The sequence below is a fragment of the Okeania sp. SIO2F5 genome (genome assembly GCF_010692685.1).
Lineage (GTDB): Bacteria > Cyanobacteriota > Cyanobacteriia > Cyanobacteriales > Microcoleaceae > Okeania > Okeania hirsuta.
Genome location: NZ_JAAHGU010000046.1, coordinates 1 through 47,087, shown reverse-complemented (window position 1 = coordinate 47,087; position 47,087 = coordinate 1). Strand labels below are relative to the sequence as shown.

Genomic DNA, 47,087 nt, shown 5'->3' with positions numbered 1-47,087 from the left:
TATGACCATTTTTATTGATATGATCTGATTTACATTCAGGACATTGCATAATTTTTAATTCTAATAAGTGGACTTTTTTGGCGTGCGCTCTTTTCCATAATCATACCCTAATTCAGCAACGCCAAAAATAAAACTATAGATGCCAAAAATCTGCTAGATCACTATAATCAATATGCCCAAGAGTTTGATGAACACGTCAAAAATGAATTGTGCGGCACTGGAGAAAACACTCCTGTTGTAGTGACAGCAAAACTCTTTGCAGAAACTGTTCCTGATCAAGAGTCTATGAAAATATTAGACGTAGGAGCAGGAACAGGAGAGCAGGGAGAACAACTAGCTAAATATAGCTATAAAAATGTAGAATTTACTGCATTCGATCCATCTGAAGGGATGTTAAATGTAGCCAAAAAACGCAATATTTATTCAGATTTTATTCAAGGTTATTTACCAGATTCTGGGATTGTTTCTGATTTTTTTGATGCTATTATTTGTGTCGGGACTTTTATCCCAGGACACGCTCCTGCGGAATCTATCCGTGAGCTTGTAAGGGTTACGAAAAAGGGAGGCTATATTGTTTATAGTGTTCGCAAACACTTTTATGAAGATCAAGAGAGTCACTTTCAAATAGTAGAAGAAGAACTGACAAAAGCTAAACATTGGAGAATGATAGCTAAAATAGAGGACGAATATCTACCTGCTCAAAATATCAAAGGTTATTATTTTAGTTTTCAAGTGTTAAACTAAATCGAATCAGGAGTTTTTAACTGTTGTCTATAATCTGGTATTATCTATAATAATCTCCAATTATCTATTTTATGCTACTTGGATTCACGCGCTGAGTTACGTTCCACAAATCAACAAAAAACCCTACTGGTTAAACACGCGGGTGTAGCGCGTCACACCTATAATTGGGGTTTGTGGTTAACTAAAAAGATCTTGAACTATAACCAACATCATCCAGATAGTAAAATCAAGTTTCCTATTGCTATTGACTTACATAAGCTTTTAGTAGGAATGGTTAAACCTACCCAAACAACTCACAAAATTATAACGATCGCATAGATATGCGGTTCAGCAATCCTGTTTTTTGCCTCAATAGTGGTGGTCATTTGCAGGAAGTTAGGATTAGCAATTTATTTCCCGCTCCCTTACATCATGTCTCTTTAAATAACCCCAATAAAAAATTTAGGGAATAGGGAGTAGGGAGTAGGGAACAAGAGGAAATTTGTTTGCTTCCCATGACAAAGCGGTGCGACCCCGCGACGACGATAGTCGCAAGGGAACGCGCACCAAGAGACGGAAAAAATATTCTCTCTCAAGAGAAGAACTTTTTTACCCTTGGCTAATTTAATGAGACTTGATATTAGACCTACCAGAGGAGGCGATCGATCCATTTTATTTTGCATACAGAAAGCTAATGCAGCTCTATACCGAATTTCTTCAGCTAAGATTATTAATAAAAATTGCTAGATTGCTTTATAGGAAATCTCCAATAAATTTTTTCTGGTCAATTTTATAGAGTCTTAAATTTCCTAATATTATTTTGACTAGGAATTTCGATTATAAATTCAGTTCCTTTTCCTTCCTGGGAATTACAAAATATCCGACCGCCATGTTTATCTACTATAATTTGATAACTAATTGCCAAACCAATACCAGTACCTTTACCAACAGGTTTTGTCGTAAAGAAAGGGTCAAATATTTTGTTAAGCACCCCATCTTTTATACCTATACCATTATCAGAAATAGTAATAGTTATCAGATTTTTACCTACAACTTTTGTTTGAATTTTAATTGTGGGAATTTGTTGTTCATTTGATTCAGAAAATTGGCCTTTTGCTATTGCTTCTTCCAGAGCATCAATTCCATTTACCAAAATATTCATAAATACTTGGTTTAACTGACTCACATAACAATATATTTGAGGTAAATTACCATATTCCTTAATTAAATTAATCTTTTTTCCAACTTTAGGATCGAGTCGATTATTCAATATTAGTAAAGTGCTTTCTATTCCCTCATGAATATTAACTGGCTTCATCTCTGCTTGATCAAGCCGTGAAAAGTTACGCAAAGACTTGACAATTTCATAAATACGTTCTGTCCCTACCTCCATAGATTTTAATAGTTGAGGTAAGTCTTCGAGAATAAATTCTAAATCTATTTTTTCACTTTCTTGTTTAATTTCTGGCGATGGATTGCAATGTTTTTGATAAAGTTTAATCAAATACATTAGTTCATTAGCATAATTATCTGCATATTTTATATTGGCATAAATAAAATTAATCGGGTTATTAATTTCATGGGCAATACCTGCAACTAATTGTCCTAAGCTCGACATTTTTTCACTTTGAATTAATTGCGTTTGAGTCAATTGTAATTTTTTTAAAGTTTGTTTTAATTGAGCAGCTTTTTCTCTTTCTCCTGCTTCTGATTTTTGCAACGCAGAATTTAATTTTGCTAGTTCATCTGCTTGTTTCAGTACAATTTTAATAATCGCATTTCTCAGTTCTAAAGCAACATTAATTTCACATTCTTTCCACGGTCGAGATGTGAGTTTAACTACTCCTTTCCACAACTCAAATGATTTTCTTGGGCAAAATTTAATATTACCATTAGATTCTGCTTCTGTAATAGGTGCAGGATCGCCTGCCCAATTAACTGTTCTAATAACTTCTGGTCGGAACCACAAAATATAAATTCTCTGAGCTGAAGATATTGAGAGTGCCAATAACCCACTAGCTATATCTTTATATTTCTCGAACTCTTGATAAACTTTGGGCAATGAATCTGTATAAAATAGTTCTTGATTGAACTTTTTTTCCAACCAGCTAATTAATTTTTCAACAGTTATTAATGGTGGAGTGTTTCCCACTGACTGTAAATTGTTTCCAGAAACTATGATTGCTCCTTCAGCACTGACTAAATTTAGTAGTTTATTTTGAGATTCAACTAAGGCATCGATAAAATTTTCTGATGTGGAAATCTCTTCAATAATTTGACTCTTGACTGACTTTAACTTTAGTTGATAATCATAATCTTCATGATTTTCTTTATAAGCAAGTTCTAGAGACATTGTTTGCCCTAAAAATTCACACGCTGCCCGTAATTCATAAGGCACATATTTCGGTGAAATATGATGGCAAGCAATTAAACCCCATAACTTTTTGTTTTTCATTAAAGATATACACATTGTAGCAGTAAGACCCATCTTTTTTAGATACTGTCTATGGCAGGAAGAAACACTCCTTAAAACAGATAAAGTTAAATCAATGGGTTGATGAGTAATCTGATTATTTACAGGTATAATTTTTACTGGTTGATAATTAACATCTCTTATTACCCTCAGCCAATTTCTAGTATAAAGTTCTCTAGCTTGGGGTGGAATATCTAAACTTGGGTAATTTAATCCTAAAAGTGGCTCTAAAGTTTCTATTTTATCTTCAGCAATTACAGCTCCATTATATTGAGAATCAAATTTATATACCATTACTCTATCAAAGCTTGTAATTTTTCTAATTTCTTCAACTATTATTTGACATAAATTTTTTAAATCAGAAGCGTCTTGCATTTTTGATGCTGCTTCTCTCACAGAATGATAAAAGTTTAAAAATGAAATACTTTCTTCAGATATAGCTGGCTCTAGCTCCAGGATTAAAAATTTTTCAGAACGATGAATTATACCATCAAAGACTAAAGATTTATCTTTTGTTTTAACTGATAATTTAACAGGGTTGATGGTTTTAAGCTCAGGATGATTTTCTAAAGTTTTTCTGAGGCTATTGATTTGCTTTTTGTCAAGAAAGCAACTCAGATTTTGATTCAGCAATGTTTTCGCTGGTATGTCAAATAATTCAAAAGTATTATTACTTACCTGTAAAATTGTCAATTCCGGTTCTTTTAAGACAAATAATACACCGTGAGGTTGAATGTGACCTGAAAGATGAATTTGTTCTTGATATTTATTGATTAAATCTACTGTTTCGTTTTGAATAACTTGCTTAACGTTCATGTATATAAAATGGTAATTATTGTGATAATACTAATAATAACACCCCTGATATTAAGTATTTTTTTTGCTCATCTAGACTTTGATATTTAATGTTAAATTAAGTACATTTATCCAAACTATTTTTGATAATTGATATACTTTTCTATCATAGCTTTAAACATTAATTAATTTTCTTTGTACTTAAAATTTGTTTACAAAGCTTAATATAACTAGATAAAATCAAATAACATCTTAGGTATAATTACTAAAATTATGTTACTAAATAAACTAGGAGGTACATGGAAACTACTGATTGGCAAACTATAATTCCTACTGGAATAGCAATTACTGTTTTTCTTGGAGCATTTCTAATGATGTTCACTAATTTGTGGACTGATTCAATTAAAAAACAGGAAAAAAGTGATAAATAAACAGTTATTGATTAAACTTTCATCCTAGAAAAGTAAAATTTTGAATAAGGAATTTATCTGGGAAAATTAGGAAAATAAAAGAGAAAAGAAACTACAAAAATGTTAAATCTAGATAGCATAATCGAATTTTCACACATATACTGTGTAGCAATTTGTGGTGTTCTAGTACCCATGAATGTACTAGCAAGTTTACAACCAATAATTTTTACAGCCCTCCGTCGCCCCAAACAGGAAATCAACTTAATAGCATTAGTAGCTAGTTTTTACGCTTTAATGATTATTCTTCATGTTGGAAGCTGGTTTATTGTCGGAGTAGTGAGAATCCAAACATTCATTCTTTTGTGGTTTGCTAGCTGCTGTTTAATTACCAATACTTGGGCAGTTATTCACGGTTCTAGCATGAGAGAATTTATTCAATTTTCACAACAATTCCTAGTTAGACTTACTAAAAGTTTAACACTTCAAAATCAAGAGATTAGTCCTGAAATTAAATAGGATTTTTTGAGGCAGTCAACATTCAACAGTGAAAATGAATGAGGGGGTATTCATCATGGATAGCTAGGGTTAATTTTAGAGAAAAAATATTTTTCCAATAGAGATGATAGCCTCGTATCGGTAGTAATTCAACTAAGTCTAAGTACCCAGGAAAAATTAATTACTTCAGAACTTACCCAGGAACTCTAATTGTAGAGGACATTGCAACACATATTAGACTAAAACTAGAACTTAACAGGGAATTTTGCGTAAATATTGTACCTAATTTATTCCCTGTTTTTTTTGACAACATAGGATTTTTAGCTGTAGAATATGGGTAATTAATTTGGTATCACTACCGATCGGGTGGGGTCTAACAACTGAATTATAATTATTAATTAAACATCACAATCTTGAAAAGAGGTAATCCCTTGGAAAAAACAATAGATAAGTTTTACGCTGATACTTACCATAAATTTTTTTCGCACTTTAAAACTTACGACGAACGATTAATTAGGGTATTGCAATCCCTCATTAATTTTATGCCTCAGTCTATCTTGGATCTAGCTTGTGGTGCAGGATTGTCTACTTTAGCCTTGAAAGCCAACTTTGGCAACTCAGAAATTGTAGGCGTGGATATTGATTCAAATATGATTACCTTGGCCAGAGAAAAAATGCCAAATTCTCAAGTTCAGTTCCATTGTTGTGAGATATCAGATATATTAGCTAGAACCCCTAATGGAACAGTGGATTTGATATTTGTCAAATCAGCCTATCATTACTTTGAACACAAAATTCCGCTTTCGTATTTGCAGCCTTTGCTCAAAAAGAATGGGGTTATTGTAGTTGCCGAGAGAACAGTTCGATCTGCTAGTTCTTACCCATTACCAAAGATCGCATCAAGCTATTGGGCCAGTATTTTTGCGGAGCCTCGCCCCAGTGATCGACTTGACGCGGCAAAATTATTGGGAATGCCTCTTTCAGTGAGTTGTTATGGTGAACAAGTAACTATACCTACCGATATCTATTTTGATGCCGTCAAAAAAAATCAGCTTGTTGGTCTGTGGATGTTGAAACCTGAGACGATCTTTGCGTGGATAGAGAATCGTCTTTCTCAAGAAACTGATGGGTTTCATGTTTTTGAAGAATTCTGGCTTTATGTCTACCATAATATCTGAGAAGTAAAGCCATAAATTAACTATTTTACTGATGAGATCAAAGTGATGAAAGCTCCAAGATTTACTGACCTGATTGGAAATACCCCTTTAATTGATTTGACTAGATTAGTCAGTGAAAACTCAGCAGAACTCTATGCAAAATGCGAGTTTATCAACCCAGGTTTCAGCCTCAAGGATCGAATGGCAAATTATATTCTTGATGTTGCAGAAGCACAAGGTAAATTGAAGCGAGGGGATGTTATTGTCTGCTCTTCTAGTGGTAATACAGGTTGCAGTTTTGCCATGCTAGGTAAGATTAGAGGCTATCATGTTGTTATTGTTACATCAAACAAATGCAGTATAGAAAAACAAAATCATATAAAAGCTCTTAATGCAGATTTGATTATAGTTACTCAAGATACCTATATGAGTTATGGGGAAAACTACGCCAAAGAAAATGGATACTTTGACGTTAATCAATACAACAATATCTATAATCCAGAGGCATATTATCAAACTTTAGGACCAGAAATCTGGAAACAAACAAATGGAGAAATTACTCACTTTGTGATGACTGGTTCTACCTTTGGGTGTATATCAGGTACAGGAAGCTTTCTCAAGGAGTGTAATCCAAAAGTTAAAGTTATATTGGCAGATCCCGTAAACTCAAATATTTATGCCTACTACTATAGCAACTATAGTAATTCCAAAAATGATTTAAGCTTAAATTCAAGTCTTGGTCAATTCTCAATTATTGAGGGAGCGGGAAAATCTGCGCCGACAAAATGCCTGAATTTTTCTGTGATTGATGAAGTTGTGAAGGTTTCAGATGAAGAAGCAATTTCTACTTGTCATCAACTAGCTAAGGATGAGGGTTTACTGGTTGGTGGCAGTAGTGGTCTTAACGTTTTTGCTGCCAAACTTATTGCAAATCGTTTAGATCGAAAACAGGTAGTAGTTACAGTTCTCTGTGATAGTGGAATTAAATACCTATCCAAAATTTACAATCAAGAGTTTCTCAGTAAAAATGGTTTAAAAATTGAAAGTAGTGTTTCAACAATTAATAATTAATAATTAATTATTACCTCTCCTTGAAAGCGGATAGGATTGACGAACAGGAAAAATTTTTCTCTCTTGGTCGATTGAATATGGCGAGGTCTCCTCGCCATCCCTTGACCGCTTGTTTCTCCTTTAAAGCCTCTGCTTTAAACCTTAATTATTCGGTAATTTTTTTTCAGTATTGAGTGTATGGATGAAGTATAATTTAAAATCCTGACATTTTCGGTTTATTTTTGTTTTGAAGTAAGAGCAGCGATCGCCAGTCCAATTAACAATATAATTGCACCAAAAAAAACCATGATAGAAGGCACTTCACCGAACAATAAATAACCTAAAAAACTAGCTCCAACAGGTTCAAATAAAATTGCCAAAGTAACTAAAGTAGGAGACAACCAGCGTACTGCCCACATCAAACTTGTATTCCCTACTAATTGAGGAAATAATGCCATCAATAATAAGTAAAAGTAAACTAAACCAGGATAACCAGAGTAACCAACACCTAAAATTAAGGGAAGAGGCAATAATACAATTCCAGCTACAGAAAAAACTACCACAAGATAGCCACCAACACTAAACCCTTTAGTTTGAGCTTCCCGTCCTAGAAGTATATATAAACTCACTGCCCAAGCTCCCATCATAGCCAAAAAGTTTCCCAGGAGAGGGTTAATACCTGTATACCCCCCACCAATATCTGCTAAACCAATGGTTAACCCTCCAACCATAGCTATTACTATGCCAATAACTGTCTGAGGAGAAAGTCTTTCCTTCAACCACCACCGCGACAACAAAGCTACCCAGATTGGATTAGTATTTACTAGACTGGTAGAGGCAGCGATCGAAGTGTAGGATAAAGAAGTAATCCAAAAAGCAAAATGGACTGCGAGGCAAACTCCTGCTCCTACTGCATAGGGTATTGCTCCCGACTGGAGACTCTGCCACTGAATTTTCGACCATGCGGGTACTAATAATAAAGCAGCGATCGTCACCCGCGAGGCAGCTATTACGAGACTAAACTCTACCCCACTCATGCCAGCAGAGAGACTTGCCAACCTGATTAATATTGCACCTGTAGATATTGCCAAAATACCGATAGCTAAAACTAATATAATTTGCCAGTTAGAAGGTTTCATCAGAAAATTAAAAATGGTATGATTGAGTTTAACCAATTATTAGTTAAGTATGCTAAAGCTAACTATTATAGTTTTAATTATTCTCATAGGTTCTGCTCTTTGCTCTGCTACTGAAACAGCCTTACTTTCAGTTTCTCCCATTAAAGTGCAACAGTTAGCACAGTCTAAAAAACCAGCAGCATTAGCACTGTGGGGAATTAGGAAAAAAATTAATCGCCCAATTGCTACTGTTGTGATTATTAATAACATTTTTAATATAGTTGGTAGTATTTTAATTGGTAATATTGCAGCTTCGGTTTTGGGAAATGCTTGGTTAGGAGTTTTTTCTGCAATATTAACTTTTTTGGTAATAGTTTTTGGGGAAATTATTCCTAAAACTTTAGGTGAACGTTATGCCATGCAATTTGCCTTAACTGTGGCTATACCTGTCCAGGGATTAACTTTTATATTTACTCCTATAGTTTGGTTGATGGAAAAAATTACTTCTCCTTTTACTAAAGGGCAGAAATTACCCACCACTAATGAAGCAGAAATTATGTTTTTGACCAGAGTAGGATATAAGGAAGGAGTTATTGAGGGTGATGAAGCTGAAATGATTAGAAGAGTATTTCGGCTAAATGACAAAAATTCTTTTGATATTATGACACCTCGAATAGCGACGACTTATCTCTACGCAAATGCAACTCTGGCTGAGGTAAAGTCGGATATTATTGCTTCTCAACATAGTCGCATTATTGTAATTGGAGATTCTATAGATGATGTACTTGGTGTAGCATTGAAAAATGAATTACTTAAAGGAATTATAGAAGGTAAAGATAGTAATAAAATTTATGATTTTATGCGAGATGTTAGATTTATTCCCGATACATTGAGAGTCGATTTATTGCTAAAAGAATTTCAGAAAAATCGTCAACATTTGATGGTAGTTTTAGATGAATATGGAGGAATGTCAGGGGTGGTGACTCTGGAGGATGTTTTGGAAGAATTAACTGGTGAAATTGTGGATGAAACCGATCAAAGTGTTGACCTACAAATTTTGGCAAGGATGAGAGGAAAAAGAAAGTTAAAAGATGAGTAGATTTTGAAGAAGGTGGTAGGTGGTAAGTGGTAGGTTTTAGGTGGTAGCTTAATTAAGCGGAAAGAATAGACATATGCAAAAATCGAAAATAAAAGCAATTCTTATCTATAAATTGTCAATTGTTTATTCCTGTTCCCTGCTCCCTCTTTTGGAGGAGATGTCTATTAGACATCTGGTAAAAATCCAAAATAAAATCAATTCTCACACATAAATTATCAATTATTTCCCCTCCCAGGAGGGGTTAGGGGTGGGTTCCCTACTGCCTACAGCAAAGCTGCCTACTGCCTATCAGTGGAGGAGATGTCTATTTCATATTAGGACATCGGGTAATTATGATGATTCATGACGCGAGCAAGATGCTCGCACTAATTGTTAAACACCAACCTTGCGGTTGCTATAATTGCTGTAATACCAATTCATAAGCATTAATGCTGGCGTTGCTGAAGCGCCTGTATAATATTAATCTTTATTACTTAGGAGTCAACCCACCCCTCGCCCCTCCCAGGAGGGGGAGGGGGATATCAGAACTCATGAGGGAAGAAAGAAGAAGAAAGAACAGTAGAAGGAGAAAGTTTTTTGTTTGCTGGGGCACAACGCACGTTAACGCGAAGCGTTGCGTCAGCATCATCGCGTAAGCGGAACGGAGTTCTATAGCGCTCTTATCCGGACATGATATCATACCTCAAATCACCAACCCCGCATTAATGCTATATTTCCTTAAGACTTCAATTATTAAGTAATATCATGTCCGGTAGCATCGGTATTGTAAGCGCGAAGCTAAGGAAGAAGGAAGAGGGAAGAAGGCTATTGATCAAGAAAAAAACCTAAATTTCCTGTAGATATTCACCCTTGGGTTTACACAAACGATACCAACGGACATGATATAATAAGTAAGCTTCAATAATGTTTTTAACAATTCTAGGCACTAAGTGAAGATATATTATTCCTAGAAACCCTAGGACCTACGGAGGTTGCATGTAACCTCCCTACCTACCCTCAATAAGATGTAGCAAGAATGCGCGAGAAATGGTATAAACTCTTTTTTTTAGTAAATTTTCCTTTTTTCTTATAGTTGCGTTACACTATTTTCTATATAGCAGTCGAAGGAAAGGTTAGGACATATCAAAAACTCAAAACTCAGACAATGGAAGTTTTTTCCTTCTTCTTTCTTCCTTCTGCTGTACATATCAAATTTTAATTATTCACAAAAAAAACAATGCTACCAACAGTTTTAATCACTGGTGCTTCTCAAGGTTGTGGCAAAGCAACAGCACTTTTATTTGCTAGAAAAGGATATAATATTGTCTTAGCTGCTAGAACATTAGATAAATTAGTCGAAACAGCTAATGAAGTTAGGGCAAACGGTCGTTCTGCTTTGGCTATTCCTACTGATGTTACTGATGTTAAACAAGTGGAATATTTGGTGCAGAAAGCTATAGATTTTTATGACAAAATCGATATATTAGTTAATAATGCTGGTGTTTGTTTGACTGGTGCAATGGAGCATACAACATTAGAAGATTTTCAACAATTAATGAATGTCAATTTTTTCGGTTATGTGAATACAATAAAAGCTTTATTACCCCATTTTTTGGAAAATCAATCTGGCACAATTGTTAATGTTGGTTCTTTTGGTGGGAAAATGCCTTTGCCAAATATGACTGCCTATTGTGCTAGTAAATATGCAGTTACTGGATTAACTGATACTTTACGTCTGGAATTACAGTCAAAAGGAATTAATGTTAGTTCTGTACAACCAGGGGTTATTAATAGCGATTTTATGGAAAGAGCGCAGTTTCGTGGTGGAGATAATTCTGAAGTAGAAAGTAGTCGTCAACAAATGAACTCTGTTTTAACATCTAATTTTGTTAGTCAGCCAAAAGATATTGCTGAAGCTATCTGGAATGCTGTGAAAAATAAGCAGTCTGAAGTAGTAGTAGGTCCGGCTGTTTTAGCAACAGAAACTTATCGGTTATTCCCTGGTTTAGTTCAGTTTATGATGGGAAAAGTTTAGGGTTATTTATGATGATTTGTTGCGGACGCTGCCATGTAAGGGAAAGAAAACTTACAACAATTGAATCAATTGCGTTGGTCCTATGGGAGTGCCTGCTACCTTAAGTGAAGCCAAGTAATTAATATCACAGCTATCTGATGAAGTTTTCAAAGATGCAGAAATTAAAGGATATCGCCTAGCCAGTAGTTGTAGTCAATATGGTGGTATTAAACAGAGATGGTTAGTGGATGAGCGCGAAAGCAGAAAAAAGGCAGATTTAGAGCAACTAGAGCAAAAAATTACCACTGCTGGTGTGATGGCAAAAAATAAACTGTTATCTCTTTCTCAAGAAAAGTTTGCCTGCGTACCTGATGCAGAGCAAGCAGCCCAAAAATTAGGAAAAGAGCTACGATATCATGCTCTCGAAGACCTTGAGTTCGTCCCACAACCTCGTCATGGAAAACCAGGTAGACCTCGAAAAGGAGTTACTGCAAGCAACTATTACTATCGAATCAAAGGAAATTTAGTTCTCAATTCTGAGCTAGTCAACAAGGAGAAAAACCGTGCGGGAAGATTTATTTTAGCAACTAATGTTCTCGAGCATCAATTCTTGAGTGATGATGAGCTATTACGAGAATATAAAGCTCAACAATCAACAGAGAGAGGGTTTCGTTTTCTCAAAGACCCTATGTTTTTTGCTGATAGCATATTTCTCAAAAATCCAGAAAGAGTAGCAGCACTGGCAATGGTCATGGGGCTGTGTTTATTGGTGTACAGCTTAGGTCAAAGGGCATTAAGGCAAGCATTACAAGCAGCAAAGAAATCGATTCCCAACCAAGTAGGTACACCGACAACAACTCCGATATCAAGAACCAAGCTTGTCGGTTTATTGTAGCAAATGGAAGAGCTACTGTTGCTATTTATAGAGTAACTAAAGGGAATAAAGGCTGTGGTCCAAGAGAGGGTAGGTCTATGACTAAACTGTTGACAAATTCTTATACTGTTAACTGTCGATAGAGCTTTGAATAATTAAGATCAAGCCACTTTAATATAATTTTCGGCGTTGGTAAATCAAGAGATGAAACTTTAAGAGTAATCTGTTTCTGATACCTCTAAATATCTAACCAGAGTAAGTGATGGTATCACCCCTAGTAGAAAATCATCTTACCAATTACCAACGCCTAATTTTCTTTAGCTCAATTATCCTGGGTAAGGCAATTTCCTAGAAACTTATGTAAGTATTATCGAATTGTCTTTACCCATCAATTGGTGCTTTAATCCTTGCCCTATCTGACTTAAAAAATATTCAATTGAGCACCATCAACCTGCGGAATGTAGGGCGGAAATAACTGACCAGTTACAAAATCGCGCGAACAATTACAAATCAAAAATGATTGACTTTTAAATGCATGACTTTTAACTTCCGCGTAGCAGCACTAAAGTAAATTCCTAGATTTGAGCTGCAAATATCTATCTACCAATTCTGTACTAATTTTATTTGCCGGCGCATCTAAAACCAAAACTCCTTTCTGTTTCAACTGAGTAAAAGCAACCTGTCTTTGAGATAATAAATCTATTGCCACAGCACGAGTATAAGCAGCATGACTTTTTTCATGTACCTGCTGATTTTCTCCAGAAACAGTGGGAGTCTGAGCTAATTTCTCCACCAATGGGTCGCACAAAGCTACACAAAACGGTAAATAACGAGGCGTTAACCTTGCCAATGCTGCCAAAAGTTCCGCAGAAGCAGTGGCATCCACAATATCTGTAATTACCACTACCAAAGCACGACGGGTTTGTTGCTTAACTACTCTAGTAACTGCCTCAACATAATCTGGTTCCCGCAAAACTGCTTGAATAGGTGTCAGACTTTCAATTAATTTTGATAATTGATTTTTTCCCCTCTCCGGTGGTATCCAAGTGCTGAGTTGACGCTCAAATACTCCCACTCCCACACGATCGCCCCTACTCAACCCTGCCATTGCCAATGACAAAGTAGCATTCAAACCCCAGTCAAACCGCTTTAAACCCTGCACCTGGGCAGTCATCAACCTCCCCCCATCAAGTAAAATAATCAAAGTTTGCTCCGTTTCTGGTTCCAATACCCGCACTAAGGGGCGACTACGACGAGCAGTAGCTTTCCAGTCAATGAAGCGTATATCATCACCAATACCATATTCCCGGAGTTCGGAAAATTCTGTTCCCATTCCCAGACGTCGCTTTTGACGCATCGTGCCAGTATTTTGTAGAGAGAGACGGATCGAGAGCGATCGTAACCCCAGCAAATCTGGGTAAACTGCCACCTGTTGACTGGCAGGAACTTGCCATTGCTGCCACGCCAAACCCCACTTCCCCAATTGTCGCGCCCGAATATTTCCCCACTGAAACTCACCTCGTTTATCGGGGTTGACATGATAAGTTAATTCTTGACTGCTGTTAGGTTCAACTATTGCTGAGAGAGTAGTAGAGGAAGTTGCAAATTCTGGGGGATAATCATCATGCAAGATAATATTTGCCCTGTGTTTGCCAGACTCAACCGATATAGTAATATGATTATCTCGCCCAATGGAAAGTTTCTGTAAAGGGTAGCGCGCTAGTTTGACTCGATGAGGTTTCACTGTAGCTCCATCCCAAATAGCCAAACTACAGATAATCACATCAAACAGTGCTAGTGCCATCAAACTTATTTGTTGATCGAACAAAATAGCGATGATTGGCGCAACGATCATTCCTAATAATAATAGTAAATATAAACGCTTTGAAGGAATCATTTCGAGTTATACCAAATTCAAAAAATAATCCTAATTTTTAGGATTTGTTAAGTAGATTAATCATATCAAATCTATTCTAATAATGACTGTATAGTAATTGAGTAATTTACTCTTGATTTGTGTAAAATAGGCTTTGATTAAATTCAATTGAAATGGCAAAAGATATCTATCATTGAAGGATGGATGAACAATTACTGACAACCCTTTACGGCTGAAAGTTGGCCGTAGGATTCTTTATCCAGATTTGGGGGCAAAAAAGCTCTTGGCAGCTCAAAAAGAAGGACAGAAAATTGCTGTAGAAATTAAAAGCTTCTTAGGTGTATCCCCTATAAATGATTTAGAACAAGCCTTGGGTCAATACATCATTTATCTTTATCCCTTATGGGTTTAATACCCCACCGTCAGCTGGGGTGCAAATGCGGTTGGTGGGGTGAGAATCCCCATCGACCCCATTCTCCTGACTCTGTCCTTCTGACTCCTGACTCCTTCTTCAAACACAAATTTTGTCTGAGCAACAGCCAGAGCGTCTGTTATATCTGGCTATTTATGAAGGCATATTTTCAGACTTATTTTCAGAATAATTACCACAGTCTGTTGTTAAATTTAACCAGCTTAAGCTATTATTTTTTTCACCAAAAAAAGAGGAAATTGTAGAATAGATAACTTAAATTTATATCGAGATATTATTGAAAAAAATCTCCATAAATACGCCAATATTCCTGATGCTTATGGTGAAATTGAAGAGTACTTAATTATTGATAAGGAACGTAACCATTTCTTACTATTAGATGTTGGTTGGCAACAAAAACGTCGCGTTCATGGTTGCATTACTCATATTCAAATTATTAATGGTAAAATATGGGTTCAACAAGATGGAATGGAAGATGGAATTGCTCCAGAACTTGTTGAGGCAGGAATTCCCAAATCAGATATTGTTTTAGGGTTTCATCCGTCTGATGTACGACACCATACAGGTTACGCGATCGCCTAGTAGTTGAAAGATGGGGAGATGGAACCCACCCCTCGCCCCTCCCCCTCCCAGGAGGGGAATGTGGGGAGATGGGGAGATCAAGAAATATTTGGTAATGGTTGAAGATGGAACATTTTTTTATACAGAATTAAACGGATTTGATATAATATCATGTCCGGATGATTAGTGATAAAAAACCTTATCCCTTTAAACTTTTCTTTCCCTTCTGCCTTCTGCCTTCTGCCTTCTTTAAGACTATTTAAACTTATCTTAAAGTGAAACTGTTAATATACAATCGATCCATTAAACATATATACAACTAGGAAGATTAATGACTGACCCACAACTCAGACCATTAGGTACTTATGAAACAGGCATATTTGATGAGAGTGCTGCCGAAATTCCAGCTTACGACCCCAATACACAAAGAGTGTTTGTTGTCAAGGCAAATGAAGCAGCTATTGATGTACTAGATATTAGCAATCTCACCAACCCCAATTTAATAGATCAAATTGATGTTTCCTCCTTTGGCGCAATTGCCAACAGTGTTGCAGTTAATCAAAATGGCATCGTAGCAGTAGCGATCGAAGCTGATGTCAAACAAGACCCAGGCACCGTTGCCTTCTTCAATGCAGATGGGGAAACTCTCAACCAAGTAACTGTGGGTGCATTACCAGATATGCTCACCTTTACCTCCGATGGCACAAAGGTATTAGTAGCAAATGAAGGAGAACCCAACGACGACTACAGCAACGACCCAGAAGGTTCTGTTAGTATTATCGACATTTCAGGTGGAGTAGAAAATTTAACTCAGGCAGATGTCTCTACCGCTGATTTTTCTGCTTTCATTGGTCGGGAAGAAGAATTGCGTAACAAAGGTGTTCGGATCTACGGTCCTGGGTCAAATGCAGCTCAAGACCTCGAACCAGAATTTATTGCTGTAGATGGTAACGACACCAGAGCATTTGTCACTCTGCAAGAAAATAATGCTGTAGCAGTGGTAGATATTGAAAATGCCAACATTGTAGATGTTCTGCCATTGGGAGCAAAAGACTACAGTCGCGGTCTTCCCTCCCTGACACAATTTGAATTTTCCGACCTGCCAGTTTTAGGTACAACCGAAGGAGGTGATGATATTCTCCTGGGTGGTTTATCTGGACTATGGTATGAAGGTACAGACGATGACGGCAACCTACAATTTGTCACCGTACCCGACCGCGGACCAAATGGCGCACCCACAGACGTAGATAATGACGGCGATAACGAAAGACCATTTGCCCTGCCAGACTATCAAGCTAGAATTGTTCGCTTTACATTAGATGAAGGCAGTGGCGATATTGAAATTACTGAAGAAATTCTCCTAAATAGGCAAGACGGTACAACTCCCATCACAGGTTTACCTAACATTCCTGAAATAGACGAAGAACCAGTAGACCTATTTGGCAACCTTCTAGACTATGACCCCTTTGGTGCAGACCTGGAAGGTATTGTTATTAATGATGATGGTACATACTGGACTGTAGATGAATATCGCCCCGCCATCTATCACTTTGATGTTGATGGGTCACTCATCGACCGCTTTGTACCTGAAGGAACAGCAGCACTAGCAGAAGCAGCAGAGGGCACCTTTGGCACAGAAACCCTACCCGCAGAATATTCTAACCGTCGTCGCAACCGTGGTTTTGAAGCTATTGCGCTGGATACAGATGAAGATATTCTCTACAGCTTTATTCAAACACCTCTAGCAAATCCCAATCGCACTGCATCTGACAACTCCAGTGTTATTCGGATGTTAGGTATCGACCCAGAAACTGGGGAACCTGTAGCAGAATATGTCTACCTCCTAGAAAAACCAACTGTAGACCCAGACAACGGTACACTATTAGTTGATAAAATGGGAGATGCTGTCTATACTGAAGATGGTAAATTCTTAGTTGTAGAAAGAGATTCCTCGGTTACCGCTACAGGCAAAAAGTTTATTTTTGAAATTGACCTCAAAGGTGCAACTAACTTACTTGCTGACGATGCGCCAGAATTACCAGAAGACACAACTCTAGAACAATTAACCGCAGATGACTTAGCAGCATTAGAAATTCAAGCAGTTAATAAAACTAAAGTAACAAACTTACCTTCAATTGGTTATATCGCCGGAGATAAAGTAGAAGGTCTGGCATTATTACCAGAATCAGATGATGGAGAATTCCGATTAGCGGTACTCAACGACAATGACTTTGGTCTCTTAGATGAACAAATTCCTGGTGATGGCACTCTACCCCTTAATTCTGACCCAGTGCCAGTAGTTCTAGGTGTAATTGATTTCTCAGAAAGTAATCAAATTGACCCTAGCGATCTCGATGATGGCATTAATTTAGGTAACTGGCCTGTTTTTGGGTTATTGCAACCAGATAGTATTGCTTCCTTTGTGATAGAAGGTGAGACCTATTATGTCACAGCAGATGAAGGAGATGCCAGGGGTTATGATGCTCTGGATGAAGAAGCACGGGTAGGAGATGATGAATATGTACTCGACCCTGATGTTTTTGATGTTGCTGCACTAGAGGATGATGCTGCTTTAGGTCGTCTAACAGTAACAAATCAAAACGGCGATCTTGATGGTGATGGGGACTTCGACAAAATTTTCACCTCTGGCGGTCGGTCTTTCAGCATTTGGGATGCTGCGGGCAACCAAATATTCAACAGTGGGGATAGTCTTGAACAAATAACTGCAGCACAGTTCCCAGAGAACTTCAACTCAAACCGAGATGAAAATACTTTTGACGATCGTAGCGACAATAGTGGTCCTGAACCCGAAGCTATAACTACAGGAGTTTTAGGCGATAAAACCTATACTTTTGTTGGTCTGGAACGTACAGGGGGCATTATGGTTTATGATGTCAGCAACCCCACCAGTCCTGATTTTGTGCAATACATTCCTAACCGCGACTTCTCTGTTGAGTTCGAAACTGATGCTGATGGAGACCCAGACCCTACCCCAGAGCAATTATCAGCAGCAGGGGACTTAGGACCAGAAGGATTTAAGTTTATTTCCCCAGAAGATAGTCCGAATAGGGAGGCGTTATTAGTAGTTGCTAATGAAATTAGTGGTACTACTACTGTTTATGAGTTTAGCCCAAACCAGGATATTCAGGGAACTCCAGGTGATGATAACCTCGAAGGTGGTACGGGTGACGACAACATTAATGGTCTCGCTGGTAATGATACTCTCAGTGGCCTGGGTGGCAGCGATACTATTAGTGGTTCTGCTGGCAACGATGATATTAATGGCAACCGTGGTGATGACCGCGTTAGTGGTGGTGATGGTGATGACCGCGTTAATGGTGGTTTAGAAAACGATACCATCTTTGGCGGTAATGGAGATGATAACTTAATCGGTCGTCTTGGTAATGACCGGATGTTAGGAGGTAGTGGAGAAGATACTCTCAGTGGTGGTCAAGGTCGCGATCATCTCAATGGTGGTGAAGGTAATGATATTCTCACTGGTGGTGCAAGTATCGACCGCTTTATTTTTGCTGCCAATGATGAGTTTAGTCAGGTGAGTTTAGGGGTGGATGAAATTACAGACTTTAACCCAGACTTAGATTTAATTCTGCTTGACCTAACTACTTTCACAGAAATTACTACTACTTCGGGTGAAGATATTGGGGATGAGTTTGCCACGGTAGAAAGCAATGGTGATGCTGCTAGTAGTGAAGCTATTATCGTCTACAATTCTAGTAATGGTGCTTTATTCTATAATGCTAATGGCAGCGATAGTGGTTTTGGAGATGGCAGTCAGTTTGCAACTTTGACTGGTACTCCAAATGTATCAGCAGAGAATTTCGTAATTAGATAATATTTCTATTTAGTTAGTCTTTGTAGGTTGGGTTAAGCGATGGTCCAATCCAAAAATAACTGATGATACTATTATCTAATTATTTGTTTGGGATATATCTGGATGTTGGGTTGATCCTACGGATAAGCTAGTGCTAAAGTTCCTCAACCCAACCTACTCTACTTTTAATTGTTATCTGTTTCGATTTAGTTTTTGTAGATTGGGTTAAGCGATCGCGGAGCGGAACGGATGTTCTATCGCGCAACCCAACAATAACTGATGATATTATGGTCTAATTATTGTTTGCTGATTAAATCTCAAAGCATTTACATCTAAAGACTTTACTCTTTTTTTTCTTTCAAAAAAAGTGCCTGGTTTTCAGCTCTTGATGCTCAAAAAGGAGCGTATTTTAGGCGCATAGTTGGGCAAAAAAATCATTCTGACAATTGTTACTCCTACATCCTCGCTCATTCCTATTTCTCCTGTCTTCCCCTCCTGGGAGAGGTTAGGGGTGGGTTGTCTCTTACCCCTACTAAAAGACTTTTGAGCGCAAACCCTAATTATTGTTTGCGATATATCAGGACTGACGCACATATTCTACATATAGCGAGAAATAATACCATTCACCCCTACAGATGGTGGGTTAAAAGTCAATTTGCGTAAGTCCTGATATCTTGATGTTGGGTTGATCCTACGGATAAGCTGGCGCTAACGTTCCTCAACCAAACCTACTCTACTTTTAATTGTTATCTATTTCGATAATGAGAAATAGGAATTATGCTAATTTTCCCGAAATGAATCATCTTTAATTAATTCCTCAAACTCTGCAACTGAATTAACACTAATTGTTTCTACAAGTAACCGTTTTAGCAAAGCTAAGTCATTAATTTCATTAATAGCTTTTATCAGAGTTTCTGGCAAACTATTAAAGCGTTTTTCCAGTAAGTCGAGAATATTTTCTCGGTAAGTTTGTTTTGCTCCTATCTCTTGACCTATTTGCTGACCTCTTTCTATAGCTAATTCTTCCATAGTGCTTAAAAATTCCATTCTTTGTTCCTCCTCATATTGATTAATTTGGCTTTGAAAGTTTGATTCTAATTCTGGGGGTAATATCATCATTTTATCAATGAATTTAAACAAATTGATAATATCGAACTTGGTTAAACCCTTTTCGTATAAACTTCTAACTAATTCCCATTTCCATTGCTCTCTTTCTGTGAGGTTGCTTGTGGTACTTTTAGTTTTCAAATGTGCCATTACTATCATAGCAAATTGGTTATTATTCGATTCTAATTCCTCCCATTGATAATCTAATAGTTTGACTATGGCAAAATCCAATCTCATTTGACTATTTCCTAAACCATATTCATAGAAATTTGGTCGCCAAGATGGGTTTTCATCTCCCAGTATAGCTAAACTAATTACTGGTTTATTGTAAAGGTCAAAAGCTCGATAATTATAGATAAACATTCGCTGGCTAAATTCTCGGTCATACTGACTTTGCACTTCAATATGAATCAAAATCCAGATTTCTTGATCGTCCAATAACCAAGCTTGAAATAATTTATCGGCATAACGCTTTTCTGTTGTTGCCGAGGCTGTAATCTGTTCTAATTCTTTATCTAGAGAAAGCTGAGGAAAGATTCAAAATATTCAGAAATTGCTGCTTTCCAAGATTCATCATAATTAGCTGTTATTTCTGTCATTTTATTGTGAATTTTAGAGATGAATCTTTGTAGGTTGGGTTAAGCGATCGCGCAACCCAACAATAACTTATATTTTTCCACAACAGTGTCATTGCATTAGCAAGGGGGCTTGACAAAACAGTTAATTCCTCATTTTTCTCTCTCACCCCCCGAAGTAATCTCATCAATAATTTAGAGCTATAAAAGATTGCTTCGGGGTATTAATTTGTTGTGAGTTATATTAATTGTCAACCCTCACCTTGCTAACGCAAAACTACCGCTTTATATGTCGCGGTTCGAAACGCAATGATAAATAGGAATTATGCTAATTTTCCCGAAATGAGTCATCTTTAATTAATTCCTCAAACTCGGCAACTGAACTAACAGTAATTGTTTCTACAAGTAACCGTTTTAGCAAAGCTAAGTCATTAATTTCATTAATAGCTTTTATCAGAGTTTATGGCAAACTATTAAAGCGTTTTTCCAGTAAATCAAGAATATTTTCTCGGTAAGTTTCTTTTGCTCCTTTTTTTATAGCTAATTCTTCCATAGTGCTTAAAAATTCCATTCTTTGTTCCTCCTCATATTGATTAATTTTGGTTTGAAAGTTTGATTCTAATTCTGGGGGTTAGGAATTATGCTAATTTTCCCGAAATGAGTCATCTGTAATTAATTCCTCAAACTCTGCAACTGAACTAACAGTAATTGTTTCTACAAGTAACCGTTTTAGTAAAGCTAAGTCATTAATTTCATTAATAGCTTTTATCAGAGTTTCTGGCAAACTATTAAAGCGTTTTTCCAGCAAATCAAGAATATTTTGTCTGCAAGTTGCTTTTGCTCCTATTTCCTGACCTATTTTCTGACCTATTTGCTGACCTATTTTTTGACCTCTTTCGATAGCTAATTCTTCCATAGTGCTTAAAAATTCCATTCTCTGTTCCTCCTCATATTGATTAATTTTGCTTTGAAAGTTGGATGCTAATTCTGGGGGTAATGCCATTTCAGTTATCAGTTATCAGTTATCAGTTATCAGTATTTCTGTTAGAAATAGTTTTCATTATTCATTACTCATTATTCATTATTCATTATTAAGGTGGTACTCTTAGTTTTAAAATGTGCCATTACTATCATAGCAAATGGATTATTATTTGATTCTAATTCCTCCCATTGATAATCTAAAAGTTTGACTATGGAAAAATCCAATCTCATTTGACTGTTTCCTAAATCATATTCATAGAAATTTGGTCGCCAAGATGGGTTTTCATCTCCCAGTATAGCTAAACTAATTACTGGTTTATTGTAAAGGTCAAAAGCTCGATAGTTATAGAGAAACATTCGCTGGCTAAATTCTCGGTCATACTGACTTTGCACTTCAATATGAATCAAAATCCAGATTTCTTGATCGTCCAATAACCAAGCTTGAAATAATTTATCGGCATAACGTTTTTCTGTTGTTGCCGAGGCCGTAATTTGTTCTAATTCTTTATCTAGAGAAACCGGTTTTTTTTGCCAGTTAATAGAAACATGAATTTCTGGATAAAAGAAGCTAAGGAAAGATTCAAAATATTCAGAAATTGCTGCTTTCCAGGGTTCATCATAATTAGCGGTTATTTCTGTCATTTTATTGTGAATTTTAGAGATGAATCTTTGTAGGTTTGGTTAAGCTATATCGCAACCCAACAATAACTTATTATATTACTTTCTAATTATTTGTTTGCTATATATTTTAATGTTGGGTTTTAGTCCCTCAACCCAACCGATTCTAATGCAATACTTGTCATGGTTTAATTCTTGAGATTCTCCCGACGGTGTGCTATTTTAGAAAAAGTTATTGAAAGTAGGTAAACAAACATGGTAAACACAAATTCTGATAGATTTGTTGAGAAAACTTATAAATATTGGCTTTCTGATGAGTCAGAAGCTATTATTGATTTTGATGAATCATAAGCTATTATTGGTTTTGAGGCATCAGGAGCTATTATTGATTTTGATGAATATCAGGGAGAACTTCTTCCTCCTGGCTCTCCGCTTAAATTTGAGTTGCACCAGAAATCTGAAGAAAATAAAGATTCAGGAAAACATTTAGACCTTATCAAAAATGTATCTAAATATATTGATTATTTTGACAAAAAAGTTAACCTGAGTAGTTTCAAACAAATAGTTCTTGTAGTGGGAAATTCAAGAGTTGGCAAAAGTACGTTAATAAGTTTTCTAGCTGGTGATGATTTAGTTGTAAAATTTGTTGATGATGAATTAGTAATTGATAAAAAAGATGATAGCAAAGCAGGAATAGGGCACGGTTCAAAATCAAAAACATTTTACCCAGAACCATTGATAACTTCTGAAGCAGTATATTTCGATCTGCCTGGTTTTTCTGACAATAGAGGAATAGAAAAAGAAATAGCAACAGCTATTTTTTTTAAAAAAGTAGGAGACTATGCTTCTGAAGTAAAATTTTTGGTAACTATATGGTGGTAATGGTAAGAATGGTAAGGATGGTGAGGATGCTTTGCATCCTAATGAAGTTTTAGATCGCAATAACAAAAATTGGGAAAAGATTTATATTGAGAAAGAAGTGATTGAATCAAAAGAAAATAACATACTTGGTAGGAATTCTTTCTCTAGAACAAAGTATACTACTAAAGGTATAGATGGGGAAAAAGGTGGTAACGGTGGTCAAGGTGGTTGTGCAGGTAATGGTGGAAAAGTTGGAACTATTGAATTAATTAATGCTAATGAAGTAACTGAAAAACACACAGGTATTCAAGTAAGCAATCATACAAGTCAAAAAGGAGAACCGGGAGAATCAGGAACACCTGGAAAAGGTGGAAAAGGTGGAAAAGATAAAACAGCTATCTACCAGAAATCATATAAAAGGAGAACAGGTACTATAGGTAGATGGAAAGATGAAAAAACTTATGATAGAAAAAACGGTAGTGATGGAAAGAAAGAGGAATTGCACAATAGTAAAGGTATAGCCGAGCCAGAAAATGTAGAAATGATTTGGTATAAACCCTTTGTTGAATACAAGAAATTTATGTTGAAGAATTTGGACAATAAATTCCTCAAGCATAATACTGAAGAATTTTTCCAACAATTACATAAAATCCAGGGTGATTACAGTAATTAATCATAAATTACTTCATCCTAACAATGTGCAGCAGTTTATCAATAGATGACCCACAAAATTCACTGTTTGAGACTGCACTTAACCATCCTGTAAACAGGTGTATCACCAAAGTGATGTGTAATCACTTAATTATTAATTGTCAAATTTATCAATTTTGGAGATTTAAAAATGTCAAATTCAACAGCTTCTCTGGTGTCAGATAAAAACAATGTAACCATAGTTTTTATTGATGAATTAAAGGTTTTAGAAGAACATTATAATGGAAAAAACCAAGGAAAATTAGGCATCAAAAAACTGAGTGACTCTTTCATAAATCAATATGATGAACTGCTCAAGAGAGTCAAAAAATATGCGAAACACAGTAACAAGGAAAATGTTCAAAAGGAAGCCGTAATTTTAAACTATATAAGTTCGTCTATTATCAGCAGGATGAACGTATTAAGTTCTAGGGATTCAGGTGAGTTGGTGATAGATATATTGGGATTTTTGAATATCATTAAAAATGATATCGAAAATTTAAATCAAGAAAAATAAATAGGGAAGATTAACTTTTATAAAAAACAATTTAATTCAGAAATTGAGGAAAAAATTACAAATGGTAACCAATTTATTGAGAAATTAAATGAAGCCATCGAAGACAATAATAAAAAATTAGATACAGAGATTGAAAACTTCAAAACAGAAATTAAGAATTTTATCGACCAAGCTGATAAAGATAAGAAAGCCCTTGATGAAAATAAAAATAAATTCAAAGATTTTATGCTCAAGAAGGGGTTACTTTCTATCACAAAAACATTACTTACTACTGTCACTCTTCCCTTGGGTCCAGGAGCTATTCTAGGTTCAAGTTTAGTTAATGCAGGGATAGATATTGGCGAAGGATTTCTTCAACCAGAATATTCAGGAGGAAAATTCATTGTTAACGGGATTCCAGATGATGTGAAAGAATTCATTAAGTATGAAGTTGAAGATGATTCAAGCAAGGAAGATGCTGGGAAAAAAACGCGAAATGTAAAAAATTTACAAAACGTAGAAACGGTTACTAATGGGGTTAAGAATGTAGGAGAAGCGTTTCAAAATTTTATAAATGAACAGAAAAAAAAGACAGAAAAGTCCAGAGATGAATTGAAAGAAAAGATAAAGGGTTGTCGTGATATAAAAGATGAAATAGTTGAACCTTCAAAAAAGATGGAAGATAAGAATAGTAAAGATATAGTAAAAATAGGAGAAAGATACAGCAAAAAATTGGATATAACAGACAAAAAATTGGATATAACAGACAAAAAATCTAAATTGAATAAATTTAAATTTAATGAGGAATACTATGAGGCAGTTGAACAAGAACGCATAGAGAAAGAAGAAGAGAATATAAAATATGAAGTAAATAATATAGATTTCTATATACTATCCGAGAGAGAAGACATAGAAGAAGAAATTGAGAAAAAAACAAATTAATTTATAGGATAAATAAATGAATTTATAGGATAAATAGAGGAAAAACAAAAACCATTAGATGAAAAAAACAAAGATGAAAAAAACGAAGATGAAAAAAACAAAGATGATAATCAACTTAAAGATAAAGAAAAACATATCAAAAACATAAAAAAGTGGACAACAGCATTAAAAATGGCAACTATTGTTTCAGGTGGATTGTCAGAAGTTCTAGATATAGCTATTCAGAGTGAAAATATGTTAAATCAGATGGACAAAGCTATTCAAGAAAATAAAGAGATTACAGATAAACTGAATAAGTTTGAAACTCAAGTAAAAAAATATCAAAAACAGCAGATAAAGAATTTAAAGAATGAAACAAAGAACTTTTTTTCTCGCCTTGAGAATAAGCCGTCTATAGAACAATCTTTTAACAAGTGGGAGATGCAAACAAATCTGAAAGACATAAAGCATGAATTAAATAAAATGACATCAGTATTTAAAGTTCATGGCGATATGATGTATCTTTTTGAAAAGATGAATGATGCTATAGACACTGTAGCGGATATTTCCGAGCGCATTGAAGGTTACAAGGAAAAACAGCAGATGGTAGATTACATAGCAAATGTTAATGCTGCTGGAGTAAAAGATGACTATCCTGAGGTTAACGAATTAAAGCAAATCATCTTAAAAAATACTATCAGGGAAAGATATAATACCCTAATATCTACTGTCAAACAATGGGCGTTTCCTTGTGCTGAAAATTTCTTTAAAAATATTAATAATATTGGAGATTTTAAAGATTCTGAGGCTCAACCTGATGAAGCTCAAACCAATCCGGAGGAAACCCCTAACATAACAATCAATATTAACATACTGATCGAGAATATAGAAAGGTTAGAAACAAACATAAAAAATTATAATGCACAAGTTGGCATGATTGATGCAGCAATTATGAAAACTAGACCAGAGCATTTCATGGAGATTTTGTTTACTTGGGAAAGGGATAAATATGGTGCTGATATTGATAAATTATTAAAAGGAAGTCAAGAAGAAAAGTTAACATGCAGCGATGAAGTATTATTCAAAAGTTCTGTCACAGAATGTCACTTGAATGGTTTTAAATTTAACCAAATTGCAGTTAGAATCAAACATATCAATCCAAACAAACAGGAAGAATTAAATTCATGTTTGGAAGACTTTGAGTTCCACTTAAAGCATTCAATGACTTCATCTTATAAATATAATAACAAGTATTATAAGTTTATTGGCAATAATTATAAGGATGATAACAAAAAAGATACTTTCCCACCTATAATTTATGGAAAGAGGGCTAAAAATCAAGCACTTGAAAAAATAGAACAAGGAGCGTTTATTCTCAGTCCTTATACCGACTGGAAAATACAGCTTTATCTGTCAGAATTACAGCGGAAAAAAGACTTTACAGATTTAGAACAATACTCAGGCCATGTATATTTAGAATTGGTTGGTCGCGGTTCTTACATCAATCAGTCGGCAATCAACAACTTTCGAGTTGATGAGTATTATGAGGTTGATAAAACAATACCAAAAGTTAATACGTCAAAAATAACGGACTAATAATTAAGTTACAAGCTAGAGAAAAAAAGAAACTAAGGCGGAGTCAAGGCATATAAGTTTGCTAAACAAACGATCAAAAGTACAATCCAAGAATATACCATGATACATTTGATTGATGCCATGCTCCGCCAATCTAATATACCATTGAGCGATCGCTAAGTTGTTTAAAGGCGATAGAGTTGATTCAAGGTACATTCATTCCAGTTGCACCAACTTGCATATCAAACTTACATAACTAGAGTTGAAGGCGAAAACACTCGTTGTCATATTATAATCCGGCTGATTAGTTATCGTATGAGTAGAGGGAGTAGGGAGTAGAGAACCGGGAGTAGGGGAAGGCTGTTTACGAATATAAATGGTGGGAAGAAGCAGGGATACTCATTCAAATGTCTACATTAAATAGGTAAAAATATCTGTATAATTCAGGAAATTAACCTCTAATAATTGTAGGTAAAAACTACTCTCAAATCAAACAAATATGGCGTTCAAATATTGGAAACATTTTTTACTAGGATTATTCCTAGCTTTTGCCATTGCAGCTTGTGGTTTTTTTAACACAAGTTCAAAACAGGCGAAATTACCCATGGTAGACCTCATAATTACTCCTCCACTACCGGAGTGGATAGAACAAATTAGTCCGACGGGAGAAGCAGAACTTTTAAGTCAAATTCGGATTCGGTTTAAAGAACCTTTGATTCCTTTGGAAGCTTTAGATTCTCCAGAACAACAGGAGAAACTTAAAAAGTTTGAAATTTTCCCAGAATTACCTGGTCAATTCCGATTTTTGACTCCGAAAATGGTAGGGTTTCAACCTGCTGAAGCTTTGCCAAAGTCTACGAGAGTAAAGGTTACTTTGAAGGCTGGTTTATCCGACCTTAAAAATCATCAATTAAATGAAGATTTGGCTTGGACTTTTAATACTGAACCAGTTAAATTAACAAATTTACCAACTACTAAGCAGCAAAATAGAACACCACAACCAATTGATATAAATCCGACGTTAAAATTTACTTCCAATGTGGAGTTGGATGTAGATTCAATTGAGAAAAATTTAAAATTTTTACCAGAGGAAGAAACAGAAAGTTTACCTTTGACAGTTAGTTTAGAAACATTGGAAACTAATGAGGAGGAAGAAGAAGTTGTTACAGAAGAATTTGATTCTTCATTCCGTCAGTGGAATTATTCGATCGCTCCTCAAACTACTCTGGAAAAAGGTACTAAATATCGCTTGGAATTTGACTCAGGAATTGAACCTGTAAAAGGTAATTTACCTAGTCAAACACCTTTTGTGAGTGAAGTAGAAACTTATTCCGCTTTTGAATTTTCTGAACTGAAATTTTCCCAGGGTGGCGGCAGATTTGTTAAAGGTAATCCCTTGTTGGAATTTAATCATGGTGTTGTACCTGAATCAGCAGTAGAAAATATTACAATTGAACCAGAACCAAAAGAGACAAAAAATCTGATTCAAGCTTATGATGACTATAACATTGTTAGTCTCAATTCTTGGGCATTTGAACCAGAGACAAATTATACAATTACTATCGGCGCTAATATCGAAGATAAATTCGGGCAAGTATTAGGAAAGCCTGTTGTTTTAAATTATCAAACAGGGGATTTAGTCGGAAATATTTCGGTACCTGCGGGTTTCAATATTTTTCCTTCTAGTCAGGATTTACAACTGAATATTTCTACAGTAAATTTGCCTGAATCGGAATATCAAGCGACTTATCAAGTTGTTCAACCAACAGATTTGGTTTACGCAGAATCGGCTTATCCCAGAAGAGATAGAAAAAGTTTATTACCAACAAATGAAAAGTGGCAAAACTATCCTGTTTCTGGTGAAAAAAATCAGATTAAAGAAGTAGCAGTTCCTCTCAGAGAACAACTAGGTGGTCAGACAGGAATGTTGGCTTATGGAGTAAAAGCACGGACGAGTTCTTATCAACAAAATGGTCAACAAAAATGGCAAGAACCAAAATTTTATGGATTGGTACAACTGACTAATTTGGGAGTATTTGCTCAGTGGTTTCCAGAGTCGGGAATTATTCGGGTAAATCATTTGGATGATGGTGTGCCTGTTGTGGCGGATGTGGAGATTTATCAATCTCAATTAAATGCTAAATCTCAGCCTAAACCTACTGCTTGTGCGACGGGAAAAACCGATGAAAATGGTTTGCTAAGTTTGACTAAGACCGACTTACAAAAATGTATGAATGGTCGGCGTTTTTCCCAAGCACCGGAATTATTAGTAATTGCCAAAGAAAAGGAAGATTGGGCTTTTGCTAGAACTAAAGAATATAGCGGTACTTATGGTTATGGGATTTATTCTGGTTGGAATAGTGGCAAGGCTGAATCGCGGGGTACTATTTTTTCTGATAGAGAACTTTATCAACCAGGAGAAAAAGTTTGGTTGACTGGAGCTGCTTATTATTTGGAAGATGGTAACTTGAAACAAGCGGAAAATATGGATTATCAAGTAACTCTAAATAATCCAGATGGAAATAAGCAAAATTTAGGTACTCAGACTACTAATGAATTTGGTACTTTTTCTCTAGAAATTCCTCTAGATAATAATCAACCACTCGGTTATTACAATGTGGAGGCTAAGGGAGAAAATGGCATAGAATTTTACGGAGAATTTCGTGTTGCTGAATTTAAACCACCTAATTTTCAGGTAGACCTAGAACTAAATCAAGAAATTGCTTTGATTAACGAACAAATAGTGGCGGAAGCTGAAAGTAATTATTTGTTTGGTTCTCCAGTGCAAGGAGCAAAGGCTAAATATTATGTGACTCGTCAAAAGACAGAATTTACTCCTGAAAATTGGCAAGAATTTGACTTTGGTCGTCAATGGTTTTGGCCGGAAGAAACGCCGACTATTCCTAATAATGTATTGGAAAAAAATGTGGTGCTAGATAATAAAGGTGGGGATAATCAAATATTTACTGTTGGAAAAGATTTACCCTACCCAATGACTTATCGAGTAGATGTGGAAGTGACAGATATATCTAATCTTTCTGTGGCAGATACTCAAACTTTTACCGCCCTACCAAGTAACAAATTAATAGGTCTAAAAAGTAAATTTGTGGCCGATGCTAATCAAAAATTTCCGGTAGAAGTTATTGTCACCGACTCTGAAGGAAAACCACTTTCTGGGGAAAATATTCAACTGGAATTACAACAAATGGAATATAGCAGCGTCACTCAAGTAGTGGCAGGTAGTCGCAACCCCAAATATCAAGTCGAATATAAAACTGTTGCGAGCCAGAAAGTCAGAAGTGGCAATAAACCGAAAACCGTCAACCTCACCCCCTCAGAGTCTGGCAGTTATCGCATCCGAGCTAATTTTGCCAATGCTGAAAATGACATTACTGGCACCGATATTCAAATTTGGGCAACCGGAGCGAACCGCGTTTATTGGGGAGGTCGCAATGAAGACCGTCTGGAAATTAAACTCGACAAAGACACCTACAAACCAGGAGAAACAGCAACCGCTTTAATTCAGTCACCCTATCCAGAAGGGGAATTATATTTTGCCGTCGTCCGCGACAAACCACTCTATGAAAAAATCGTCAAAGTTACAGGTGGTGCGCCAGAAATTCAGTTTCAGGTGACAGAAGATATGTTACCCAATGCTGCGGTAGAAGCAGTATTAGTGCGGCAAGGTCAACCACTCGCAGAAGTCGAACCGGGAACTGTGGAAAATTTGATGAAAATTGGTTTTACTCCATTCAAAATTAATTTGGCAGACAAATACTTAAATGTAGAAGTCACACCCCAACGTCCGGAAGCGCAACCGGGAACTATGCAGACTGTGGAATTGGCAGTTAAAAATAATCAAGGGCAACCAAGTAAAGGTCAGTTTATAGTAATGGTTGTAAATGAAGCGGTCTTGCAACTAAGCGGTCATCGTCCCCCAGACTTAGTGGAGACAGTTTACGCTGAACAACCAATATCAACCACTTTCAACGATAACCGTCCCGAAGTACAAATGGAAGCCATGTCATCCGCTCTGAGAAAAGGTTGGGGTTATGGCGGCGGCATATCATCTGCTGCATCTAGCACCCGCATTCGTACAGACTTTCAATCTTTAGCTTATTACAACGGTTCTGTAATTACAGATAATAAAGGTAAGGCAACGGTGACATTTAAAATGCCAGACGATCTGACAACTTGGCGCGTGATGACTGTTGCCACAGATGGGAATTTGCATTTTGGCAATGGGGAAGCAACTTTTGTCACGACTCAACCATTAATGTTAAATCCAGTTTTGCCTCAGTTTGCTCGTATCGGCGATAAATTTGAGGGTGGCGTAACAGTTACGAATAATACTGGCAAAAAAGGAAATCTCAAAATAGATGGGGAAGTTAGTCAGAATATTTTGTTTGCCGAAAATTCCCAAACTACCCAAAATTTACAAACCAGCACAGACTCAGGTACTAACGCTTACCGTTTTCCCATGGAGGCAAAACAAGCGGGTGAGGCAAAAGTGCAATTTACCACTGACCTGAATAACCGTGACACTGATGGGTTTGAAATTTCATTACCAGTGCAGTCCTTGGCAGCAAGTGAAACGGTAGTCGAGTCTGGCACAACTGACTCTCAAATACAAATGCCACTGAATATTACAGAGAATGTAATGCCAGATGTGGGAGGTCTCGAAATTTCTATGGCAAGTACATTAATACCAGAAATTACAGCCCCCGCAAAAGCAGTGTTGAAAAAAGACCAACTACCATTTTTAGAGCCTACCGCCAGTCAACTAGCGATCGCCTCTAACCTCCAAATATTAGGTGAGAAATACGAGCAAGCATTTGTAGACTTCAACCCAGAACAACAGGCAAAACAAGCATTAGAAAAATTAGAAAAGTTGCAACTGCCAGACGGAGGTTTTGGTTATTATCCAGGATGGGAAAAATCCAATCCTTATCTAACACCCTATGCAGCAGAAGCGATCGCCCAAGCAAAAAAAGCATTCCCAGATTTAGTAAATGGGGAAATGGTAAGTAGTCTGCGGAGTTACTTAAACAACATTTTGGCAGACCCAGGCAAAGATGAATATTGCAGCGAACAACTCTGTAAAAATCAAGTGCGCTTAGATGTTTTAATGGCATTGTCAGAATTAGGCGACACCCGCAATAGCTTCCTGTCAGATATTTATCAACAACGGGAGAAATTATCTCAGGTAGACCAAATAAAACTAGCGCGCTATATATCCACCTTCCCCAAATGGCGCAAACAGTCAGCAGAAATGTATAACGAAATTCAGGAAAGCGTCTATGAAACCGGGCGCAGTGCCACATTGAATATACCGCAAACCTGGGGATGGATGAATTCAACCACCGCAAGTCAAGCACAAGCATTGCGACTATTTATTACCCGCGACGCCAAACCAGAAATATTAGACCGACTATTACAAAGTCTGCTCAACCTCCGACGCGATGGCACCTGGCGCACAACTTATGATAACGCGGAAGCTTTGAAAGCATTGGTTACTTATAGCAACACCCAACCCGCTCCACCGAATTTCGTCGCCACCGCAAAATTATCAGGCAAACAATTAGATGCTGCCAGTTTTAAAGGTTATGAAAATCCGAATCTCTCCTTGAATGTAGCAATGGATGGGTTGCCAAAAGGAGAATCAGATTTAGTCTTGGAAAAATCTGGAGAAGGCAAATTGCACTATTTAGTCGAATACAGTTACCGTCTCCCAGGAAACCAACCAGGAAAGTATAACGGTTTGCGAGTAGCGCGGGAAATTCGTCTGGCAAATGAAACGTCCGTTTTGCAACGCATGGATCTATCTGAGGTGTCGTCACCATTAGATATCAGTGCAGGACAAGTCTTTGATATTGGCATTGAAGTTATAACAGACCGCCCCGTAGACCATGTAATTATTCGTGACCCGCTGCCAGCAGGTTTAGAAGCAGTTGACACCAGTTTCCAAACCGCCACTTCCGCTGTGAAGGCAAAAGCAGATAGTTGGCAAATAGGATATCAACAGATATATCGCGATCGCGTAGAAGCTTATGCAGACCGTTTAAACCCCGGTGTGTATAGCTTACATTATTTGGTTAGGTCAGTGACTCCCGGAACATTTATATGGCCTGGAGCAGAAGCAAAGTTACAATATGCACCCGAAGAATTTGGGCGATCGGCAACAGCGACATTAGTTGTGAAGTAGTTATTGTTAGGGTGCGTTTTGCGTACCCTAATAAATCAGGACTTACGCAAATTAACCTTGAAAATGTCATATGTAGGGGCGTTAACGATAGTTATGCGAAGCAAATGGCATTCGCGTTCCGCAAAGCTCCGAATGGTATCCTCACTCGATTTCGTGTCCGTGTGTAAGTCCTGAAGATAATATCAAATCCGGTTAATTGCACATAGAATCCGGTTGTATAATATTTGTTTATAATTTCTTAAATTACTTAAATATTAGACATCTCTTCCAAAAGAGTAGGGACATTGCATGCAACGTTCGTACAGGGAAATAATTGATAATTTCTGTACGATATAGATATTGATTTTTTATTATTGGAGATGTCTATCTAAATCTCCCCCACTCCCCCACTCCCCTACTCTCAACTATATAGTAAGTATTCAACCGGATTTGATATAAGTTATTGTTGGGTTGCGCTGTCGCTTAACCCAACCTACTAAACTGAAAATATAGCTAGGAGGTAAAATTTAGTGTCAAACATTGAGTATTCTCTTCACGCACGAAATGTGATGGAAGAGCGTGCTATATCTGAAGAATGGATTAATCGAACTTTGAACGAACCAGACTACAATCAGGAAATAGATAATACGACTCACTACATTAAAGCTATTCCAGAATTTGGAGGGCGTTTTTTACGAGTAGTAGTGAATGTATCCGTAGAACCAAATCGTGTTGTTACTGTTTTTTTTGACCGTAGAATTAGGAGATAACTATGAAATTAAAGATTGATAAAGAAACAGATGCCTTGTATTTTCGGCTTGATGAATCAGCGATTATTGAGTCGGAAGAAGTACAACCAGGAGTAATTTTAGACTTTAATAGTGAGGGGAAAGTAGTAGGAATTGAAATTCTAGAACTGAGTACAAGGGTAACTTCAGAAAATTTGAGTACTCTACAGTTTGAAAACAAATAAGTTGGAGAGAGGAGGTTATTTTTTGCCCGTAGGTAGCTTCCTGGCAATCAAAAATCTGACCTCTTTCTTGTCTTCATTAATTAATGTTATTATTTAAGCTATGCCCGAAATTAAAAAATAGGGCATAGTGTTAAAAAATTGAGTCTTACTAATACTTATTAATTAGAGGTTTAAAAATGGAAAATATAGAATATTCAGGATATTGGTGGTTGCCGTCAGATCCAGATAAAAAAATAGCTAGTACTCTGACATTTACAAATGATGAAGGAATTAAACTACAACTCATAGGTTCACTTCATAATTTTTCTCTAAATGTTCCAATTATTTTAGGAGTTGTACATGGAAAGATTATTACTATTTGTGATTGTATTAATTCTTCTTCAAGAATAAGTTCTCCAGGTTTTTCAAGTCAAGAATATATCTCAGAATTTGCTTTGATTGGCAGACATTTTAGTAAACCAGACGAAATATTGTTTCATAAAGGTAATGTACAGTATAGCTATCTATCTGACTGGGGTGAATTGCCTGCAATTAAGAAAGAACCTGATTTTGCAGAAGATTGGAATAAAGAGAGAGAATTAAGATTTATATACACTCGTCCTGAAACGATTGAAGCAATAACAACATACGGAAAATTTTCTGTCATTTATTATTGGTCTGAAGCAGGTAAACGTGAAAGTATTAATTTTCAACAATTTATCTCATTAACGATTCAACCAAATGAAGAAAAACTTTCATTTAAAGATATTTGCTCTAAATTCATAGGTCATCTTAATGACTTTATAACTTTTGCAACTGATAGAACAAACTCTATTACTAAATTAGAAGTTTATTCCTATTACGGTGATGTAGATGTAGATCTAGAAAAAATTCCTTACACGATAGAACAACTTCCTATAAAAGCTCTTTATAAAACCAACTATCCTGAGAGAAAAGAACGAAATAGATTACTTATTCACGGTGAAATGTACTCTGAAATGCTCTTCTCTATATCTGATATTGATAACCTTTCCTCGACTATGGAAAGATGGTTTGATTCTTGGGAGAAATTAGCTAGTACTTTTAATCTATTCTTCAGTATCAGATACAAGCCAGATATATACTTAGAAAATAAATTTATAAATCTTGTTCATGCTGTAGAATCTTATCATCGTCGTCTAATTAAAGAAGAAGAAATTTTAATAGAAAGATTGAAAGGTTTGGTCAAACAAACTTCAGAAGTAACTAATCAATTAATTCAGGACAAAGATTTATTTTTTACTAAAGTTATAGACACCAGAAACTATTTAACTCACTACAGGGAATCAAAAAAGAAAAAGGCAGCTCAACGAGAAGAGTTGTCTTGCTTGACAGAATTGCTTTCTTTCATTTTGCAAGCTTGCTTTTTGACAGAACTAGGTTTTACTTCGGAGCAATGTTACCAGTTACTTAACAGAAATGATCGATATCAAAAGACAGTCGAGATAATCAGAAATAAGATGTAGTTTTATTGTCCTGAATAAAACTTATGAAAAATGCTTTGATATAACTCATTACTTCTTATGTCGTGTTGACAGAGGAGTTAGGGATACAATCTGAAAACTCAAACTATAAAAAAAAATTACAGGATAAAAACCAATGAACAACGAACAAATATTACTCAATAAATGGCGTACTTTACCATCACAAAAACAGCAAAAAGTATTAGATTTAGTCGAACAACTTGATCGACAAAACCAGGATATTAATCAGGCAAATATTTATCAACCTAAAACAGATATGGGTAAAAAATTATGGGAAATTCGTTGTCAAGCAATTACAGAGCAATCTAAACTATTAAGTTGGGATGAAATAGAAGAAGAAATATCAGAAAGTTGGGGTGAAAAGCAGTGAATATCACCAAAACTTATATAGATTCTGGCGTACTTATTGCAGCATTTAGAGGCATAACGCCCGTAGCAATAAAAGCAATAGAAATTCTTGATAACCCCCAACGAGAATATGCCACTAGCTCGTTTGTAAAATTAGAAGTATTACCCAAAGCAATTTATAATAAACAACTAGCTGAAGTGAATTTTTATGAAACATTTTTTGCAGGTTGTACTATCTGGGCAAACGAACTAGAAAACATTGTAGAATCTGCCCAAAAATTAGCTGCTGATTTTGGTATAAATGCAATAGATGCTCTTCATGTTGCTGCTGCTATTTCTGTAAATGCCGATGAATTAATAACAACAGAAAAACCAAATAAACCAATGCACCGAGTTACTCAGATTAGGGTAACTTCAATTTATCAATAACAGCAATTTGAAAAAAGAATGTTACAAATAGTTTCAAATTATAGTCGAAAACCCAACCTGCTAAACTAATAAGAAATAATCACCAAAAAAACTATGACTGCTCACACGGATTATGGCACGGATGCACGGATGAAGAGTCCAGTAGGATACCTGAGCATTAACAATAAGCAAGATGAAAAAAGATGGGCAGAAAATTTTGCTAATTCTCAAGACCAACTCGCCCAACTTGCCAATGAAGCGATCGCTGAGTTTAAACAAGGTAAAACAAGACCTTTAAATTTCTGAAGTCGCCGACATGAAAAGCGTCAGCGTAACCCACCGAAACATTATAGATTTGGCGGTGCGTTACACTTCGTTAACACACCCTACGAGATTACTGGTTTCTATAAACCGGAAGGTGTGCGGAGGGGTAATATCATGTCCGGATAATTAGTTATAAAAAAACTTTCTCCTTCAACTCCAGTTCTTCTTCTTTCTTCCCTCTTTCCTCCTGACTCCTGACTCCTGACTCCTGAGGACTCCGTAGTTATTTATCACTGTTCAACCGGACATGATATAACAGAACCCCTTCTAAACATTTACTGCTGATTGCTGAGTGCTGATTGCTTATTGTCAAAAACTATGTTCTTTTTCTCCTAATAACTTCCCTAATCTTTGAAAAACCTGAAACTTCAAAGAATTCAAATCGCAAGTCACCCGCGAAAAATTGTCATCGAAATGAGCAGGTCCGGCATTTGTTACAGTATAGCTATGAGATGTTAATGAGGTAGTTTTCAGCTTTCCTGATAACTGGAAACTACCACTTTTATGAGGGTAAGGCCAGAAAAAAGCTGATGATATCAGAGAAATAATTTTAAAATCTGGGTCTTCTTCGCAAAGTAACTCCGCTGACATAGAACAATGTACGTCACCAGATAGAAAAACTACCCGTTTAATTTTATTGGTGCGGATAAATTCCAAAAGTTCGGTGCGTTGGTGCAAATATCCACTCCATTTATCTAGCTCAGTCTTTTTAAAGTCTGGGAAAAATGGAACTGCTGAGGCAACAAACTTTACTCGCTCTGACCCATCTGCTAGCCATTTTTTTAAAGCTTCAAACTGATCTTCATTAATTATTTCTCGCTCTTCAAATGCTGGATCGCAGGATTCTGCCTCGTCACGCTCTGTGCGGGTATCGGTTACAAAAAAGTCACAGCATCCGTCTGTAAATTTGTACCAGAGTTTTGAGGGCGAACCAATAACATCAGCTTTGTCATCTACAATCTCGAATAACGGACTGTGACTCATCTGATAGGTAATGTAAGCATGAATTGCTACAGGGAATAGAGTCACCCAATCCTTCGGCGACGCTTTGGACGGCCAGTTATCCTCTATTTCGTGGTCGTCAAGAGTCATGTAGGTAGGAATTTGCCCCATCAGTTCGCGAATATGGGGTTGGGTAAAGGTCTCTTGATAGCGACTAAAAAACTCCTCAATTGTGCGATCTGCACCGATAGCATTGAGGTCGTCGGCATAAATTTGGTCTCCTACCATGAGCAAGGAATTAGTAGTTGTACCAGAGTTTATTTGTTTGAGAATAGATTCAAAAGTTTTGTCGCCGCGATCGTCAAACCAAGAACCAAATAATTTTAGCAGATAACGACAAGAACCAAAAATAAATGAGCGACTCTTTTTCGGATCTGTGGAAGCAGTCTGAAATTGCTTGGTATGTGCTTTCGACCAATCAAGGTTTATGTTTGCTTGGTCTACTTCCTCTTTTTTTTGCAAAAAATAGCCAATTTGATATTCATACTCTGTTTCTGAGGATAGTTCGTCGAATACTGCTACTCCGGAGGTATCAAAAGCAGGAGACATCTTGAAGAAGATGGGGGGGTCATAGTCTGAGGAGTCTAGGGCACGAATTCGGGCGACTCCTACACAAGGGAGAACACTTTTTTTGTTACTAGAGAGTTTATATTCGCCACGACCAAATATGCGTGCAGTGTCGCCCGTGACTGCACCCAGGATCGGACCAACGGTTAAAGGTTTTACTTTCATTGTCTATCTAAATAGTATGCTTTTTAAGCTATTGCATAATATCGTTATTCTTTGATTAAGTCAATGCTCTATGAAAAAACTAGGCAAGGAAGAAGGAAGAAGGAAGAAGGAAGAAGACTTTAGCTTTTACATAGAATCCGGTTATATAGTATATGTTTATAACTATACTCCCCTACTCCCCTACTCCCCTACTCCTCTTTCTGCCTTATTCAATTAAAATTTGTAGTTGCGATCGCGTACCCATAAACTTACAGGTACTGCTTGGCCTTGAGAACTAACTTTTACTTCTACTACAAAAGGTATTTTACCTTCTGAGTTAGCAGTAGTTTGTGCTTCTCGAATATTCTGATTAATACCTTCGCGTTTATCCTCTGGCATATAATAAGTTTCCAAGCCATATTGAACTGTCGAACCATTAAATTTTCCTTGAATAGCTATTTGATTATCTGGCCAATTTTGAGGCTGTTTTGCACTTACATCTACAGGTTTCCATGCTTTGGGTATGCCTAATTTTTCTGTTGTTTCAGGTGCAACTAAAATCACATAAATATCAGTTGGATTTTGTTCAGAAAATTTTCCTGAACTTTCTAATTCAAATTTATTCCAACCAGGAAGTTGACTCAAATTATCTTTGCGGGATATATCATAACTTAAAACTTGATAATAACCTCGCAAAAAATCATAGGGGTCTACAGGTACAGTTTGCAAAACTACAGTTCTACCTGTAATCGTAGTATAAATAGCTTGAGCAGGAATTGACAAAATTAATGCTAACTGTACAGTTAATGACAAAATAAATCGCCAAATTGGCATCTGATTTTTTGAAGATTTTGTTTGATTAATAGGTGGGTTTAATTCTTCAGAATAATCAGATTCTTTAGTTGATAAATTGCTTTGATTAAAAGGATTGATAAATTTCATGTTAGTTCTCTCTTAGGGAATAGGGAACAGGGAACAGGGAACAGGGAATAGGTAACAGTGGAAAAAACATTGCCTAATCTAAGATTAATTATCAGGATAAGTCCTAACTGTTCTGGCTATTGTTATAATACCAATTTAGAAAAATAATGCTACGAATAATAAGGGCAGTAGGGGCAAACGGCCGTTTGCCCCTACCACTCACTCCTCAGAAATAACCTAGTTATTTGTAGCAAATATTTATCAAATTGTTATCACACTCAATACCTAACACCTAATTCTGTACAACCTCAAATAAAATTGGCATTAAAAAGTGTTTCGGTCCGGAATGCTCCGCAAACAGATACCATTATCTATACACAAATTTTTAGGCTGATAGCTATATAGCTGATAGCTAATAGCTAGTTAATTCTTAGATAATAAATGACGTTCAAACCATAAACCAGCAGCGATAACTCCTACACCACATAAAATAAATACAAAAGATTTAAGTAATAATTCGGTATTATACTCAAAAGTGCGACAGAGAATTTGTAAAGTTAGTAATACCAAACCACCCCAGAAACCTCCTCTAATTCCTCGCATCAACCCAATTCTAATTAAACCTGCTGCTAAGAGAAACATTTCTATATTTATTATAAAAGTTGCTATTTCTGGAATTTCATTGATACTCAAATGCCAGAAACATAATATTGTAGTTACAACAATGAAGCCCAAAATCACACTACTGACTGAATCTAATTGCCAACGATGAGAATTTGTTCTATTCGTTCGTGCTAAATTAAACCATTCCCAAATAGAAAAACCTATAAATATTAGAACTTCAATTAAAGTCAACCAACTAAACTGTAATGATGTATTTCCATCACTCAAATCTTCAGTTAAAACATAACTCCAAATTCCCCGAAAAGATAAATATAAAAATCCAATACTCAAGTACCAAATAGCTAAACTTCTGGCTAATGGTTTAAAAAATTGACTATCTATTTTAGGCAAAATAGTATCGTCATACCCCCATAATAAAGCTGGAGGTAAAGTCAAAGCGATCGCTCCCAAAAAACTATTATTTGATAAGTAAAAAAAATGCCACAAACTAATTTCTAGAGCTAGTAATAATATTGATGTAGCGAGAAAAAAAATAATCTTGGAACTGCACCAATAAGCTAGTGGAATTAGCAACAATACTGCCACCAAAGCCATATATTTGATAATTGCCTTTAACCAGGAAAATTCCACAGAATCAAATATAGTTGATAAACCCATTAAATAGCCTAATCCTATTAACAGGATAGCCATAATTCCCAGACTTTCCAGTTGTAAACTATAAGCCATTACCAAAACTCCCAATCCCCAAACAATGTATAATCCGTAGGGAGAACCACCGATATGAAACATTTGAGCCATAAAGGCTATATTTGCCCCTAAAATTAAGGCTCCAAATATTAACATTCCGTGACCTAATCTTTGTTTTTTACTGGTAGTATTTGGTAGATTATTGGGCTGTCGCCAGAGATAAAAACCGCAGGTATTAACTAAGATAAATAGAGTTAATAATAGAAGTGTTTTTACTTCTCGCGACCACTGTTGCCAATTAGCAGAAACAAAAGTAATAATACCTAATCCTAAAAGAATACCACCTAGAGAAATTAAGATAGTAATAAAACGAGCGCTGGCGGTTTCTGCCAAAGCATCAAACTGGTATCGTTCTGATAGTTGTTGATAAAAGCGATCGCTAATTAATTCCTCCGTTTGCCATAGCTTTGCTTCTTTGCGGAGCTGGCGACGAAACTTTTCTGTAATCATTTTATTGCTAAATTAAAGAATAATATCATGTCTGGATAATTAATATCAAGTCAGAGACCATTGGTATAATTAAGGTTTGCTGATTAAATCTAAAAGCACTGACATATAAAAGATTCAGCCTTTAAAGGAGCGAAAAAAAGTGCCTGGTATCACGTTGAAAACCCTCAAAAACTTAGCATAAAAGGCAGGAGGGATAGCAGAAAAATCAAGGAACAAATATATCCGACTATCTCCTAATTAATTCCTCGTTTCTCCTAACTACTCTCTGCTCCCCCACTCCCCTACTCCTGAAAAAGACTTTTTCAGCAAACCCTAATTAGGAGTCATGCGATCGCCTCATCTGGATACAGGAAAAAGCAAAACAAACAAATAGCGCGTAATATAATTCAAAATAGAAAAATTTTAATAGTAGTTGACTATGAAGCTGAAAAGATTAGGCCATGTAGCTATCTGCGTGCAAGACGTTGACAAAGCAGTAGAGTTCTATCAAAATTTGGGAATGGAAATAGCCTGGAAAGATGCTGACTGGGCATACCTAAAAGCTGGTGATGATGGACTAGCACTTTTGAGTCCTGGATATGAGCAAGCAGGGCCACATTTTGGGTTTGTGTTTAGCGATCGCTCAGAAATGGAAACCGCCTACGAACAGCTCAAAGTCCAAAATATCCAAGTCTCCCCTGTCCATGAACATCGAGATGGCACAGCTTCCTTTTACGGTAGAGATTTAGATGGTAACTGGTTTGAATACCTATACGAACCGGAAGCCATAGTTATTGAAAAAGGCAGAAGGCAGTTATGCTGAAGGCAGAAGGGAAAATTCCTGATGAATTACAAACCCTAAAAAAATTTAAGCATCCCCGTTGACGGTGGGGTATTAAACCCGCAAAAGAAAAGATAATTAGAGGCCGATTTCACCGCCTTGGGGAATAGTATCTTAAGTGGGGGAGTAGGGAAGTTCCATGCAACGTCCGTACAGGGATAAGAAAAAATCAAAATAATTAATATTAGACTCTTTCTACTCCCTGCTCACCGTCAGGAGCATCACTGGACTGGGCCTTTTCAACCTGTCTCTAAAGTTTACCGAAAAACATATAAATGTTATAGCAGTCGCCATTACTCTATTTGACATATCAAAAGCTTAAGACTCAGACAATGCCAGCTTTTCCAAACTTTGGTCCTCCCAGATAACTAAAGTCTCCTTCCTTCTTCCTTCTTCCTTCTTCCTTCTGCTACATCAAAAAAAATTTTAATTGATGCAGAGATCCTACTTAAATATATGTATTAACTATCAGGAGTATTCTAAAGTCTAAAATATCTACATATTAAAATATGACCCAGAAATTAGTATTAAGAAATCGCCGAAAATGGCCTCTCTTACAATGGCGCAATATGGACTGGTCTCTAATGCTGGTCTATATAGCAATGACCACTTTTGGTGGAGTAATGATCCAAAGTGTCGAACGAAACCAGGGATTAACAGATTGGTGGCAACACTGGCTCACTGGAGGAGTAGGCTTAATCTTGGCCTTAATTATTGCTCGTTGTCGTTATGAAGTTTTAATGAACTGGAAATGGGTAATTTATATTTTAACCAATCTTTCTTTGGGAGCTGTACAACTCATTGGTACTTCAGCTCTGGGGGCACAAAGATGGATTAATGTTGGTGGTTTCCACGTTCAACCCTCAGAATTTGCCAAGGTAGGAATAATTATTACCTTAGCAGCAATACTTTCGTCTCAGACCAGGGTAAGGCTATTAGGCTTTTTTAAAGTTTTGATGATTACAGCCGTACCATGGTTTTTAGTATTTATAGAACCCAACCTCGGCACATCTTTAATATTTGGTGCAATTACTATGGGGATGTTGTATTGGGGAAATGTTAATCCTGGTTGGTTAATATTACTTGTCTCTCCTATTTTTTCAGCCATTCTTTATACTATCTATTTCCCTGCTTGGCTTGCATGGATCGCTTTGATGGCCTTAATCGCATGGCGGACTTTACCTTGGAAATTGTTATGGATGCCTATAGTTACCGGAATTAATATTGTCTCTGGAAATGTTGGGCAGCTATTATGGAATTTGCTCAAAGATTATCAAAAAGACCGACTAACAGGATTTCTGAATCCAGAACAAGACCCCCTGGGCACGGGATATCACCTAATTCAATCTCGTATTGCCATCGGTTCTGGACAAATGTTTGGTAGGGGACTATATCAAGGTACTCAAACTCAACTACATTTTATCCCAGAACAGCATACAGATTTTATTTTCTCAGCTATTGGCGAAGAGTTGGGTTTTATTGGTTGTATTCTGGTACTTTTAACTTTTTGGTTTATTTGTCTGCGCTTGGTTATTATTGCTCAGACTGCTAAGGATGATTTTGGTTCTCTCATCGCCATTGGAGTATTATCGATGTTAGTATTCCAAGTTTTTGTGAATATTGGAATGAATATTGGTTTGGCTCCTGTGACTGGTATTCCACTACCATTACTTAGTTATGGGCGATCGGCTTTGTTGAGTAATTTTATTGCCCTGGGGTTAGTGGAGTCAGTCGCTAATTATAGTGCCAAAGCAAGGCAAGGTTTTTGAGAACAGGCAACAGGCAACAGGCAACAGATAACAGGCAACAGGCAACAGACAACAGGCAACAGGCAACAGGCAACAGGGCTATTTCATCTTTATATAATCACCTGGTGTGGGGAGTAGGGGAGTAAGGGAGAGGGGGAAGTGTGGAAAGGGTGGAGAGTTTAGAGAAAAACTACAACCATCTAGGTTTGAATTAGATGAAATTTTATGAGAAAAAAACACTAAAAACAATCTCCATATATAATTTCCGGAGATATCTGTTGGTAATATCATGGCCGTTGGTATCGTTTGTGTAAAAACTTGGGAAATATCTATTTTTTCTTTCTTTCAAATATTCTTCCTTCTTCCTTGTTCCTTCTTCCTTAATTGCGAGTCAAATGCTCCCACTATTTATCATACGGATTACGAAAAATTAGGATTTGAGATTGCTATCCGCTCCGGACTACTGCGCAAACCTTGTGGGTTGCAATGACGAAAATCGGTTGTACTGCTTAAGTCCTAGCCAAATCTATCTAGCTCCGGTCTCCAGACTTCCGATTTTGAATTCCGAAATATTTTGCAATAATTGTAGTATAATATAATTCATAGTACATAATACTTTATATATATTAAGCTTTGATTCAATCCGAGACTTTAGAATTACTGGAATGGCCTCGCTTGTGTCAACACTTGGCCACTTTTACAGCAACGAAATTGGGTGCGATATTGCTCCACAACTCTAGGACTTTTAATATCGGCGATCGCCAAAACACGACTAATTATTTACCAATTCCGTCAACAAAGGCGGAAACTATACAACTATTAGCTGAAACTAAGGAAGCTTATATATTAGAAACTCGTCTTCCACAGGGTTTGTCATTTGATGGTATTGAAGACTTTGGAGATTCCCTGGAAAGAGCAGAACTAGGTGGTATACTTTCTGGAAGTGAACTTTTAGCTATTGCGACAACTTTAGCTGGCGCTCGTAAGTTACGTCGGACAATTGACAATTATGAGTCGGAATATGAGTTGTCAGTTTTACCAGAATTAGTAGCTGAGTTACGCACTTATCCAGAACTAGAACAGGAAATTCACCGCTGTATAGACGACCAGGGAGATGTTACAGACCGGGCAAGTCCCAAACTAGCAGGTATTCGAGAAAAAATGCACCATTTACGCGATCGCATCGATAGGATACTTAGAGGCATTTTACAACGGAAAGCTAGTGCTATTCAACAACCAATTATTACTCAAAGGAGCGATCGTTTTGTAATTCCTGTCAAAGCACCTCAAAAGGATGCTGTACCTGGTATTGTTCACGATACATCTACAACAGGCTCTACATTATACATTGAACCCAATGGAGTTGTCAACCTCAATAACCAAATACGACAACTACAGCGTCAGGCCCAAAGGGAAGAAGAAGCAATTCGGCAAGCATTAACAGAACAAGTGGCAGAAGTCAAGGAAGACTTAGAGCAGTTACTGATAATTGCTACTACAATTGACCTCGCTACAGCTCGCGCTCGTTATAGTTTATGGTTAGGAGCAAACCCACCTCAATTTACTGAACCAGATTCTGATCGCCCCGTGAATATCCGTCAATTGCGACATCCGTTGTTAGTTTGGCAACAGCAATACGAAGAAGGAAATGATGTGGTACCTATTGATGTTACGGTGAAATCTCCAGTCAAAGTCGTGGCAATTACGGGTCCGAACACTGGCGGTAAAACTGTTACTCTGAAGACCTTGGGGTTAGCTGCACTGATGGCAAAAATAGGATTATTTATACCTGCAAATGAACCTGTGGAGTTGCCGTGGTTTGAACAAATCTTGGCTGATATTGGTGATGAGCAATCATTAGAACAAAGTTTATCTACTTTTTCTGGTCATGTTCGACGCATTATTAGGATTTTAGAAGCAATAGATGAGGATGAAAATCCAGAAAATTCTGGTTTATCTTCTACCCTGGTTTTATTAGATGAAATTGGTGCTGGTACAGACCCCACTGAAGGTAGTGCTTTAGCGACTTCTATTTTGCAATATTTGGCAGACCATGTACTATTAACAGTGGCAACTACCCACTTTGGAGAACTTAAAGCTCTCAAATATGACGATGAAAGGTTTGAAAATGCTTCTGTAGAATTTGATATCAATTCTCTACAACCTACATACCGCTTGCTGTGGGGAATTCCAGGTCGTTCTAATGCTATGACTATTGCTGGCAAGTTGGGTTTAAAACAGGAGATTATTTATAGAGCGCAAGATTATGTGGGAGGAAATTCTGAAGATGTGAATCAGGTGATTGCAGGTTTGGAAGCACAAAGACAGCAACAGGAAACAAAGGCAAAAGAAGCTTCTGAGTTACTACAAGAAACTGAATCTTTACATCGGGAAGTTTCTAGAAAAGCTGCTGCGCTGAAAGATCGAGAAAGAGATTTACAGTTGTCGCAACAGTTGGCGGTACAGGAAAAAATTGCTGAGGCAAAAGCAGAAATTGCTACGGTAATTCGGAATTTACAGCAAGGCCCGTTAACTGCTCGAAATGCTCAGAAAGCGACTAAAGCTATTAATGAAATTTCTGAGAAATATTTGCCTTCTCGTACTCTCCCTGTCAAGAAACCGAATTTTATGCCTAAAGAGGGCGATCGTATTCGGATTCCCAAAATTGGGCAGACAGCAGAAGTTTTGAGCGCTCCTAATGAGAATGATGAGTTAACTGTTAAATTTGGAATTATGAAAATGACAGTTAGTTTGGCAGAAGTGGAATCTCTTGATGGTGAAAAAGCAGAGCTTTCTAAAAAGAGTAAAAATGTAGAGGCACAAAAGAGTAAGAAGTCAGAAAGTAAGTCTAAGGAAACTCCAGCAGAGATTACTTCTAGTGGTTTAGCTGTTCGTACTTCTCAAAATAGTATTGATATTCGTGGAAGTCGGGTGGCAGATGCTCAAATTGAGGTAGATAGGGCACTTTCTCGGGCGATCGAGTATGGTTTGTTGTGGATTATTCATGGTAAAGGTACTGGTAAATTGAGACAGGGTATCCATGAGTTTTTGCAGGATCATCCGTTGGTAGAGCGTTATGAATTAGCGCCGAGAAATGACGGCGGTAGTGGGGTAACTATTGCTCATTTAGTGTAGTGCGACTCATTAGTGTAAAATTTTGGTCTACCTGAGTCCAAAGACCCTCAGAAGTTGATAACAAGCATGAAAAGTAGATAGGAGGAGCAGGGAATAGTTCTTAAATTGTTTAGGGGAGCCATATAGAAACCATTTGGGTTCTTTTTAACTCATGGCTAGTCTTTTAAGCATTAGCCTTACAAAACAAAGATTAATTTTGGTGTTAGCATGCTCAAAAAAGATTAATTCAAGCAGGTGAAGGAAGAAAAAAGGCTTTAACCAAGGAATAATAAATCACTTAAATATTAGACTTGTCGCGAAATAAAACCTTAAAGTGAAATGGAAAATCCTGGCTTTTCACTGATTAAACTATGCTGCCATTAAGTAGAAATTCCAGAGTCCAACCGCAGTGAACATGAAGCGATCGTCGCGCATCTTTAATGTGATTTCGATACAATCCTCTCGCTGCATTATATCTCTTTACGCCAGATATTGTCTGTT

The 47,087-nt window shown here is 36.7% G+C and carries 39 protein-coding genes; 30 read left to right on the top strand and 9 right to left on the bottom strand.

Annotated features, from left to right (window positions below; translation table 11 throughout):
• Positions 1-207 precede the first annotated feature (207 nt).
• Positions 208-744, top strand: coding sequence for a class I SAM-dependent methyltransferase (locus F6K27_RS16370; protein ID WP_287300891.1), 537 nt, complete (start codon positions 208-210; stop codon positions 742-744).
• 78 nt (positions 745-822) lie between these two features.
• Positions 823-1,062 carry a helix-turn-helix domain-containing protein gene (locus F6K27_RS16365; RefSeq protein WP_205127546.1) on the top strand — a complete coding sequence of 80 codons (240 nt, stop codon included), beginning with the start codon at positions 823-825 and terminating at the stop codon, positions 1,060-1,062.
• Positions 1,063-1,513: 451 nt separating this feature from the next.
• Here F6K27_RS16365 and F6K27_RS16360 read toward each other — a convergent pair whose 3' ends face one another.
• A complete protein-coding gene (locus F6K27_RS16360) occupies positions 1,514-4,012 on the bottom strand; it encodes an ATP-binding protein (RefSeq protein WP_287277392.1) in 2,499 nt (832 codons plus the stop codon).
• A 278-nt stretch (positions 4,013-4,290) separates the two neighbouring features.
• Here F6K27_RS16360 and F6K27_RS16355 point away from each other — a divergent pair, with 278 nt between their 5' ends.
• The 4 genes from F6K27_RS16355 (at position 4,291) to F6K27_RS16340 (ending at position 7,124) form a co-directional block, all read left to right on the top strand.
• A complete protein-coding gene (locus F6K27_RS16355) occupies positions 4,291-4,422 on the top strand; it encodes a hypothetical protein (RefSeq protein ID WP_275670457.1) in 132 nt (43 codons plus the stop codon).
• 99 nt (positions 4,423-4,521) lie between these two features.
• A complete protein-coding gene (locus F6K27_RS16350) occupies positions 4,522-4,917 on the top strand; it encodes a hypothetical protein (RefSeq protein WP_287277393.1) in 396 nt (131 codons plus the stop codon).
• A 392-nt stretch (positions 4,918-5,309) separates the two neighbouring features.
• Complete coding sequence (locus tag F6K27_RS16345; RefSeq protein WP_287300890.1) at positions 5,310-6,074, top strand: trans-aconitate 2-methyltransferase; 765 nt, start codon at positions 5,310-5,312, stop codon at positions 6,072-6,074.
• A gap of 45 nt (positions 6,075-6,119) precedes the next feature.
• Positions 6,120-7,124 carry a PLP-dependent cysteine synthase family protein gene (locus F6K27_RS16340; protein WP_287277396.1) on the top strand — a complete coding sequence of 335 codons (1,005 nt, stop codon included), beginning with the start codon at positions 6,120-6,122 and terminating at the stop codon, positions 7,122-7,124.
• Between the two features lie 215 nt (positions 7,125-7,339).
• On the opposite strand, the gene F6K27_RS16335 is transcribed toward F6K27_RS16340, so the two are convergent.
• Complete coding sequence (locus tag F6K27_RS16335) at positions 7,340-8,242, bottom strand: DMT family transporter (RefSeq protein WP_287277397.1); 903 nt, start codon at positions 8,240-8,242, stop codon at positions 7,340-7,342.
• Between the two features lie 49 nt (positions 8,243-8,291).
• Between F6K27_RS16335 and F6K27_RS16330 the strand changes: the two genes are divergently transcribed.
• The 3 genes from F6K27_RS16330 to F6K27_RS16320 all read left to right on the top strand — a co-directional run bounded on the left by F6K27_RS16330 (position 8,292) and on the right by F6K27_RS16320 (position 12,208).
• Complete coding sequence (locus tag F6K27_RS16330) at positions 8,292-9,320, top strand: hemolysin family protein (RefSeq protein ID WP_287277398.1); 1,029 nt, start codon at positions 8,292-8,294, stop codon at positions 9,318-9,320.
• Positions 9,321-10,536: 1,216 nt separating this feature from the next.
• On the top strand, positions 10,537-11,334 hold the full coding sequence (locus tag F6K27_RS16325) for an SDR family oxidoreductase (RefSeq protein ID WP_287277399.1): 798 nt from the start codon (positions 10,537-10,539) through the stop codon (positions 11,332-11,334).
• Between the two features lie 121 nt (positions 11,335-11,455).
• Positions 11,456-12,208, top strand: coding sequence for an IS1634 family transposase (locus tag F6K27_RS16320; protein ID WP_287277430.1), 753 nt, complete (start codon positions 11,456-11,458; stop codon positions 12,206-12,208).
• Between the two features lie 541 nt (positions 12,209-12,749).
• Here the strand turns inward: F6K27_RS16320 and F6K27_RS16315 are convergent.
• Positions 12,750-14,084: a DUF58 domain-containing protein gene (locus F6K27_RS16315; protein ID WP_287277400.1), complete on the bottom strand. Its 1,335-nt coding sequence runs from the start codon at positions 14,082-14,084 to the stop codon at positions 12,750-12,752.
• A gap of 190 nt (positions 14,085-14,274) precedes the next feature.
• On the opposite strand from F6K27_RS16315, the gene F6K27_RS33680 reads away from it, so the two are divergent.
• The 4 genes from F6K27_RS33680 (at position 14,275) to F6K27_RS16295 (ending at position 18,907) form a co-directional block, all read left to right on the top strand.
• Positions 14,275-14,475 (top strand): element excision factor XisH family protein, encoded by a 201-nt coding sequence (locus tag F6K27_RS33680; protein WP_375339686.1) that lies wholly within the window; start codon positions 14,275-14,277, stop codon positions 14,473-14,475.
• Positions 14,476-14,703: 228 nt separating this feature from the next.
• Positions 14,704-15,075 carry a XisI protein gene (locus F6K27_RS16305; protein WP_353735999.1) on the top strand — a complete coding sequence of 124 codons (372 nt, stop codon included), beginning with the start codon at positions 14,704-14,706 and terminating at the stop codon, positions 15,073-15,075.
• Positions 15,076-15,085: 10 nt separating this feature from the next.
• Positions 15,086-15,241, top strand: a complete 156-nt coding sequence (locus tag F6K27_RS16300) for a hypothetical protein (RefSeq protein ID WP_287277401.1) — start codon at positions 15,086-15,088, stop codon at positions 15,239-15,241.
• A gap of 144 nt (positions 15,242-15,385) precedes the next feature.
• Positions 15,386-18,907, top strand: a complete 3,522-nt coding sequence (locus tag F6K27_RS16295) for an esterase-like activity of phytase family protein (RefSeq protein WP_287277402.1) — start codon at positions 15,386-15,388, stop codon at positions 18,905-18,907.
• Between the two features lie 759 nt (positions 18,908-19,666).
• Here the strand turns inward: F6K27_RS16295 and F6K27_RS16290 are convergent.
• The 3 genes from F6K27_RS16290 to F6K27_RS16280 all read right to left on the bottom strand — a co-directional run bounded on the left by F6K27_RS16290 (position 19,667) and on the right by F6K27_RS16280 (position 22,191).
• A complete protein-coding gene (locus F6K27_RS16290; RefSeq protein WP_287277404.1) occupies positions 19,667-20,431 on the bottom strand; it encodes a transposase in 765 nt (254 codons plus the stop codon).
• Between the two features lie 780 nt (positions 20,432-21,211).
• The gene (locus tag F6K27_RS16285; protein WP_287277406.1) at positions 21,212-21,571 is read right to left on the bottom strand and encodes a hypothetical protein; all 360 of its coding nucleotides are present in this window, start codon (positions 21,569-21,571) and stop codon (positions 21,212-21,214) included.
• Positions 21,572-21,642: 71 nt separating this feature from the next.
• Complete coding sequence (locus F6K27_RS16280; RefSeq protein WP_287277407.1) at positions 21,643-22,191, bottom strand: hypothetical protein; 549 nt, start codon at positions 22,189-22,191, stop codon at positions 21,643-21,645.
• 420 nt (positions 22,192-22,611) lie between these two features.
• Between F6K27_RS16280 and F6K27_RS16275 the strand changes: the two genes are divergently transcribed.
• The 12 genes from F6K27_RS16275 (at position 22,612) to F6K27_RS16220 (ending at position 36,431) form a co-directional block, all read left to right on the top strand.
• Positions 22,612-23,049 carry a hypothetical protein gene (locus tag F6K27_RS16275; RefSeq protein ID WP_287277408.1) on the top strand — a complete coding sequence of 146 codons (438 nt, stop codon included), beginning with the start codon at positions 22,612-22,614 and terminating at the stop codon, positions 23,047-23,049.
• Positions 23,050-23,080: 31 nt separating this feature from the next.
• Positions 23,081-23,701: a hypothetical protein gene (locus F6K27_RS16270; RefSeq protein ID WP_287277409.1), complete on the top strand. Its 621-nt coding sequence runs from the start codon at positions 23,081-23,083 to the stop codon at positions 23,699-23,701.
• Between the two features lie 168 nt (positions 23,702-23,869).
• Positions 23,870-24,235, top strand: a complete 366-nt coding sequence (locus tag F6K27_RS16265; RefSeq protein ID WP_287277410.1) for a hypothetical protein — start codon at positions 23,870-23,872, stop codon at positions 24,233-24,235.
• A 225-nt stretch (positions 24,236-24,460) separates the two neighbouring features.
• Positions 24,461-25,156: a hypothetical protein gene (locus F6K27_RS16260; RefSeq protein ID WP_287277411.1), complete on the top strand. Its 696-nt coding sequence runs from the start codon at positions 24,461-24,463 to the stop codon at positions 25,154-25,156.
• Positions 25,157-25,327: 171 nt separating this feature from the next.
• The gene (locus tag F6K27_RS16255; RefSeq protein ID WP_287277412.1) at positions 25,328-26,731 is read left to right on the top strand and encodes a hypothetical protein; all 1,404 of its coding nucleotides are present in this window, start codon (positions 25,328-25,330) and stop codon (positions 26,729-26,731) included.
• 478 nt (positions 26,732-27,209) lie between these two features.
• Positions 27,210-32,915 (top strand): alpha-2-macroglobulin, encoded by a 5,706-nt coding sequence (locus F6K27_RS16250; RefSeq protein WP_287277413.1) that lies wholly within the window; start codon positions 27,210-27,212, stop codon positions 32,913-32,915.
• A gap of 509 nt (positions 32,916-33,424) precedes the next feature.
• Positions 33,425-33,664, top strand: coding sequence for a DUF4258 domain-containing protein (locus F6K27_RS16245; protein WP_287277414.1), 240 nt, complete (start codon positions 33,425-33,427; stop codon positions 33,662-33,664).
• Positions 33,665-33,666: 2 nt separating this feature from the next.
• Positions 33,667-33,867, top strand: a complete 201-nt coding sequence (locus tag F6K27_RS16240; protein ID WP_287277415.1) for a DUF2283 domain-containing protein — start codon at positions 33,667-33,669, stop codon at positions 33,865-33,867.
• Between the two features lie 176 nt (positions 33,868-34,043).
• On the top strand, positions 34,044-35,351 hold the full coding sequence (locus F6K27_RS16235) for a HEPN domain-containing protein (RefSeq protein WP_287277416.1): 1,308 nt from the start codon (positions 34,044-34,046) through the stop codon (positions 35,349-35,351).
• A 133-nt stretch (positions 35,352-35,484) separates the two neighbouring features.
• A complete protein-coding gene (locus tag F6K27_RS16230; protein WP_287277417.1) occupies positions 35,485-35,739 on the top strand; it encodes a hypothetical protein in 255 nt (84 codons plus the stop codon).
• Complete coding sequence (locus F6K27_RS16225; protein ID WP_287277418.1) at positions 35,736-36,146, top strand: PIN domain-containing protein; 411 nt, start codon at positions 35,736-35,738, stop codon at positions 36,144-36,146. Before F6K27_RS16230 ends, F6K27_RS16225 begins: the two co-directional genes overlap by 4 nt.
• A gap of 93 nt (positions 36,147-36,239) precedes the next feature.
• Positions 36,240-36,431 carry a hypothetical protein gene (locus F6K27_RS16220; RefSeq protein ID WP_287277419.1) on the top strand — a complete coding sequence of 64 codons (192 nt, stop codon included), beginning with the start codon at positions 36,240-36,242 and terminating at the stop codon, positions 36,429-36,431.
• A 327-nt stretch (positions 36,432-36,758) separates the two neighbouring features.
• Here the strand turns inward: F6K27_RS16220 and F6K27_RS16215 are convergent, their stop codons facing one another.
• The gene (locus F6K27_RS16215) at positions 36,759-38,183 is read right to left on the bottom strand and encodes an alkaline phosphatase (RefSeq protein ID WP_287277421.1); all 1,425 of its coding nucleotides are present in this window, start codon (positions 38,181-38,183) and stop codon (positions 36,759-36,761) included.
• A gap of 70 nt (positions 38,184-38,253) precedes the next feature.
• Between F6K27_RS16215 and F6K27_RS16210 the strand changes: the two genes are divergently transcribed.
• Entirely contained in the window at positions 38,254-38,400 is a 147-nt protein-coding gene (locus F6K27_RS16210) for a hypothetical protein (RefSeq protein ID WP_161564725.1), read from the top strand.
• On the opposite strand, the gene F6K27_RS16205 is transcribed toward F6K27_RS16210, so the two are convergent.
• Both F6K27_RS16205 and F6K27_RS16200 read right to left on the bottom strand, forming a co-directional pair.
• Positions 38,397-39,104, bottom strand: a complete 708-nt coding sequence (locus F6K27_RS16205) for a GDYXXLXY domain-containing protein (RefSeq protein ID WP_287277422.1) — start codon at positions 39,102-39,104, stop codon at positions 38,397-38,399. The two genes, F6K27_RS16210 and F6K27_RS16205, sit on opposite strands and share 4 nt — an antisense overlap.
• A 402-nt stretch (positions 39,105-39,506) precedes the next feature.
• Positions 39,507-40,904 (bottom strand): DUF2157 domain-containing protein, encoded by a 1,398-nt coding sequence (locus F6K27_RS16200; protein WP_287277423.1) that lies wholly within the window; start codon positions 40,902-40,904, stop codon positions 39,507-39,509.
• A gap of 418 nt (positions 40,905-41,322) precedes the next feature.
• Between F6K27_RS16200 and F6K27_RS16195 the strand changes: the two genes are divergently transcribed.
• The 4 genes from F6K27_RS16195 (at position 41,323) to F6K27_RS16180 (ending at position 46,607) form a co-directional block, all read left to right on the top strand.
• On the top strand, positions 41,323-41,706 hold the full coding sequence (locus F6K27_RS16195; protein WP_287277424.1) for a VOC family protein: 384 nt from the start codon (positions 41,323-41,325) through the stop codon (positions 41,704-41,706).
• 527 nt (positions 41,707-42,233) lie between these two features.
• Positions 42,234-43,493, top strand: coding sequence for a rod shape-determining protein RodA (gene rodA, locus F6K27_RS16190; protein WP_287277425.1), 1,260 nt, complete (start codon positions 42,234-42,236; stop codon positions 43,491-43,493).
• Entirely contained in the window at positions 43,490-43,618 is a 129-nt protein-coding gene (locus F6K27_RS16185) for a hypothetical protein (RefSeq protein ID WP_287277427.1), read from the top strand. The genes rodA and F6K27_RS16185 overlap by 4 nt, the downstream gene beginning before the upstream one ends.
• Positions 43,619-44,105: 487 nt before the next feature.
• Positions 44,106-46,607, top strand: coding sequence for an endonuclease MutS2 (locus F6K27_RS16180; RefSeq protein WP_287277428.1), 2,502 nt, complete (start codon positions 44,106-44,108; stop codon positions 46,605-46,607).
• The last annotated feature ends 480 nt before the right edge of the window (positions 46,608-47,087 follow it).

What these genes read in the sequence shown, in the direction of transcription:
- F6K27_RS16360 (WP_287277392.1), bottom strand. Translation starts at nt 4,012, where the DNA reads ATGAACGTTAAGCAAGTTATTCAAAACGAAACAGTAGATTTAATCAAT.
- F6K27_RS16355 (WP_275670457.1), top strand. Translation starts at nt 4,291, where the DNA reads ATGGAAACTACTGATTGGCAAACTATAATTCCTACTGGAATAGCAATT.
- F6K27_RS16350 (WP_287277393.1), top strand. Translation starts at nt 4,522, where the DNA reads ATGTTAAATCTAGATAGCATAATCGAATTTTCACACATATACTGTGTA.
- F6K27_RS16340 (WP_287277396.1), top strand. Translation starts at nt 6,120, where the DNA reads ATGAAAGCTCCAAGATTTACTGACCTGATTGGAAATACCCCTTTAATT.
- F6K27_RS16335 (WP_287277397.1), bottom strand. Translation starts at nt 8,242, where the DNA reads ATGAAACCTTCTAACTGGCAAATTATATTAGTTTTAGCTATCGGTATT.
- F6K27_RS16330 (WP_287277398.1), top strand. Translation starts at nt 8,292, where the DNA reads ATGCTAAAGCTAACTATTATAGTTTTAATTATTCTCATAGGTTCTGCT.
- F6K27_RS16325 (WP_287277399.1), top strand. Translation starts at nt 10,537, where the DNA reads ATGCTACCAACAGTTTTAATCACTGGTGCTTCTCAAGGTTGTGGCAAA.
- F6K27_RS16315 (WP_287277400.1), bottom strand. Translation starts at nt 14,084, where the DNA reads ATGATTCCTTCAAAGCGTTTATATTTACTATTATTATTAGGAATGATC.
- F6K27_RS16300 (WP_287277401.1), top strand. Translation starts at nt 15,086, where the DNA reads ATGGGGAGATGGAACCCACCCCTCGCCCCTCCCCCTCCCAGGAGGGGA.
- F6K27_RS16295 (WP_287277402.1), top strand. Translation starts at nt 15,386, where the DNA reads ATGACTGACCCACAACTCAGACCATTAGGTACTTATGAAACAGGCATA.
- F6K27_RS16285 (WP_287277406.1), bottom strand. Translation starts at nt 21,571, where the DNA reads ATGGCATTACCCCCAGAATTAGCATCCAACTTTCAAAGCAAAATTAAT.
- F6K27_RS16280 (WP_287277407.1), bottom strand. Translation starts at nt 22,191, where the DNA reads ATGACAGAAATAACCGCTAATTATGATGAACCCTGGAAAGCAGCAATT.
- F6K27_RS16265 (WP_287277410.1), top strand. Translation starts at nt 23,870, where the DNA reads ATGTCAAATTCAACAGCTTCTCTGGTGTCAGATAAAAACAATGTAACC.
- F6K27_RS16260 (WP_287277411.1), top strand. Translation starts at nt 24,461, where the DNA reads ATGCTCAAGAAGGGGTTACTTTCTATCACAAAAACATTACTTACTACT.
- F6K27_RS16255 (WP_287277412.1), top strand. Translation starts at nt 25,328, where the DNA reads ATGGCAACTATTGTTTCAGGTGGATTGTCAGAAGTTCTAGATATAGCT.
- F6K27_RS16250 (WP_287277413.1), top strand. Translation starts at nt 27,210, where the DNA reads ATGGCGTTCAAATATTGGAAACATTTTTTACTAGGATTATTCCTAGCT.
- F6K27_RS16240 (WP_287277415.1), top strand. Translation starts at nt 33,667, where the DNA reads ATGAAATTAAAGATTGATAAAGAAACAGATGCCTTGTATTTTCGGCTT.
- F6K27_RS16235 (WP_287277416.1), top strand. Translation starts at nt 34,044, where the DNA reads ATGGAAAATATAGAATATTCAGGATATTGGTGGTTGCCGTCAGATCCA.
- F6K27_RS16230 (WP_287277417.1), top strand. Translation starts at nt 35,485, where the DNA reads ATGAACAACGAACAAATATTACTCAATAAATGGCGTACTTTACCATCA.
- F6K27_RS16220 (WP_287277419.1), top strand. Translation starts at nt 36,240, where the DNA reads ATGACTGCTCACACGGATTATGGCACGGATGCACGGATGAAGAGTCCA.
- F6K27_RS16215 (WP_287277421.1), bottom strand. Translation starts at nt 38,183, where the DNA reads ATGAAAGTAAAACCTTTAACCGTTGGTCCGATCCTGGGTGCAGTCACG.
- F6K27_RS16210 (WP_161564725.1), top strand. Translation starts at nt 38,254, where the DNA reads ATGAAAAAACTAGGCAAGGAAGAAGGAAGAAGGAAGAAGGAAGAAGAC.
- F6K27_RS16205 (WP_287277422.1), bottom strand. Translation starts at nt 39,104, where the DNA reads ATGAAATTTATCAATCCTTTTAATCAAAGCAATTTATCAACTAAAGAA.
- F6K27_RS16200 (WP_287277423.1), bottom strand. Translation starts at nt 40,904, where the DNA reads ATGATTACAGAAAAGTTTCGTCGCCAGCTCCGCAAAGAAGCAAAGCTA.
- F6K27_RS16195 (WP_287277424.1), top strand. Translation starts at nt 41,323, where the DNA reads ATGAAGCTGAAAAGATTAGGCCATGTAGCTATCTGCGTGCAAGACGTT.
- rodA (WP_287277425.1), top strand. Translation starts at nt 42,234, where the DNA reads ATGACCCAGAAATTAGTATTAAGAAATCGCCGAAAATGGCCTCTCTTA.